This is a genomic window from Nocardioides sp. (assembly GCF_041393715.1).
Taxonomy (GTDB): Bacteria; Actinomycetota; Actinomycetes; order Propionibacteriales; family Nocardioidaceae; genus Nocardioides.
This window is the reverse complement of the sequence record NZ_JAWKJQ010000003.1, coordinates 285,586-343,256: the sequence shown is the minus strand read 5'-3', so window position 1 is coordinate 343,256 and position 57,671 is coordinate 285,586. Positions and strand designations below refer to the sequence as shown.

Annotated in this window: 47 protein-coding genes and 3 pseudogenes (2 of these 50 only partly in view); 18 read left to right on the top strand and 32 right to left on the bottom strand. The window is 72.6% G+C overall.

Features of this window, described 5'->3' with window-relative positions; genetic code table 11:
* The 3 genes from R2740_RS06975 to R2740_RS06965 all read right to left on the bottom strand — a co-directional run.
* Positions 1 to 1,089 carry the 5' portion of an alkaline phosphatase family protein gene (locus R2740_RS06975; RefSeq protein WP_371301960.1) on the bottom strand. 72 nt of this gene lie to the left of the window's left edge, so only the first 1,089 of its 1,161 coding nucleotides appear in the window; the start codon lies at positions 1,087 to 1,089; its stop codon lies off the left edge, out of view.
* A 13-nt stretch (positions 1,090 to 1,102) separates the two neighbouring features.
* Positions 1,103 to 1,690 carry a DUF5998 family protein gene (locus R2740_RS06970; RefSeq protein WP_371301959.1) on the bottom strand — a complete coding sequence of 196 codons (588 nt, stop codon included), beginning with the start codon at positions 1,688 to 1,690 and terminating at the stop codon, positions 1,103 to 1,105.
* A 61-nt stretch (positions 1,691 to 1,751) separates the two neighbouring features.
* Positions 1,752 to 4,475, bottom strand: a complete 2,724-nt coding sequence (locus R2740_RS06965) for a GNAT family N-acetyltransferase (protein WP_371301958.1) — start codon at positions 4,473 to 4,475, stop codon at positions 1,752 to 1,754.
* Between the two features lie 78 nt (positions 4,476 to 4,553).
* On the opposite strand from R2740_RS06965, the gene R2740_RS06960 reads away from it, so the two are divergent.
* From R2740_RS06960 to R2740_RS06950, 3 genes are read left to right on the top strand one after another with little or no spacing between them, the layout of a single operon-like run.
* Positions 4,554 to 7,031, top strand: a complete 2,478-nt coding sequence (locus R2740_RS06960; RefSeq protein ID WP_371301957.1) for a DNA topoisomerase (ATP-hydrolyzing) subunit A — start codon at positions 4,554 to 4,556, stop codon at positions 7,029 to 7,031.
* 5 nt (positions 7,032 to 7,036) lie between these two features.
* Entirely contained in the window at positions 7,037 to 7,762 is a 726-nt protein-coding gene (locus tag R2740_RS06955; RefSeq protein WP_371301956.1) for an LppX_LprAFG lipoprotein, read from the top strand.
* 7 nt (positions 7,763 to 7,769) lie between these two features.
* On the top strand, positions 7,770 to 9,575 hold the full coding sequence (locus R2740_RS06950) for an MFS transporter (RefSeq protein ID WP_371301955.1): 1,806 nt from the start codon (positions 7,770 to 7,772) through the stop codon (positions 9,573 to 9,575).
* Between the two features lie 9 nt (positions 9,576 to 9,584).
* Here the strand turns inward: R2740_RS06950 and R2740_RS06945 are convergent, their stop codons facing one another.
* Positions 9,585 to 9,845, bottom strand: a complete 261-nt coding sequence (locus tag R2740_RS06945) for a hypothetical protein (protein WP_371301954.1) — start codon at positions 9,843 to 9,845, stop codon at positions 9,585 to 9,587.
* A 92-nt stretch (positions 9,846 to 9,937) separates the two neighbouring features.
* Positions 9,938 to 12,046, bottom strand: coding sequence for a type IIA DNA topoisomerase subunit B (locus R2740_RS06940; protein ID WP_371301992.1), 2,109 nt, complete (start codon positions 12,044 to 12,046; stop codon positions 9,938 to 9,940).
* A gap of 231 nt (positions 12,047 to 12,277) precedes the next feature.
* Between R2740_RS06940 and R2740_RS06935 the strand changes: the two genes are divergently transcribed.
* The 3 genes from R2740_RS06935 (at position 12,278) to R2740_RS06925 (ending at position 13,911) form a co-directional block, all read left to right on the top strand.
* Positions 12,278 to 12,511 (top strand): hypothetical protein, encoded by a 234-nt coding sequence (locus R2740_RS06935; protein ID WP_371301953.1) that lies wholly within the window; start codon positions 12,278 to 12,280, stop codon positions 12,509 to 12,511.
* Positions 12,512 to 12,598: 87 nt separating this feature from the next.
* A complete protein-coding gene (locus R2740_RS06930) occupies positions 12,599 to 13,072 on the top strand; it encodes a DUF456 domain-containing protein (protein WP_371301952.1) in 474 nt (157 codons plus the stop codon).
* 2 nt (positions 13,073 to 13,074) lie between these two features.
* Complete coding sequence (locus R2740_RS06925) at positions 13,075 to 13,911, top strand: EamA family transporter (protein WP_371301951.1); 837 nt, start codon at positions 13,075 to 13,077, stop codon at positions 13,909 to 13,911.
* Between the two features lie 146 nt (positions 13,912 to 14,057).
* Here the strand turns inward: R2740_RS06925 and R2740_RS06920 are convergent, their stop codons facing one another.
* A complete protein-coding gene (locus tag R2740_RS06920; protein ID WP_371301950.1) occupies positions 14,058 to 14,615 on the bottom strand; it encodes a hypothetical protein in 558 nt (185 codons plus the stop codon).
* 184 nt (positions 14,616 to 14,799) lie between these two features.
* Between R2740_RS06920 and R2740_RS06915 the strand changes: the two genes are divergently transcribed.
* Entirely contained in the window at positions 14,800 to 15,453 is a 654-nt protein-coding gene (locus R2740_RS06915; RefSeq protein ID WP_371301949.1) for a hypothetical protein, read from the top strand.
* A gap of 1 nt (position 15,454) precedes the next feature.
* On the opposite strand, the gene R2740_RS06910 is transcribed toward R2740_RS06915, so the two are convergent.
* From R2740_RS06910 to R2740_RS06885, 6 genes are all read right to left on the bottom strand, one after another.
* Positions 15,455 to 15,994 (bottom strand): hypothetical protein, encoded by a 540-nt coding sequence (locus R2740_RS06910; RefSeq protein WP_371301948.1) that lies wholly within the window; start codon positions 15,992 to 15,994, stop codon positions 15,455 to 15,457.
* An 89-nt stretch (positions 15,995 to 16,083) separates the two neighbouring features.
* Complete coding sequence (locus R2740_RS06905; RefSeq protein WP_371301947.1) at positions 16,084 to 17,544, bottom strand: RNA polymerase sigma factor; 1,461 nt, start codon at positions 17,542 to 17,544, stop codon at positions 16,084 to 16,086.
* A 190-nt stretch (positions 17,545 to 17,734) separates the two neighbouring features.
* Positions 17,735 to 18,298 (bottom strand): HhH-GPD-type base excision DNA repair protein, encoded by a 564-nt coding sequence (locus R2740_RS06900; protein ID WP_371301946.1) that lies wholly within the window; start codon positions 18,296 to 18,298, stop codon positions 17,735 to 17,737.
* Between the two features lie 91 nt (positions 18,299 to 18,389).
* On the bottom strand, positions 18,390 to 18,800 hold the full coding sequence (locus R2740_RS06895; RefSeq protein WP_371301945.1) for a universal stress protein: 411 nt from the start codon (positions 18,798 to 18,800) through the stop codon (positions 18,390 to 18,392).
* Between the two features lie 625 nt (positions 18,801 to 19,425).
* On the bottom strand, positions 19,426 to 20,892 hold the full coding sequence (locus R2740_RS06890) for a glutamate--cysteine ligase (protein ID WP_371301944.1): 1,467 nt from the start codon (positions 20,890 to 20,892) through the stop codon (positions 19,426 to 19,428).
* Between the two features lie 76 nt (positions 20,893 to 20,968).
* Positions 20,969 to 21,934, bottom strand: coding sequence for a DUF4192 domain-containing protein (locus R2740_RS06885; RefSeq protein WP_371301943.1), 966 nt, complete (start codon positions 21,932 to 21,934; stop codon positions 20,969 to 20,971).
* A 176-nt stretch (positions 21,935 to 22,110) separates the two neighbouring features.
* Between R2740_RS06885 and R2740_RS06880 the strand changes: the two genes are divergently transcribed.
* A complete protein-coding gene (locus R2740_RS06880) occupies positions 22,111 to 23,439 on the top strand; it encodes a DNA polymerase IV (RefSeq protein ID WP_371301942.1) in 1,329 nt (442 codons plus the stop codon).
* Here the strand turns inward: R2740_RS06880 and R2740_RS06875 are convergent.
* From R2740_RS06875 to pxpA, 3 genes are all read right to left on the bottom strand, one after another.
* Positions 23,375 to 24,262 carry a biotin-dependent carboxyltransferase family protein gene (locus tag R2740_RS06875; protein ID WP_371301941.1) on the bottom strand — a complete coding sequence of 296 codons (888 nt, stop codon included), beginning with the start codon at positions 24,260 to 24,262 and terminating at the stop codon, positions 23,375 to 23,377. The two genes, R2740_RS06880 and R2740_RS06875, sit on opposite strands and share 65 nt — an antisense overlap.
* Positions 24,259 to 24,915: an allophanate hydrolase subunit 1 gene (locus R2740_RS06870; RefSeq protein WP_371301940.1), complete on the bottom strand. Its 657-nt coding sequence runs from the start codon at positions 24,913 to 24,915 to the stop codon at positions 24,259 to 24,261. Before R2740_RS06870 ends, R2740_RS06875 begins: the two co-directional genes overlap by 4 nt.
* Positions 24,916 to 25,447: 532 nt before the next feature.
* Positions 25,448 to 26,131: a 5-oxoprolinase subunit PxpA gene (gene pxpA, locus R2740_RS06865; RefSeq protein ID WP_371301991.1), complete on the bottom strand. Its 684-nt coding sequence runs from the start codon at positions 26,129 to 26,131 to the stop codon at positions 25,448 to 25,450.
* A 76-nt stretch (positions 26,132 to 26,207) separates the two neighbouring features.
* Between pxpA and R2740_RS06860 the strand changes: the two genes are divergently transcribed.
* From R2740_RS06860 to R2740_RS06850, 3 genes are all read left to right on the top strand, one after another.
* The gene (locus tag R2740_RS06860) at positions 26,208 to 28,367 is read left to right on the top strand and encodes a S9 family peptidase (RefSeq protein WP_371301939.1); all 2,160 of its coding nucleotides are present in this window, start codon (positions 26,208 to 26,210) and stop codon (positions 28,365 to 28,367) included.
* A complete protein-coding gene (locus tag R2740_RS06855) occupies positions 28,367 to 28,999 on the top strand; it encodes an HAD family hydrolase (protein ID WP_371301938.1) in 633 nt (210 codons plus the stop codon). Before R2740_RS06860 ends, R2740_RS06855 begins: the two co-directional genes overlap by 1 nt.
* A 209-nt stretch (positions 29,000 to 29,208) precedes the next feature.
* Complete coding sequence (locus tag R2740_RS06850; RefSeq protein ID WP_371301937.1) at positions 29,209 to 30,162, top strand: RNA polymerase sigma factor RpoD/SigA; 954 nt, start codon at positions 29,209 to 29,211, stop codon at positions 30,160 to 30,162.
* Between the two features lie 21 nt (positions 30,163 to 30,183).
* On the opposite strand, the gene coaE is transcribed toward R2740_RS06850, so the two are convergent.
* The 5 genes and pseudogenes from coaE to rpsA all read right to left on the bottom strand — a co-directional run bounded on the left by coaE (position 30,184) and on the right by rpsA (position 33,828).
* Positions 30,184 to 30,771: a dephospho-CoA kinase gene (gene coaE, locus R2740_RS06845; RefSeq protein ID WP_371301936.1), complete on the bottom strand. Its 588-nt coding sequence runs from the start codon at positions 30,769 to 30,771 to the stop codon at positions 30,184 to 30,186.
* 3 nt (positions 30,772 to 30,774) lie between these two features.
* Positions 30,775 to 30,960 carry a hypothetical protein gene (locus R2740_RS06840; RefSeq protein ID WP_371301995.1) on the bottom strand — a complete coding sequence of 62 codons (186 nt, stop codon included), beginning with the start codon at positions 30,958 to 30,960 and terminating at the stop codon, positions 30,775 to 30,777.
* A gap of 176 nt (positions 30,961 to 31,136) precedes the next feature.
* Positions 31,137 to 31,214 (bottom strand): annotated as a pseudogene (locus R2740_RS06835) (hypothetical protein); the annotation flags it as partial.
* Positions 31,215 to 31,349: 135 nt separating this feature from the next.
* Complete coding sequence (locus R2740_RS06830; RefSeq protein ID WP_371301935.1) at positions 31,350 to 32,231, bottom strand: hypothetical protein; 882 nt, start codon at positions 32,229 to 32,231, stop codon at positions 31,350 to 31,352.
* Positions 32,232 to 32,347: 116 nt separating this feature from the next.
* Positions 32,348 to 33,828 (bottom strand): annotated as a pseudogene (rpsA, locus tag R2740_RS06825) (30S ribosomal protein S1).
* Positions 33,829 to 34,063: 235 nt separating this feature from the next.
* Between rpsA and R2740_RS06820 the strand changes: the two are divergent.
* Positions 34,064 to 34,900, top strand: a complete 837-nt coding sequence (locus R2740_RS06820) for a class I SAM-dependent methyltransferase (protein ID WP_371301934.1) — start codon at positions 34,064 to 34,066, stop codon at positions 34,898 to 34,900.
* 21 nt (positions 34,901 to 34,921) lie between these two features.
* Here R2740_RS06820 and R2740_RS06815 read toward each other — a convergent pair whose 3' ends face one another.
* From R2740_RS06815 to R2740_RS06805, 3 genes are all read right to left on the bottom strand, one after another.
* Entirely contained in the window at positions 34,922 to 35,866 is a 945-nt protein-coding gene (locus R2740_RS06815; protein ID WP_371301933.1) for a UDP-glucuronic acid decarboxylase family protein, read from the bottom strand.
* Positions 35,866 to 36,840: a DUF3068 domain-containing protein gene (locus tag R2740_RS06810; RefSeq protein ID WP_371301932.1), complete on the bottom strand. Its 975-nt coding sequence runs from the start codon at positions 36,838 to 36,840 to the stop codon at positions 35,866 to 35,868. The genes R2740_RS06815 and R2740_RS06810 overlap by 1 nt, the downstream gene beginning before the upstream one ends.
* Before the next feature lie 118 nt (positions 36,841 to 36,958).
* Positions 36,959 to 37,723, bottom strand: a complete 765-nt coding sequence (locus R2740_RS06805; RefSeq protein ID WP_371301931.1) for a class I SAM-dependent methyltransferase — start codon at positions 37,721 to 37,723, stop codon at positions 36,959 to 36,961.
* A gap of 95 nt (positions 37,724 to 37,818) precedes the next feature.
* Between R2740_RS06805 and R2740_RS06800 the strand changes: the two genes are divergently transcribed.
* Positions 37,819 to 38,970 (top strand): glycosyltransferase family 4 protein, encoded by a 1,152-nt coding sequence (locus R2740_RS06800; protein WP_371301930.1) that lies wholly within the window; start codon positions 37,819 to 37,821, stop codon positions 38,968 to 38,970.
* A 65-nt stretch (positions 38,971 to 39,035) separates the two neighbouring features.
* On the opposite strand, the gene R2740_RS06795 is transcribed toward R2740_RS06800, so the two are convergent.
* Both R2740_RS06795 and R2740_RS06790 read right to left on the bottom strand, forming a co-directional pair.
* A complete protein-coding gene (locus R2740_RS06795; protein WP_371301929.1) occupies positions 39,036 to 39,185 on the bottom strand; it encodes a hypothetical protein in 150 nt (49 codons plus the stop codon).
* A gap of 27 nt (positions 39,186 to 39,212) precedes the next feature.
* Positions 39,213 to 40,994 carry a hypothetical protein gene (locus tag R2740_RS06790; protein ID WP_371301928.1) on the bottom strand — a complete coding sequence of 594 codons (1,782 nt, stop codon included), beginning with the start codon at positions 40,992 to 40,994 and terminating at the stop codon, positions 39,213 to 39,215.
* Positions 40,995 to 41,070: 76 nt separating this feature from the next.
* On the opposite strand from R2740_RS06790, the gene R2740_RS06785 reads away from it, so the two are divergent.
* Both R2740_RS06785 and R2740_RS06780 read left to right on the top strand, forming a co-directional pair.
* On the top strand, positions 41,071 to 41,913 hold the full coding sequence (locus R2740_RS06785; protein ID WP_371301927.1) for a lipopolysaccharide biosynthesis protein: 843 nt from the start codon (positions 41,071 to 41,073) through the stop codon (positions 41,911 to 41,913).
* Positions 41,886 to 42,248, top strand: coding sequence for a hypothetical protein (locus R2740_RS06780; RefSeq protein WP_371301926.1), 363 nt, complete (start codon positions 41,886 to 41,888; stop codon positions 42,246 to 42,248). Before R2740_RS06785 ends, R2740_RS06780 begins: the two co-directional genes overlap by 28 nt.
* 24 nt (positions 42,249 to 42,272) lie before the next feature.
* On the opposite strand, the gene R2740_RS06775 is transcribed toward R2740_RS06780, so the two are convergent.
* On the bottom strand, positions 42,273 to 43,325 hold the full coding sequence (locus tag R2740_RS06775; protein ID WP_371301925.1) for a glycosyltransferase family 4 protein: 1,053 nt from the start codon (positions 43,323 to 43,325) through the stop codon (positions 42,273 to 42,275).
* A 22-nt stretch (positions 43,326 to 43,347) separates the two neighbouring features.
* Entirely contained in the window at positions 43,348 to 47,043 is a 3,696-nt protein-coding gene (locus R2740_RS06770; RefSeq protein WP_371301924.1) for an alpha-(1->3)-arabinofuranosyltransferase family protein, read from the bottom strand.
* A gap of 878 nt (positions 47,044 to 47,921) precedes the next feature.
* Between R2740_RS06770 and R2740_RS06765 the strand changes: the two genes are divergently transcribed.
* Positions 47,922 to 50,558 (top strand): acyltransferase family protein, encoded by a 2,637-nt coding sequence (locus tag R2740_RS06765; RefSeq protein WP_371301923.1) that lies wholly within the window; start codon positions 47,922 to 47,924, stop codon positions 50,556 to 50,558.
* Here R2740_RS06765 and R2740_RS06760 read toward each other — a convergent pair.
* Together R2740_RS06760 and R2740_RS06755 are read right to left on the bottom strand one after the other, a co-directional pair.
* Entirely contained in the window at positions 50,555 to 51,079 is a 525-nt protein-coding gene (locus R2740_RS06760; protein ID WP_371301922.1) for a hypothetical protein, read from the bottom strand. The two genes, R2740_RS06765 and R2740_RS06760, sit on opposite strands and share 4 nt — an antisense overlap.
* A gap of 113 nt (positions 51,080 to 51,192) precedes the next feature.
* Positions 51,193 to 51,564: a hypothetical protein gene (locus R2740_RS06755; protein ID WP_371301921.1), complete on the bottom strand. Its 372-nt coding sequence runs from the start codon at positions 51,562 to 51,564 to the stop codon at positions 51,193 to 51,195.
* 72 nt (positions 51,565 to 51,636) lie between these two features.
* Here R2740_RS06755 and R2740_RS06750 point away from each other — a divergent pair, with 72 nt between their 5' ends.
* Positions 51,637 to 53,388, top strand: coding sequence for a hypothetical protein (locus tag R2740_RS06750; protein WP_371301920.1), 1,752 nt, complete (start codon positions 51,637 to 51,639; stop codon positions 53,386 to 53,388).
* 97 nt (positions 53,389 to 53,485) lie between these two features.
* On the opposite strand, the gene R2740_RS06745 is transcribed toward R2740_RS06750, so the two are convergent.
* The 3 genes and pseudogenes from R2740_RS06745 to R2740_RS06735 form a co-directional block, all read right to left on the bottom strand.
* Positions 53,486 to 53,890, bottom strand: a complete 405-nt coding sequence (locus R2740_RS06745; protein WP_371301919.1) for an SDR family NAD(P)-dependent oxidoreductase — start codon at positions 53,888 to 53,890, stop codon at positions 53,486 to 53,488.
* Between the two features lie 287 nt (positions 53,891 to 54,177).
* Positions 54,178 to 55,502, bottom strand: a pseudogene (locus tag R2740_RS06740) (FAD-binding protein).
* Between the two features lie 34 nt (positions 55,503 to 55,536).
* A complete protein-coding gene (locus tag R2740_RS06735; protein ID WP_371301918.1) occupies positions 55,537 to 56,403 on the bottom strand; it encodes a decaprenyl-phosphate phosphoribosyltransferase in 867 nt (288 codons plus the stop codon).
* Positions 56,404 to 56,463: 60 nt separating this feature from the next.
* Between R2740_RS06735 and R2740_RS06730 the strand changes: the two genes are divergently transcribed.
* On the top strand, positions 56,464 to 57,671 hold the 5' portion of the coding sequence (locus R2740_RS06730; protein WP_371301917.1) for a lipopolysaccharide biosynthesis protein. 37 nt of this gene lie beyond the right edge of the window; only the first 1,208 of its 1,245 coding nucleotides appear in the window; the start codon lies at positions 56,464 to 56,466; its stop codon lies off the right edge, out of view.

The following is a 57,671-nucleotide window of genomic DNA, read 5'->3' as shown; positions in this document are numbered from 1 at the left end:
GTAGCCGAAGTCGACGCTCGAGAACACCCCGAACGTGCCGTGACAGGCCACCACCAGGTCACCCAGGCGAGGGAGGACGGCGGCCGTGGCCGTGCCGAACCACCCCCGCGCCAGCGCCTCCTCCCGGGTCAGGACAGTGGCCCGGGCGCCGAGCACCGACCGCCAGGCCGCGGCCACATCGGCGACCGCGCCGCCGGCACAGTAGACATGCCGGAACCGGGCCTCGCCGCCGAGCAGCACCAGCCCGTCGCGCAGCTCGGGGTGCTCGTCGACGTCGATCCGGTCGTCGGTCGGCGAGTCGACCATGCCGTGGTCGGCCACCACGACCAGCCGGACGCTGGGCGGCAGCTCCTCGCGCAGCTGCTCGGCCTCCGCATCGACCATGGCCAGCTGCTGGAGCCAGTGGCTGGACGCGACGCCGTAGCGGTGGCCGGTCCAGTCGAGGTCGCCGTCGTAGACGTAGGTCAGCGACGGCCGCTCGGCGGCCGCGGCGATCACCGCGGCGATCCGCTCGCCGACCCGGTCGGCGCCGACATAGGTCCCGCCACGATGGGCCGCGATCGTCAGACCGGAGTCGGCGAACTCCCGCTTGTTGACCACGGTCACCGTCGACCCCGCCGCCTGCAGCCGCTCGAAGACCGTCGGCCGGGGCTGCCACTCCCGCGGGTCGACCCGCTTGTCCCAGTAGAGCGCGTTGAGCAGCCGGTCGGTGCCGGGCACCCGGCTGGTGAAGCCGACCAGCCCGTGCGCGCCGGGCGGCAGCGCGGTGCCGAGCGAGGCCAGGCTCGTCGAGGTGGTCGACGGCACCCCCGCCGTGCCCCCACCACCGGGACCCGACCGGGCCAGCAGCGAGCTCAGGAACGGAGCCGCGTGGCCGTGCCGCCGCAGCAGCTCGCTGCCCAGCCCGTCGACCAGGAACACGACGTACGCCGGCGCGGGAGGCAGCGCCCACCCGGTGCCCACCGGCGCGTCGTCGACGGGCACGCCCAGGGCGCGGGCCACGGCGGGCACCACGTCGCCCAGCGACCGGTCGCCGTAGCCCGGCTCGACGAAGGAGGGCTCGACGAGGGGCTCCCCCGGCGGCGTCATCTCCGGCGGCCCGTCAGGCCGGATGGGTGCGGGCGGAGAGCGAGGCCGCGAACGACAGCAGCCCGCCGACCGCGTCGTTGCCGTCGGCGGCGCGCGAGACCCGCAGCGAGAAGTCGTCGCCGGCGACCACGCCGGTGTAGCCGTGGTCGGCGTCGCACTGCGGGTCGCTGCAGCCGGCCGGCTCGAGGTCGACGCGACTGACTCCACCCCAGCCGATGGTCAGCACGGCCTCGGCCGCCGCCGAGGGGCCGGCGGCGGGGTTGGTCACCATCCGGGTGACCACCACCGAGCGGATCGAGGAGAGCGTGATGGCCTCGGTGGAGGTGGAGGTGTAGGGCTCGGGCAGCAGGTCGTCGCCCGCGTGCTCGTCGGTGTGGGCCAGGATGAGCCGGGTCGGGGTCAGCACCACCACGGTCAGGTGACGGCGCACCTCCTCGCGCTCGAAGGTCGGCTCGTGGTGGACGTAGAAGGACACCACCTGCTCGCCCGCGACCGCGCCGAGCACCCCGTCGGCGACAACCTCGGGGTAGTAGCCGGTGTGCTGGATCGCGTCGCGCAGCTCGGGGCTGTGGTCGCGCTCGTCGGTGGTGCTCTGCCGCATCCGCGCAGTCTCTCACGCCGTCCCGGACCGCTGCGCGCGGCCTGTGGACGGCGGTCGGGGGCTACTCCGGGAGCGTGTCGCCCGCCGGGGTGTTCATCCGCCGCACGAACCAGTCGGAGCGCGGGTCGACCACGGGCTCGAGCCGGATGCTGCTGGTCAGCACGCTGATGTCCCGCGCACCCGCGAGCACCAGCGGCATCTCCAGGGAGCGCACCTGGGGCAGGTCGTGCTGGAGCCGGGACACCTGCAGGATCAGCTCCTCGAGGGCGTCGACGTTGACCACCTCGCTGCCGCGGTAGCCGAACAGCAGCGGCGACGACTTGATCTCGCGCACCATGTCGGCGGCGTCCTGCGGCGCCAGCGGCGGGATGCGGTAGGCGCGGTCGGCCAGCAGCTCGGTGAGCGCGCCGCCGATGCTGAACGACACCACCGGCCCGAACAGCGGGTCCTCCAGCGAGCTGATCGCCACCGGGACACCGGGTGGGGCGTTGCGCTGGACCACGAACCCGGCGTCCTCCGGGGCGCTGACGGTCTCGATCAGCGTGGTCCAGGCATCCTCCATCTCGGCCGGGGTGTCGATGTTGCGCCACACGTGGGCGAGGTCCGGGCGGTTGCGCAGGCGCTCGTGGGTGGCCTTGAGCACGACGTCCCAGCCGAGCTCCTCGGCCGCCACCACCGCGGCCTCGAGGCTCTCGACGGGGCGCGCCTCCCAGCACTGGATGCCGTAGGCACCCAGCAGCGCCGACCGCTCCGCCGGCTCCAGGTCCTTGCCGTTGGGGTGGTGCATGAGGATCTCGTTGACCAGCCGTTTGCCGGCCGGCGGCGAGTCCAGTACGCCGGGCTCGTGCGGCTCCTCGACCGGGTGCCGCAGCCACACGGCGTACTCGACGACGCGGGCGAGGGCGCGCACCGCCGCCTCGACGGCGGGATAGGACGGCACCGAGCCACGCCCGGCGGTGTGTCCGGCGACGTCGGGCACCCGGAGCAGCTCGGGGATGCCCTCGGCCCCGAGGAACGACGACACCAACGGCTTGTCGGACTGCTCCCCCACCGCGGCGAGCACGTTGGCGACGTCCTCACCGGAGACGTTCAGCGGGGGGATGTAGACCGCGACCACGGCGTCGATGTCGTCGCTGTCGATCGCCCCGTCGAGGGCGTCCTCGAAGTCCTCGGCGGTCGCGTCGGCCCCGAGCGCGACCTGCCGGTTGACCACCAGACCCACCGAGGCGGCCGCGTCGGTGGCCAGCAGCCCGAGGGCGTCGGAGTTGCCCACCACGGCGACCCGGCGACCGCGGGGCAGCGGCTGGTGGGCGAGCAGCTGGGCGACGTCGAACATCTCGTCGAGCGTGTCGACCTGGATCACGCCCGCCTGCCGGAACATCGCGTCCACCGCGGCCGGCGGCGCCCCGATCCGGCGTACGGAGTGGCCCATCGGGACCCCCTGGGTGGTCCGGCCCGAGCGCACCGCGATCACCGGCTTGCGTCGTGAGACCCGCCGGGCGACGCGGGAGAACTTCCGGGGGTTGCCGATCGACTCCAGATAGAGGAGGACCACCTCGGTGGCCTCGTCCTCGAGCCAGTACTGCAGCAGGTCGTTGCCGGAGACGTCGGCGCGGTTGCCCGCGCTGACGAACGTCGACAGTCCGAGCCCACGGTTGTTGACCTTCTCCAGGATCGCCGAGCCGAGCGCCCCGGACTGGCAGAAGAAGCCGGCCCGCCCCCGGGGCGGCATCAGCGGGGACAGGGACGCGTTGAGCTCCACGGCCGGGTCGGTGTTGATCACCCCGAGGCAGTTGGGCCCGATCAGCCGCAGTCCGTAGGACCGCGCGAGCCCCACCAGCCGCCGCTGCCGCTGTCGGCCCATCTCCCCGGTCTCGGCGAAGCCCGAGGAGATCACGATCAGCCCGTGCACCCCCTTCGCGGCGCAGTCGAGCACGACGTCCTGGACCGACTCCGCGGGCACCGCCACGACGGCCACGTCGACCTGGTCGGGGATCTCGCCGACGCTGGCGTACGCCGGCAGGCCGGACACGGCGGTGGCCTGCGAGTTGACCACGTGGACCCGGCCGGTGAAGTTGCCGGTGACCAGGTTGCGCACGAGGGCCTGCCCGATGGAGTCCTGGCGCCTGCTGGCGCCGATCACCGCCACGGACTGGGGGTTGAGGAAGGCCGCGATCGAGGCGGACTCGGCCCGGTGCTCCCGGTCCTCCATCACGCCGATGGCGGTGTCGGTCGGCTGGATCGGGAAGTCCAGGACCATCACACCGTCCTCGTAGCCGCTCACCACGCGGTAGCCGGCGTCGCGGAAGGTGTGGATCATCGCCTGGTTGTCGGGCAGCACCTCGGCGGTGAACCGCTCGATGCCCCGCTCCCGGCCGGCCTGGGCCAGGTGCTCGAGCAGCAGCTGCCCGATGCCGCGGCCCTGGTGGGCGTCCTCGACGAGGAACGCGACCTCGGCCTCCCCCGGCTTCACCAGGTCATAGCGGCCCACGGCGATCATCTGCTCACCGACGGTCAGGATGAACGCCACCCGCTGGGTGTGGTCGACGTGGGTGAACCGGTGCAGGTCCTTCTCGGAGAGCTCGGGCATCGGCGCGAAGAACCGGTAGTACTTCGACTGGGGCGAGACCCGGGCGTAGAACTCGACCATCCGCGCCTCGTCGTCGGGCCGGATCGGCCGGATGTGAGCGGTGCGGCCGTCCCGCAGCAGGACATCGGCCTCCCAGTGCCGCGGGGGGCGGGCGGGCGCGGCCTCCTGGCCGGTGTCCTGGACGGTCTCGCTCACCCCCTGAATCTATCGCTCTCGTGGGACCCCGGCGTTTCCACCCGGCAACCGTTGGGTGAACCAGCGAGAATCGCCCGCATGGCACGGCGGACGACCAAGGACCCCCTCCCCGACGACTTCGAGGAGCACATCCTCGACACCAACATCAAGCAGGAGATGGAGTCGTCCTTCCTCGAGTACGCCTACTCCGTCATCTACTCCCGAGCCCTCCCCGACGCCCGCGACGGGCTCAAGCCGGTGCAGCGCCGGATCCTCTACACGATGGACGAGATGGGGCTGCGACCCGACCGGGGCCACGTCAAGAGCGCCCGGGTGGTCGGCGAGGTGATGGGCCGCCTGCACCCCCACGGCGACGGCGCGATCTACGACGCCCTGGTGCGGATGGCGCAGCCGTGGTCGATGCGGCTGCCCTTCGTCGACGGCCACGGCAACTTCGGGTCGCCCGACAACGGCCCGGCCGCGATGCGCTACACCGAGTGCCGGATGACCCCCGCGGCCCTCGCGATGACCGCCTCGATCCGCGAGGACACCGTCGACTTCAAGTCCAACTACGACAGCCGCGAGACCGAGCCGACCGTGCTCCCGGCCGCGATCCCCAACCTGGTCGTCAACGGCACCACCGGCATCGCGGTCGGCATGGCCACCAACATGGCTCCCCACAACCTCGTCGAGGTCGTGCAGGCGCTGCGCCACCTGGTCAAGCACCCCGACGCCACCCTCGACGACCTGATGCGCTTCGTCCCCGGCCCGGACCTGCCGACCGGCGGCACCATCGTGGGGCTCGACGGCCTCCGCGACGCCTACGCCAGCGGCCGCGGCTCGTTCCGGATGCGGGCACTGGCCCGGGTCGAGTCCGTCACCCCGCGGCGCAAGGGCATCGTGGTCACCGAGCTGCCCTACAACGTCGGCATCGAGAAGATCGTCGAGCGGATCAAGACGCTGGTCCAGGGCAAGAAGCTGCAAGGCATCAGCGACGTCAAGGACCTCACCGACATGACCAACGGCACCCGCCTGGTCATCGAGGTCAAGAACGGCTTCCACCCCGAGGCGCTGCTCGAGCAGCTCTACAAGCAGACCCCGCTGGAGGAGTCCTTCTCGATCAACGCGGTCGCCCTCGTCGACGGGCAGCCCCGGACCCTCGGCCTCAAGGAGCTGCTCGAGGTGTTCCTGCAGCACCGCTACGACGTCGTACGCCGGCGCTCGGCGTTCCGCCGCGCCAAGGCGGCCGACCGGCTGCACCTGGTCGAGGGGCTGCTGCTGGCCATCCTCGACATCGACGAGGTGATCCAGCTGATCCGCAGCTCGGACAACGCGGCCGCCGCCAAGGAGCGGCTGATGACGGTCTTCGACCTCACCGAGGTGCAGGCCGACTACATCCTCGACATGCCGCTGCGCCGGTTGACGAGGTTCTCCCGGCTGGAGCTGGAGAAGGAGCAGAGCGAGCTCCAGACGACCATCGAGGAGCTCGACGCGATCCTCGGCGACGACGCGCTGCTGCGCAGGGTCGTCTCCGACGAGCTCGGCGAGGTCGCCAAGACCTACGGCACCCCGCGGCGCACGGTGCTCCTGGAGTCCGCCGGCACCGCCGCCGTCACCTCGGCCGTGCCCCTCGAGGTGGCCGACGACCCCTGCTACGCCCTGCTGTCGTCGTCCGGGCTGCTGGCCCGCACCAGCAGCGACGAGCTCCCCGGCTCCGGCGGAGCCCGCGCCAACCACGACGTGGTCGTCTCCGCCGTGCCCGCCACCGCCCGCGGGGAGGTCGGCGTGGTCACCAGCCGCGGCCGGCTGCTCAAGCTGGGCGTGCTCGACCTGCCCGCGCTGCCCGCCTCCGCCAACGACCCCCACCTCCAGGGCGGGCTGCCGCTCAGCCTGGTGGCCACCCTCGACCCCGGTGAGCGGGCGCTGTGTCTCACCACGCTCGTCACCGACGGGCCCGGTCTCGCGCTCGGCACCCGCGACGGCGTCGTCAAGCGGGTCAACCCTGAGCTGCTGAGCAAGGACGAGTGGGACGTGATCTCGCTCAAGGACGACGACGAGGTGGTCGGCGCCGTCGAGCTCGCCACCGGCGAGGAGACGCTGTGCTTCCTCACCTCCGACGCGCAGCTGCTGCACTTCTCGGCCGGCCTGGTCCGGCCACAGGGGCGTGGCGGCGGCGGGATGGCCGGCGTCCGCGTGGCGACCGGCCAGCGGGTCACCTGGTTCGGCGCGCTCGACCCCGCGACGTCGGTGGTGGTCACCGCGTCGGGCTCCTCGACCGCGCTACCGGGCACCGAGCCCGGCTCGGTCAAGGTCAGTCCGTTCACGGAGTACCCACCCAAGGGGCGAGGCACCGGCGGGGTCCGCTGCCACCGCTTCCTCAAGGGCGAGGACACCCTGGTGTTCGCCTGGGCAGGGTCGGCGCCGGCGCGGGCCGCGGCCGCCTCCGGTGCGCCGGTCGACCTGCCCGAAGCCAACGGAAGGCGCGACGGGTCGGGGGTCCCGGGGTCGCAGCCGCTGGCCGGCTGCGCCGGGCCGGTGGCGACGGCGCTGGCCGCGCGGCTCGGTGTGGCAGGGTGACGCCCATGCGTGCCCACCCCCGCCGGCGAGTGCCCGGCCTGCGCCCGGTCGCCCTCGTGCTGCTGGTCGCGCTGACGACCCTCGGCTGCTCCAGCGGCTCCGAGGCCGACGGCGCCAAGGACCCGACCCCGGAGGACGTGCTGGCCGAGGCCAAGCAGCGGCTCGACGACACCTCCGGACTGCAGCTGTCGCTGACCACCAAGGACCTGCCCGACGGGGTGCAGGGCCTGGACGCGGCCACCGGGGTGGCCACCCACGCGCCGGCGTTCGACGGCACTATCACGATCGTGTTCGCGGGCTCCCGGGTCGACGTCCCGGTGATCGCCGTCGACGACAAGGTCTACGCCCAGATCCCGCTCACGGTCGGGTGGTCCGACGTCGACCCCGCGGACTACGGCGCCCCGGACCCGGCCGCCCTGATGAAGCCCGACGAGGGGTTCTCCGGACTGCTCGAGGCCACCACCGACCTGACCAAGGGTGAGAGCGTCCGCGGCGGCACCGACAACAACGAGATCCTCACCGAGTACACCGGCACGGTGCCGGGCACGGCCATGAAGTCGGTCATCCCCAGCTCGTCGGGCGACAGCTTCGACGTGGCCTACTCCGTCACCGACGACGGCGAGCTCCGCGAGGCGACACTGACCGGCATCTTCTACCCCGACAGCGCCTCCATGACCTACACCGTCGAGTTCACCGACTACGGCACCGAGCAGGACATCGCCGCACCGTGAGCCGGGCATGACCGAGCCGGGGATGGCGGCCGCGCCAGATCCCGATGACACGGCTCCCGCGGTCTCCGGACAGGCGCGGCTGCTGCTGGGGCTGGCCGCCATCGCGGTGGCCTTCGCCGCCGCCGACACCTACGTCGTGGTGCTGGCTCTCACCGACATGATGAGCAGCGTCGGGGTGCCGATCGACGAGCTGCAGCGGGCGGCGCCGATCGTGTCCGGCTTCCTCCTCGGCTATGTCGCCATGCTGCCGCTGATCGGCCGGATCGCCGACCTGCGCGGGCGGGTCCCGGTGCTGCTGATGGCGCTGGTGGTCTTCGCGGTCGGTTCGTTCGTCACCAGCCTGGCCTACGACCTGCCCAGCATCGTGGCGGGCCGGTTCCTCCAGGGCGTCGGCGGGGGCGGGCTGGTGCCCGCGACGCTGGCCCTGGTGGCCGATCTCTTCCCCGCCGAGCGTCGCGGGGTCCCGCTCGGCGTCGTGTCGGGCGTCCAGGAGCTCGGCAGCGTGCTCGGGCCGCTGTTCGGCGCCGCGGTGCTGGCGGTGGCCGACTGGCGGGCCATCTTCGCGATCAACCTCGCCGTCGGGCTGGTGCTGGCGGCGGCGCTGCGCACGCTCGCCCCCGCCGGCCTCGCCGGAGCCGGCGTACGCCGGGGCGGGCTGCCCGACCCGGTGGCCCTGCTGCTGCTCGTGGTCGGCACCGCGGCGAGCGCATTGGTGTTCACCCAGCCCGAGGCGATCCGGCGTGACCTCACCTGGGGCTCGCTGTTCGTGCCGTTGACCGGCGGGTCCCGATGGGTGACGCCGCTCGGCGCGATCGCCGCGACCGCCCTCCTGCTGTTCGTGGTCCGCTGTGCCACCGCGCGCCGCCCGCTGGTCGACGTGGCCGGCTGGTGGCGGGCCACGCGCGAGGCCGACCTGACCGGCGCGCTGCTGCTGGCCACCGCCCTGGGCGGGGTGGTCCTCGCGTTCGCCACCGCCGACCCCCAGATCGAGGTCTTCTCCGACCGCGGCTGGTGGTACCTCGGCGTGGCGGCCGTCGCCGCGGCCGCCTTCGCCGCCCACCTCCGGCGGGCCGCGTCTCCGTTGGTGCCACGAGGGTCGATCGCCCGGACGCCGGCCTGGGGGTCACTGCTGGTGAGCTTCTTCGTGGGCTCCTCGCTGATCGCGGCACTGATCGACATCCCGATCTTCGCCCGCTCGACGATCTACCCCGACTCCCAGCTCGGTGCCGCGCTGGTGCTCGTGCGCTTCCTGGTCGCGCTGCCGGTCGGGGCAGTCCTCGGGGGCTTCCTCACCCGGCGGCTGCCGGCCGGGGTGGTGACCGCGCTCGGGATGGCCGGCGCGGCCGCCGGCTTCCTGCTGATGGCGCAGTGGGACGTCGACGCGCTGCGCTCGTGGACGGCCACCGTGCCGCTGCTGCTCGGCGGGTTGGGGTTCGGGCTCGCCCTGGCGCCGGTCAACGCGGCCGTCCTCGCCGCCACCGACGACCTCGTGCACGGTCTCGCGTCGGCGCTGGTCGTGGTGGCGCGGATGGTCGGCATGCTGGTCGGGATCTCCGCGCTGACCACCATCGGGCTACGCCGCTACTACGCCGAGCAGGCCGACATCCCGCCGGTCCGCGAGGTGTGCGACGGCAGCTCCCGCTGCGACGCCTTCAGCGACCTGCTCCGCCAGGCCGGCATCGCCCAGGAGCACACGGTCTTCGTCGGCGCGGCGGTGTGTGCGCTGCTCGCCGGCCTCCTGGCGCTGCTGCTCTTCCGGCACGCCGCCACCCGCGCCCTCTCGGCCGGCGACCTGCTCCGCTCCGCCGGCTGACCCCGTGGGTCAGCGGCGCGGCTGCTCGGCCCACAGCCCCAGCCGCACGGCCAGGGCCACCAGTCCGACGAGGGTTGCCAGCACCAGGGTGCCGACGAAGGTGAGTCCGTAGGCGACCACCGGGGCGGAGTCCTCGCAGCCCTCGCACTGCCGGGCACTGACGACCCAGGCGACCAGGTTGGCGAGCCCGAACGCGAGCAGGATCGAGGCGACGACGAAGGCCGCCGCCCACCGCACCGTGACCGTCGCACGGTCCCGATCCCGCTTCACGTCCGCTCCTCCTGCCCGCCCCCCGTCGGCCCGAGCAGGGTCATCGTAGTTCTGCTCCGCCTGCTCCGAGGTCCTTCGCGCCATCGTGTCGCTCAGGCGTCGAGAGCCTCGACGTCGACGTCGTAGGCGCCCTGCACGATGAACTCCTTGCGCGGCGCCACCTCCGAGCCCATCAGCAGCTCGAAGACCGTCGTCGCCTCGTCGGCGTCGTCGACGGTGAGCCGGCGCAGGGTGCGGCGGCGCGGGTCCATGGTCGTCTCGGCGAGCTGGTCGGCGTCCATCTCACCGAGGCCCTTGTAGCGCTGCACCGGCTCCTTCCAGCGCACGCTCTTCTTGGAGAGCTCGGCGAGCTTCCGCTGCAGCTCGTCGTCGGAGTAGGTGTAGAGGTACTTGTCCATCCCGCGCTTGGGGTTGGACAGCTCGATCCGGTGCAGCGGCGGCACGGCGGTGTAGACGCGGCCCTCGTCGACCAGCTCGCGCATGTACTTGAAGAACAGCGTGGCCAGCAGACACCGGATGTGGGAGCCGTCGGAGTCGGCATCGGCCATGAAGATGATCTTGCCGTAGCGGGTCGCGTCGAGGTCGAAGGTCCGCCCCGACCCCGCGCCGACCACCTGGATGATCGAGGCGCACTCGGCGTTCTTGAGCATGTCGCCGACGGAGGCCTTCTGGACGTTCAGGATCTTGCCGCGGATCGGCAGCAGCGCCTGGAACTCGGAGTTGCGGGCCAGCTTGGCGGTGCCGAGCGCCGAGTCGCCCTCGACGATGAACAGCTCGGACCGTTCGGTGTCGGTGGTGCGGCAGTCGGCCAGCTTGGCCGGCAGCGCCGAGGACTCCAGGGCGTTCTTGCGCCGCTGGGTCTCGCGGTGCTGACGGGCCGCGATCCGGGTCTTGGACGCGCCGACGACCTTCTCCATCAGCAGCTTGGCCTGCGCCTTCTCGGCGCGCCTGGAGGAGGTGAGGAACTTCTTCAGCTCGGCCGACACCACCCGGCGTACGACGGTGCGCGCGGCGGGCGTGCCGAGGATCTCCTTGGTCTGGCCCTCGAACTGCGGCTCGGCCAGCCGCACGGTGACCACGGCCGTCATGCCCTCGAGCACGTCGTCCTTGATCACGTCGGCGTCGTTGACCTTGAGCGCCTTGGAGCTGCGCATCACCTCGTTGAAGGTCTTGGTGACCGCCTGCTCGAAGCCGCTGACGTGACTGCCCCCCTTGGGGGTGGCGATGACGTTGACATAGGAGCGCAGCTCGGTGTCGTAGCCGGTGCCCCAGCGCACCGCCACGTCGACGGTCAGCTCGCGCTCGACCTCCTGCGGGGTCATGTGCCCCTTGTCGTCGAGCAGCGGCACGGTCTCGGTGAAGGTGTCGGACCCCTGGAGACGCAGGACCTCGGTGACGGGCTCGTCGTGGGCGAGGAAGTCGGCGTACTCGGCGATGCCGCCGTCATGACGGAACTTCTCCTCCACCGGAGTCTCACCGCGAAGGTCGCGGATCACCAGCTCCAGGCCGGGGACGATGAAGGAGGTGTGCCGGGCCCGTTCGAGCAGGTCGGCATAGACGAAGGTGGCGTCCTTGGTGAAGATCTGCCGGTCCGGCCAGAACCGGATCCGGGTGCCCGTGCGGCCCTTGGCCACCCGGCCGCCCTTGCGGGTCAGGCCGGACTTCGCGGTGAACCCGTCGCTGGGAGCAGCGCCGTCGAAGACGCCGGGCGCACCGCGGCGGAAGCTGAGGCCCTGGGTGGACGGCGACCGGTCGACGTCGATGTCCATCCGCGCGGCGAGTGCGTTGACCACCGACAGCCCGACGCCGTGCAGGCCGCCGGTGGCGACGTAGGAGCCGCCGCCGAACTTGCCGCCCGCGTGGAGCTTGGTCGCGACCACCTCGACCCCGGGGAGCCCGGTCTTGGGCTCCTTGTCGGTCGGGATGCCGCGGCCGTCGTCGTAGACCTCGGCCGAGCCGTCGCCGTGCAACGTCACCTCGACCCGGTGGGCGGCCCCGGCCAGCGCCTCGTCGACGCCGTTGTCGATGACCTCCCACAGGCAGTGCATCAGCCCGCGGGTGTCGGTCGACCCGATGTACATCCCCGGCCGTTTGCGGACGGCCTCGAGGCCCTCCAGCACCAGGAGATGGGCGGCGGTGTAGGTGTTGTCGGCGATGGTGGTGCTCCTGCTGGTCCAGACGTCGGCGGTACGCCGTCGAATCTACCTGCGACACGCCGTACGCTCAGGAAGGCTCGCCTGCCGCTCGGACGGCGCCGCGGCGTCTACGGTGATCGACATCCGCTTCCCCGGATCCGGTGTCCACCCGTGGAAATCCGGCCCCGGGGCGGGGGTGCCCGTGGTTGGATGGACGTGTTCTGCACCACGTGACGGCCGGGAATCTTGGGACCGGTGGCTACGTTGAGCCAGACACCGGACGAGAGAGAGGCCACCGTGACCACTGCTGTTGCCCCGAGCACCGCGTCACTGAGCGCGGAGGACCGCTGTGACCGCTGCGGCGCCCAGGCCTACCTGCGTGTCGAGCTGGTCAGCGGCGGCGAGCTGCTGTTCTGCGCCCACCACGCCCGCGAGCACGGCGACAAGCTGCGCCAGGTGGCGGCCACGGTGCACGACGAGACCCACAAGCTCAAGGACACCCCGGCGACGGCGCCCGACGGCGAGCGCTGACCGCGGCAGACGACTGCGACGGCCCCGGACCTGCAGGTCCGGGGCCGTCACCTTTTCCGCGCGGCGGGGTGTGGGAGGGTGACCCCCGTGACGCTCGTCGACGTCGCCTTCGGGCTGGCCATCCTGGTCGGGCTGGCCGGGATCGTGATCCCGATCCTGCCCGGCACCCTGCTGATGGCCGTGGCGATGGTGGGGTGGGCCGCCGAGGACGGCGGCCGGACCGCCTGGGCCTTCGCGCTCGGCGCCGTGCTACTGCTCGGGGTCGGCCAGGTGGTGAAGTACGCCCTCCCTGGCAAGCAGCTCAAGGCCGCCGTGCCCACCTCCACGATGCTGGTCGGCGCCGTGACGGCGATCGCCGGCTTCTTCGTGATCCCCGTCGTCGGTGCGCTCGTGGGGTTCCCCGTGGGGGTCTACGTCGCCGAGCGGGTCCGCGTCGGCGCTGAGGCGGCCTGGCCGTCGACCAAGGCGGCCCTGCGCGCGGTCGGGGTCAGCATCCTGGTCGAGTTCGTGGCCGGGTGGGCCGCGATCGTCGTCTGGCTCGGCGGCGTGGCAGCGGTCTGACCGTGGTCGTCGCCCTGGCCCTGGGGGCCGCCGTCAGCTATGGGCTCACCGACTTCGTCGGCGGCACGATGGGGCGCCGGTTCAGCCCGTTCTCCATGGCGCTGGTCATGCAGCTGGCCGGGGCGTTGCTGGTGGCGTCGTACGCCGTGCTCGCGGGCGGCGACCCGCGGCTCGCCGACCTGGGCTGGGCCCTCGCGGCGGGCACGGCCAACGGCATCGGCACGATGTTCCTCTACCGGGGGCTCGCGTTCGGCCGGATGAGCGTCGTGTCACCGGTGTCGGCGGTGTCCGCCGCGCTGCTCCCGGTGCTGGCTGGGCTGCTGCTCGGTGAGCGGCTCGGGCCGTGGGGCTGGGCGGGTGTGCTCGCGGCCCTGCCCGGCATCTGGCTCGTCTCACGCGTCTCCCCCGCCACCGAGGACGCCGACGGGCGGCCGACCGGGCTGCGCGACGGCATCCTGGCCGGCCTGGGCTTCGCCGGGTTCTTCGTCGCACTGGACCGGATCCCCGAGCGGGCCGGGCTGCTGCCGCTGGCGGTGAACGAGGTGGTCGCCGGCGCCGTGATCGTCGGGCTGGCGATGCTCACGGGCTCCCGATGGCGCCCCAGCCGCGGCAGCTGGCTGTGGGGATCGCTCACCGGCGCCCTCGGCGCCCTGGCATCGGCGCTGTTCCTGGCCGCCACCCAGACCGGGCTGCTGGCCATCGCCGCGGTGCTCACCTCGCTCTACCCCGCGGTGACCGTCATGCTCGCGGCCGCGGTCCACCACGAGCGGGTGCATGGCGGCCAGGTCCCCGGGCTGGCGCTCTGCCTGACCGCCGTCGCCCTGGTCGCCGCCCGCTGAGGCACGTTCGTCGCCCGTTCGGCGGGCCCTGGGCGGGCTGCGGGGGCGCGGGCGGCGCGGGCGGGGCGGGGGCGGGGATGTCTACTGGTGCGTACGACGCAGCAGGTGCGTCGTACGCACCAGTAGCCTCTCGCACCCGCAGCGAGTCAGCCGCGGTCCAGCCACCGGGTCCAGTGGCGGACCCCCTTGAACCAGTCCCGGACGGGGTGCGAGCCGTCCCAGAGGTCGACCATCTTGACCCCGACGCGCAGCTCGTCCGGGGACCCCAGGCAGCCGGCGTTCACCCGGAACCGCACCGTGTCCTTGTCGGCCACGAGCTTGACCTTGTGCCCGCACGTCAACGGCTCGCCGACCGCTCGCCAGTTCTTCATCCTGACGAGCTGATAGTCGGTGCCGGTCTGCAGACCGGTCCCCAGCCGCAGCTCGGGCCCGGCCTGGGAGCGGTCCGTGTCGATGAACAACGACATCGAGGCGGGCCCACCGTCGCTCTCCAGGAGCAGGTCGGTGACCTTCACCTCGACGACCAGCTTCGTGTCCTGGTGGTTGGCCGACACCTTCCGGATGTCATAGAGCGAGGCCGTGGCGTCCGCCGGGTCGCCGGCGCTCATGCTCTCGGCGTACGCCGGTGCGCCGAGCAGCGCGATCCCGGCGACCAGCGCACCCGCGGCGAGCCGGGTCGAGAGGCGGTTCGTGGTGGTCGTCATCAGGGTCCCCCTTGGTTCGATGGCGTCCCCTTCGTGGAGCCGCGCTGTCCTGTGCAGATGCATCGGAACGCCGAGAAGTTGCCGTCGAATCCGGATCGTGACCCGCCGGAAGGGGGCTCGTCGTTGAATCCCCGGGCAAGAACAGGGACGCTGGGGGGGCATGTCGCCGACCTGAGGAGTCCCGATGCTGAGCACGCGCACCGCCGCTGCGGTCGCCGTCCTGGCCCTGTCCGGCCTGGCCGCCTGCGGCAGCGAGTCCGGGGGGACCGCGTCCGACCCCACGGCCGCCACCTCCGACTCCAGCTCAGCGTCGAGCGAGGCGAGCGCGAGCGACAGCCCCACGGCCGAGGCCGCCCCAGGGTCCCTGACCGACCCGACGGGCGACGTGAAGGTCGACGGCAAGCACCCCGACCCCCGGCCCGACAACACCGTCGACACCGACCTGACCGGCCTCACGGCGACCTACGACGGCAAGCAGCTCGTCGTCACCATGACCTACGCCGACCCGATCGACCCCTCCGCCGTCGACGACTTCTACTCCGGGTTCACCATCGAGGGTGGCACCGGCAAGGTCGACGTCGTCCGTCTCCAGGACGCCAAGAAGCTCGACCTCACCGACAGCCAGGACTCGCGCGGCGGCTGTGGCTCCACGGCGACCACCGACGGGGCGGTCGTGACCATGACCGTGCCCGCCTCCTGCTTCGGCACTCCCCCGTCGGTCAGCGTCGGCGACGCCTACGCCACCAGCTCCGAGGAGTTCGACGGCGAGTGGGTCATCGACTGGGTCGGCACCGAGAGCGCCGACGGTGGGCCCATGGTCGAGGCCGCGCCGGCCTGACTCAGCCCCGCTTCACCCACCGCGTGAAGGTACGCCGGCCGAGCAGCCAGTCGCTGCCGGAGCCGTCGTCGGTGCTCTCATAGGCCACCACGGCCACCCGCGCCTTCGGGTGCTTGCCGAGGCACCCGTGTCCGAAGACGGCGACCGCCGTCTCGGCCTGCCAGTCCACGCGCAGCCGCGAGAAGCAGTCGACTCCCTGGCCGAGCCCCCAGCCGCCCGTGCCGGTGCGCGCCACGACGTGGTCCGCGCCCTTCCACAGTCCGGCCTCCATCATCAGCTCCGGCTGTGGGTCGCCGCCGCCGGTGTCGACGTACACGTTCAGGCCCTGCACCCGCTGGTCCGAGTGCTTGAGGAGGTCGTCGAAGTGGACCTTCACCTTCAGCCGGGCGTCGTGCTTGACGGCCACGCGCAGGATGTCGGCCTTGATGGCGGTGTCGTCACCGTCGTCCACCCGGATCGTGGCGGCGGCGGCCGGGCCGGCCAGCCCCAGGCCCAGCCCGGCGGCGGCGAGGAGGGCAGCGGTCGTGCGTCGAACAGTCATGGATTCCCCCGAACGGTCGATGTCATGTCGAGGGGTCAGATGCCGCCCGCGCCGGTTTGGTTGCGGCGCGGGCCGGATCGGCGCCCTTGTCAGTCGAGGTAGTCGCGCAGGACCTGGGACCGGCTGGGGTGCCGCAGCTTCGACATCGTCTTCGACTCGATCTGCCGGATCCGCTCGCGGGTGACGCCGTAGACCTTGCCGATCTCGTCGAGGGTCTTGGGCTGACCGTCGGTGAGGCCGAAGCGCATCGACACCACCCCCGCCTCGCGCTCGGAGAGCGTGTCGAGCACCGCGTGGAGCTGCTCCTGGAGCAGGGTGAAGCTGACGGCGTCGGCGGGGACGATCGCCTCGGAGTCCTCGATCAGGTCGCCGAACTCCGAGTCGCCGTCCTCACCGAGCGGGGTGTGCAGCGAGATCGGCTCCCGGCCGTACTTCTGGACCTCGATGACCTTCTCGGGGGTCATGTCGAGCTCCTTGGCGAGCTCCTCCGGGGTGGGTTCGCGACCGAGGTCCTGCAGCATCTGCCGCTGCACACGGGCCAGCTTGTTGATGACCTCGACCATGTGGACGGGGATCCGGATGGTGCGGGCCTGGTCGGCCATCGCACGGGTGATCGCCTGCCGGATCCACCAGGTGGCGTAGGTCGAGAACTTGTAGCCCTTGGTGTAGTCGAACTTCTCCACCGCGCGGATCAGGCCGAGGTTGCCCTCCTGGATCAGGTCGAGGAAGAGCATGCCGCGACCGGTGTAGCGCTTGGCGAGGCTGACCACCAGTCGCAGGTTGGCCTCGAGCAGGTGGTTCTTCGCGCGGCGGCCGTCCTCGGCGATCCACTCGAGCTCGTCGAGCATCTTGTCGCTGATCTTGCCGCCCTTGCCGAGCTTCTCCTCGCTGAACAGGCCGGCCTCGATCCGCTTGGCGAGCTCGACCTCCATCTCGGCGTTGAGGAGCGGCACCTTGCCGATCTGCTTGAGGTAGTCCTTGACCGGGTCGGCGGTGGCACCGGCCACCATGACCTGCTGCTCCGGCTCGTCGGTGTCGTCGGCGGCGGAGACGACGAAGGCCTGCTTCTCGTCCTCCTTGATGCTGGGGTCGCTCGCGACGTCCTTCTCGAACTGCGCGTCGTCGATGTCGGGCAGCACCTTCTTGCCGTCGGGGCCGACGACCGGCTGGGCGAGCTCGACCTCGAGGTCGACGGGGGCGCCGTCCTTGGCAGCGGCCTTCGTGGCCGGGGCCTTCTTGGCCGCCGCCTTCTTCGCCGCGGGAGCCTTGGCGGCCGCGCTCTTGGCCGGCTTGGCGGCCTTGGCGGCGGGCGCCTTCTTGGCCGCCACCTTGGTCGCGGCCTTCTTGGCGGGCGCCTTGGCGGCCTTCTTGGTGGTCGCTGCCGCGGCCCGCGTCGACGTGGTGGCCGCCTCGACGACGATGCCCAGCTCGGTCAGGTGGCCGACCAGCGGCCTGAGCTGCGCGGCGGTCAGCCCGGCCCCGTCGGCGGCCCGGCGGACCTGTGCCGGATCGAGGGTGCCTCGGCTGCGGCCGGCCCTGGTGAGGGCCACGAGGGCAGGATGCGCAAGCACATCGGAGGGAAGCGACGGACGTGGCTTCGAGGACACAAACACCTCTCGTCAAACGGCACGGGGGCGCGGCAAGGCCCGGTGGTGTCAAGGCCGCGCGCCCATTGTGCCATGCCCACCATGAGGACCCGGCATCCGGACCCGGCGTCGGGGCGCGTGGCGTGGGCGTCGCTCAGGAGCGCTTCACGGCCGCCTTCATCTGCTTCTTGTGGTCGCGCACCTTCTGCAACGACTCGGGGTCCACGACGTCGGCCACCGACCGGTAGCCCGGCTCGGCGTAGGCGCCCGCCGCCTGCTCCCAGCCGGCGGGCCGCACGCCCAGCTGCTTGGCGAGGAGCGCCACGAAGATCTGCGCCTTCTGCTTCCCGAACCCGGGCAGTGCGGTCAGCCTGCGCATCAGCTCTCGGCCGCTGTCGGCCTCCTGCCAGAGTCGCGCCGCGTCGCCGTCGTACTCGTCGACGACGAGCGCGGCGAGGGCCTGCAGCCGCGCCGCCATCGAGCCGGGGAACCGGTGGATGGCCGGGGGGACGGCGCAGAGCGCGGCGAACGCCTCGGGGTCCGCCTCAGCGATCCGGCGGGGGTCCAGGGTCTCGAAGCGGTCGAGCACCTTCGCCGGTCCCCGGAAGGCGTGCTCCATGGGGTACTGCTGGTCGAGCATCATGCCGACCAGCAGCGCGAACGGGTCGTCGGTCAGGACCTGGTCGGCGTCGGGGTCGCCGGTGATCTGGATGGCCATGGGGCCATCATGCCTGGACCCCGCGTCTCGGCGCGGCCGTGCCGAGCCGGGTCAGGTCGGGTCAGGCCGGGTCAGGCCGGGTCAGGTCGGGTCAGACCTGCGGATCGGCCTTCACCGCCAGGACCGGGCAGGGCGCGTCCAGCAGCACCCGCTGGGCGTTGCTGCCGAGGATGAGCTTGCCCACGGGCGAACGCCGGCGCAGCCCGATCACGATCAGGTCGGCGTCGTTGGCGTCGGCGATGCTGATCAGGTCCTCGGCGGGCTCGAAGCCGCGGACGAGATGGCGGACGTCGTGCTCCACGTCGGCGCCCTCGAGGTAGCGGTTGACCTTCGCCAGCACCTCGTCGGTGTGGATCGAGGCCTCGCCGTCGAAGTCGTCGCCGCCCCGGTGCGAGCTGACCACGACCAGCTTGCTGTCGCGGAGCTTGGCCTCCTCGATCGCCCGCTTCAGGGCCGCCACTCCCTCGGGCTTGTCGACAAAACCCACCACCACGGTCCCCATTGACCATCCTCCTCGCTCGGCGGGCCGACCAGGGCCCTCATGGGCACCGTATCGAACCCGGGGCCCGGCTCGGCAGCGTGTCGGGCCCGACGCGCGCCTGTGGACGATGACGGCGCCCCGGGCCGCCGCCGGGCAGGCTGACGACGTGGACGGCCTGAGCGAACCCCTCGACCGCGACCTGGCCCGGGCGCTGCGGTCGGCGGCCCTGGAGCTGCGCGACCGTCGCCGAGGTCGCCGGTTCCCCGCCGAGGTGTCCATCGGTGCGCTCGGGGTGCCTCGGCACCGTCGGTCGACGGTGCTGGAGCTCGACGAGGGCGAACCGCTCGACCACACGTTGCGCTGCGAGGTCGCCGCCGCTCTGCTCGCGCGGGCGGTGGCTGACGAACCGGCCCCGGTCGCCTGGCTGGCCAGGCCGGGACCGCTGGGCTGGCACGACCTGGATGCGCGGTGGTGGCCGGCGTTCGCCGCGGCCTACGCCGGGCCGGGGTGCCGCTCACCGCCGTCGTGGTCACCAAGGCGGGGTGGTACGACCCGCGCACGGGCCTGCGGCGCGGTGGAAGCGGCTGCGCTACCGCACCGCCGCCCGGCCCGACGGCGGCCCGCCCGTGGAGACGCCGGAGCACCGCTAGTCCCAGGTGTGCACCGGCTCGTTGGTGTGCATGTTGGTGCGGTACTCCTCGAGCACCGCGCGCAGGGCGTCGTAGCGGTCCTGGCCGGCCCGCCCGGCCATCTTGGCCACGAACCACTCCGCGCCGTTGGTCCCGGTCAGGCAGCGCTGCTCGATGATGCCGAGCAGCCGGTCCCGCTCGTCGGCCTCGACCCCCCACGCCTCCAGGCCGGCGTGGGCGAGCGGGAGCAGCCGCCGCAGCACCAGCTCGGTCGCCCCGACCTGGCCGATCCCGGGCCAGTAGAGCTGCGCGTCGATGCCGCGCTGGGCGGCCACGTGGAAGTTCTCCTCGGCGGCGCTGAAGGACATCTGGGTCCACAGCGGCCGCTCGTTCTCGGCCAGCGCACGCACCAGCCCGAAGTAGAACGCGGCGTTGGCCATCAGGTCTGCCACCGTCGGGCCCGCCGCGAGCAGGCGGTTCTCGACGCGTAGATGCGGGACTCCGCTGGAGATGTCGTAGACCGGCCGGTTCCAGCGGTAGATCGTGCCGTTGTGCAGGCGCAGCTCGTGCAGCTGGGGGACACCGCCGGAGTCCAGCACCGCCATCGGGTCCTCGTCGTCGGTGATCGGGAGCAACGCCGGGAAGTAGCGGACGTTCTCCTCGAACAGGTCGAACACCGAGGTGATCCACCGCTCGCCGAACCACACCCGGGGCCGCACCCCCTGCACCTTGAGCTCCTCGCTACGGGTGTCGGTGGCCTGCTCGAACAGCGGTATCCGGGTCTCCCGCCACAGCTGCTTGCCCAGCAGGTAGGGCGCGTTGGCGCCCAGCGCGAGCTGCACGCCGGCGATCACCTGGGAGGCGTTCCAGTACTCGGGGAAGTCGTCGGGCGAGGTCTGCACGTGGAACTGGGTGCTCGTGCAGGCGGCCTCGGGAAGGATCGAGTCGGAGGTGGTGTCGAGGCGCTCGTCGGGGCCGGTGATCGAGATCGTGATGTCCTCGCCGCGCGCCTGCAGGATCTGCTCGCTGAGCAGGCGGTAGCGCGGGTTGGCGCTGATCGACTGCGGCCCCATGTGACCGGGCTGCAGCGTCGGCAGGATGCCGATCATCACCAGGTGGGCGCCCACCTCGGAGGACTTGGCCTCCGCGTCGTTGAGGCTGTGCCGGAGGCTCTCCTCGAACGTCGTCAGGCCGCGCTCGCGCAGCTTGGCGGGCTCGACGTTGATCTCGATGTTGAACTGCCCCAGCTCGGTCTGGAACGCCGGGTCGGCGATGGCGGCGAGGGCCTCGGCGTTCTTCAGCGCCGGATCACCGGCTTCGTCGACGAGGTTGAGCTCCACCTCGAGACCGGTCATCGGGTCGTCGGTGTCGAACGCGGACTCACCCAGCATCCGCTCGAACACGTCGAGGCAGCGCCGGACCTTCTCCCGGTGCCGGGTGCGATCGGCTCGCGAGAACTCCTGTGCGTCGACCTCTTCGCCCATGGCGGCACCCTACGGGGCCGTGCCGCTCCCGCCCAGGGTCTCTCCACGCCTCGGTGCGCAGGCGGGCGGCGAGCGCTCAGGCGAGGTCACGGACCACCCGGTCGAGGTCGTCGCGCCACCTGCTGGGCGGGACCGCATGGAGCAGCAGGTCGCTCAGTGCGAGCGCCCAGCCGTCGTCTGGCCGCTCGGCTCGGCAGCGGTCGATCGCACACCACGCCAGCGCGCCCTGGCCACCCAGCCAGGCGACGAAGCCCAGGAGCGATGCGGGCCCCGCCACCCAGCCGGGCGGTGCGGCTCGCAGCACGTGGGTCCACAGCGCCGTCTGGCTGTCGGCGCACTCCCGCGACTGCGCACGCAGCGCCACCTCCCAGAGCGCGGGGTCGGCCAGGTCGCGGACCAGGCGTGCCGTGTCGAGGTCGCCGGGGTCGGGGTCGGCCACCGGGTCGCGCCGGTCGGCTGCCGCCATCGCCGACCGCAACCAGCCGGCCTCGGCGGCCCGCTGGCGCGCGGCCAGCCGCTCGGGGAGCTCGGCCAGGTGTGTCGCGGTGCGCGCCACCTGGGAGGGCGACGGCGCGATCGAGGCCGCCAGCGCGGCCCGACTGGAGTAGGTCACCTGACCGCGCAGGATCCCCTCCGCGGCGAACCGGTGTCGGCTCAGGTCGTAGTCCGCGGCGGGTCCCCGGCCGCCCTCGGGCGGCAGCGGGAACCACTGCCGCCCGTCGGCCTGGATCACGTCGACCACCGAGACGCCCTCAGCGGTGAACGCCTCGACCAACGCCCGCGCCAGACCGGGGCGGGGCGCCCTGCCGGAGAACACCAGGAACGCCACCCTCCGCAGGTCGTGGACCAGCACGGGTGTCAGCAGCATCTCGACCACCTGCGGCACGTCGGCGTCGGTGTCGGGCAGGTCGACGCGTGCGTGGAAGGCGCGGGCCCCGAAGGTGAGCATCACCAGGGACTCCTCGGGCTGGAACCCGAGCACCAGCGGTGCCAGCGCGAGCAGGTCCTCGGGCGTGCGAGCGGTCAGGGTCGTCGGCTCCATGCCCCGAGGCTCCCCCGCTTCGGCCGAGCTCGGCGAGGGCCAGGTGCGGCCCTGTGGAAGGCCGACCTCCGGGCGTCGACCGGGACGGAACCTGGCCCATGTCGGCGTACCGGCTGTCGGCGGCGGCCGGTACGGTCGGCCCATGCCGACCGAGCCTTCCCGCTGAGGCGAGCGTCGTGCGCGCCACCGCGTCGGTCCTGCATCTGGACCTCGACGCCTTCTTCGCCGCCGTCGAGCAGCGCGACAAGCCGTCACTGCGCGGCAAGCCGGTGGTGGTGGGCGGCGTCGGCGGTCGCGGGGTGGTGGCGACGGCGTCCTACGAGGCCCGCGCGTACGGCGTCCGCTCCGCGATGTCGACCCGGGAGGCGCGGGCCCGGTGCCCGCACGCGGCGTTCCTCAGCGGCCGCTTCCACGCCTATCGGCAGACCAGTCAGACCGTCATGGAGCTGCTCCGCGAGATCTCCCCGCTCGTCGAGCCCCTCTCCCTCGACGAGGCGTTCGTCGACCTGGAGCGCTCGGCGCTCCCCGACCACGAGGTCGCCACCGTGACGGCATTCGCCGAGCAGCTGCGAGGGCGTGTGGCCGAGGCCACCGGCGGGCTGACCGCGTCGGTCGGGCTCGGCACCAGCAAGTTCATCGCCAAGGTCGCCAGCGACCTCGACAAGCCCGACGGCCTCGTCGTGGTCGCGCCCGGCACCGAGCTCGACCTGCTCCGCCCGATGCATGTCACCGTGATCCCGGGGGTCGGCCCCGCCACCGCGGAGCGGCTACGCCGGGCCGGCGTCCACACCGTCGCCGATCTGGAGCAGGTCAGCCTGGAGGAGCTGGTGCGGCTCGTCGGGAAGGCACACGGTCAGACCCTCCACGAGCTGGCGCACGCCCGCGACGACCGGCCGGTGGTGCCCGAGCGGGAGACCAAGTCGGTCAGCGTGGAGGGCACCTACGACACCGACCTCACCGACCGCACCCTGATGGCCGGGCTGCTGACCCGTCAGGCCGGCGAGGTGGCGACCCGGCTCCGCAAGGCCGGCCTCTCGGGGCGCACCGTGTCCATCAAGGTGCGCCTCTACGACTTCACCACCCTGAGCCGCTCGACGACCCTGACCTCGCCGACCGACACCGCGACCACCATCGCCCGGCTCGCCCGTGGGCTGCTCGACGACCTCGACACCTCGGGTGGGGTCCGACTGCTCGGGGTCGGCGTCTCCGGGCTGGCCGACTGGGTGCAGGAGGACCTGTTCGGCGAGCTCGACCCCGCCCCGGACGACGACGAGGAGCCGCCGCCCGAGCTCCCGGCCACCGCCCGGCACCGCGCCTGGGCGCCGGGCATGGACGTCGTCCACGACGAGCTCGGCGCCGGGTGGGTCTGGGGCTCGGGCCGTGGCGTGGTGACGGTGCGCTTCGAGACGCGCGACACGCCCGCCGGACCGGTGCGCTCCTTCAGGGTCGACGACGAGGCGCTGCACCGGGCCCCGGTACCCGAGGCTCCCAGCGACGGAACCTGACCGCGTCGCCCGGGCGCAGCTGCGCGCACCGGAACAGGTCATCGGCCTCCACCACCGCCACCACTGGATAGCCGCCGGTGGTCGGATGGTCGGCCAGCATCACCACGGGCTGGCCGTCGGGCGGGACCTGGACGGCGCCGAGCACCAGCCCCTCGCTCGGCAGCTCCCGTTCCACGACCCTGGCCAGCGGCGACCCCGTCAACCGCAGTCCGACCCGGTTGGAGGCCGCGTCGACGACGTACTCCTCACGGGTGAGGTGGTCCAGCACCTGGTCGGCGAACCAGTCGGCGCGCGGCCCGGGACGCACCCGCAGCGGCCCCTCCCCCTCCACCCGCGCCGGTACGTCGACCGGCCGGGGCGTCCGGCCGGGCCCCACCGGAAGTCGCATCCCCACGGTGAGGGCGGGTGGGCCGACCCAGGCGAGGGTGTCCGTCGACCGCGAGCCGAGCACGGGCTCCACGGCGACGCCGCCGGAGACCGCCAGATAGCTGCGCACGCCCCTGGTGGCCGCGCCGACGCTCAGCTCGGCGCCGGCCGCGATGCTCAGCGGCTCCCCGAAGGGCCGCCCGCGGCCGTCGACCTCCACCGCGCAGGGCGCCCCCGTGACGGCCACGGTGACCGCACGGAGCGCGCGCACCGAGAGGCCGAGGAGCGTGGTCTCCAGGAGCGCGGCGCCCGGTTCGTTGCCGACCAGGCGGTTGGCCAGATCGGCCGCCGGTCGGTCCAGCGGGCCGGCCTCGGGGACCCCGAGGTGCGCGAACCCGCGGCGGCCCGCGTCCTGCACGGTCACCAGGCCCTCGGCGCGCGTCACCTCCAGCGTCATGGCTGCACCACGATCCGGACCCGGGTGCCGGGCGGCAGCAGAGCGGGCGGCTCGCGCTCGGGCTCCCAGAGCGAGGCCTCGGTGTGTCCAAGCAGCCGCCAGCCACCCGGGGACCCGGTCGGATAGACGCCGGTCCAGGTGTCGGCGATCCCCACCGCCCCGGCCGGGACCCGCGACCGGGGCGACTCCAGGCGTGGGACCGCCAGCTCCTCCGGCAGCCCGGCGAGGTAGGGAAAGCCCGGAGCGAAGCCGCAGAAGGCCACCACGTGCTCGACGGCGGCGTGGGTGGCAACCGCCTCCCGGCGGGTCATCCCCCATCGGCGCGCGACGTCGTCGAGGTCGGGGCCGTCGTAGCGCACCGGCAGCTCGACCAGGGGTCCCCGGGCGCGTGCCTCGCCCGGGACCCAGCCGGCGAGCACCCGCTCGACCCCGGCCACCGCGGCGTCGGTGAGGTCGGACCTGTCGCCGTCCACAGCGCCGTCCGCGCCGCCATACGCACCGCCGCGCACCCCACTGAGCAGCACCGTGCGCGCACCGGGCACCACCTCGTCGGCCAGCCGCCGCGACCGCAGCCAGGCGGCGAGCTCACCGGCGGTCCCGGGGCCGTCGAGCTCGACGAGCAGCGCGCGGGCGCCGTAGCGACGGATCCTCACCGGACCAGTATCCCGACCGGACCCGGCGCGCCCACCACCCGGAACACCTCGACCGGCGCCTCGGCGCTGTGTCATCCTGGTGCCGAAATAGGGTGAGGGGCTCCAGATGGTATGAGCATCAGGAGCCCCTCGGCTTGACCGCTCGGTGACGTCCCGGTCGATCGCGCTTCTCCTCCGGTCCCGCCGGCACCCGTCACCGGTTCGGCGCGGCGGGCAAGCCCGCCGGATGGACCTTCTTTTCCACTCGATCCCCAGCCCCGCAAGCGGAACTGGTAGAGAGAGTTCTACGCCTCCGGCACCGCCGGCGCAAGGGGAAATCCGAAGAAACTTGGGGCAAATCCTGGGTGTCGGCGTGTCGTCCACAGAACGTCCCTCGGCGTCCACAGGAGGACCGGTTCTCTCCACAGATCAGGGCCCCACCTGTGGAGAACCGCCGGCCGCAGCACGTCACCCCGGAGCCGCTCCTCGGGGCCGATCCGCCCGGGCCGATCCGCCGGGGCCGATCCTCAGAAGCCGGCCTCAGAAGCCGTCCTCAGAGACCGGTCAGCCGGAAGCCGGCGTCGAGCAGGGCGCGCCGCACCGCCCGGGCATGGGCGACGGCGCCCGGGGTGTCGCCGTGCAGGCAGACAGAGTCGACCCGCCGGGCCAGGTCGACGGCCCGCCGGGCGATCTCGTCGGTGTCGGTGAGCAGCGCGCCCGGCCGGTCGCGGGGCACCAGACCGCCGTCGGGCAGGTAGCCGCGGTCGGGGAAGCCCTCGTGCCAGACCCGTCGCCGACCCGCCGCCGCGAGCTCCAGCACCACCGCGCCGGGCAGGCCGAGGACCGGCAGCGACCCGGAGCCGTCGAGCACCGCCCGCGCCTGCTCCGGGTCGGTGGCGACCCGGTGGTAGAGCGCACCGTGCGGCTTGACGTAGCGGACCGCGACCCCCGCCTCGGCCGCGAGCGCCGCCAGCGTGCCGACCTGGTCGGTCACCTGCTCGCGGAGCACGTCGTAGGCGACCTCGCGCGCCACCCGGCCGAAGCCCGGCCGGTCGGCGTAGGACACCTGGGCGCCGACCGAGACGCCCAGCCGGGCAGCCTCCTCGCACACCGCACGCATGATGGCCGGCGAGCCGGCGTGATAGCCGCAGGCGACGTTGGCCGAGGTCACCAGCGCCAGCAGTGCGGCGTCGTCGGTCACCTCCTCGCCCAGGTCGGCGTTGAGGTCCACCACCAGCCCGGTCTCGGGGGGTGTCGCGGCTGGCCCTGCCTCGGGTGTCACGTCCCCCATTGTCCTTGGCTACCCTCGCCTCATGCAGCCCCCCGTCGCCGCGCGCCGTGAGCACCGTCAGACCCACCACGGCCAGGTCCGGGTCGACCACTACGAGTGGCTGCGGAGGAAGGACGACCCCGAGGTGACGGCCTACCTCGAGGCCGAGAACGCCTACACCGAGGAGCGCACCGACCACCTCGCCGACCTCCGTGAGGCGATCTTCGACGAGATCAAGGCGCGCACCCTGGAGACCGACCTCTCGGTCCCCACCCGCAACCGGGGGTTCTGGTACTACTCCCGCTCCTTCGAGGGCAAGCAGTACGGCGCCAGCTGCCGCGTCCCGGTCACCGACGAGGCCGACTGGCTGCCCCCGAAGCCCGCGGAGGACTGCCGGCCCGACGAGCCCGCGCTGCCCGGCGAGCAGCTGCTGCTCGACCTCAACGAGCTCGCCGAGGGCCACGAGTTCTTCTCGCTCGGCGGGTCCAGCGTGAGCCTCGACGGAAGGCTGCTGGCCTACTCCGTCGACACCCGCGGCGACGAGCGCTACACCGTGCGGGTCAAGGACCTCGAGCACGGCGACCTGCTGACCGACGAGCTGACCGACGTGATGGGCGGGGTCACCTGGAGCCGAGACGGCCTCGACCTCTACTACGCCACCGTCGACGAGTCCTGGCGGCCGGACCGGATCTGGCGGCACCGGCTCGGCACCCCTCAGGACGACGACGAGCTCGTCTACCACGAGACCGACGCGCGGTTCTGGGTCGGCTGCGGCCGCACCCGCTCCGACCGGTTCCTCGTGGTGGCGGCGGGGTCGAAGACGACCTCGGAGTACCACGTCCTCGACACCGACGACCCGCAGGCGGGATGGCAGGTCTTCGCACCGCGCCGCGAGGGCCTCGAGTACTCCCTCGAGCACGCCGTGCTCGGCGGCCGCGACGTGTTCCTGGTGCTGCACAACGCCACCGGCGCGGACTTCGAGATCGGGGTGGCCCCCGTCGCGCCGACCGACCCCGAGGACTGGCGCCCGCTCGTCGCGCACGACCCGGCCGTCCGCCTCGAGTCGGTCGACGCCTTCCGCAGCCACCTGGTCGTCCACCAGCGCAGCGAGGGGCTCACCCAGCTGCGCATCCTGGGGCTCGACGACACCGGCGTGGCCGACGACCATCTCGTCGAGTTCGACCACGAGGTCTACACCGTCGGCAGCGGCGGCAACCCGTCGTTCGACCAGCCCGTGGTGCGGCTCGGCTACACCACGCTCGCGGTGCCCAGCTCCGTCTACAGCTACGACGTCCGCGACCGCGAGCTCACCCTGCTGCGCCGCTCCCCCGTCCTCGGGGGCTACGACCCCGACGACTACGAGGAGCACCGGGTCTGGGCCACCTCCTCCGACGGCGAGCGGGTCCCGGTGTCGCTGGTGTGCCGCCGGGGCGCCCGCGACGACGGGCCGATCCCCTTCCTGCTCTACGGCTACGGCGCCTACGAGATGTCGATCGACCCCTACTTCTCCGTGGCCCGGCTCTCGCTGTTGGACCGCGGGGCGGGATTCGCCATCGCCCACGTCCGTGGCGGCGGCGAGATGGGCCGGCGGTGGTACGACCAGGGCAAGCTCGACCACAAGCGGGCCACCTTCGACGACTTCGTGGCGGCGGCCCGACACCTCGTCGACACCGGCTGGGCCACGCCGGAGACGCTGGTCTGCGAAGGGGCCAGCGCGGGTGGCCTGCTGGTGGGTGCCGTGGTCAACCAGGCGCCCGAGCTGTTCGCGGGCGTGGTGGCGGGTGTCCCCTTCGTCGACAACCTGACCACGATGCTCGACGCCTCCCTGCCGCTGACGGTCACCGAGTACGACGAGTGGGGCAATCCGGAGGCCGATCCCGAGGTCTACGCCTACCTCGCCGGCTACGCCCCCTACGACAACGTCGTGGCCCAGGACTACCCGCCGATCCTCGCGGAGACCTCGCTCAACGACACCCGGGTGCTCTATGTCGAGCCCGCCAAGTGGGTGGCCAAGCTGCGCGCGACGGCGACCGGACGCCGGGACTTCCTGCTGCGCACCGAGATGGTGGCCGGGCACGCGGGCGTGTCCGGCCGCTACAAGTCCTGGCAGGACCGGGCCTTCTCCCTGGCCTGGATGCTCGACCGGATGGGCCTCGCCGACCGGTCGCCCCAGGGCGCGGCGCCTCTCCCCGCGGGGGCCTGATGTCCCACCCCGCCGTCCTCCTCGACCTCGACCGCACGCTGGTCGACGTCCAGTCGTTCACCGACTACGACACCGCCTGGCGCGACGTGCTGGCGGTGCTCGGGCAGGCCGTCGAGGAGCACGGGCCGGAGACCGGCTGGACCGCAGCGACGCGAGCCTGCATGGCGCTGCTCGGGCAGCTGCCCGCCGGCGACCAGTGGTACGCCGTCTCCGAGACGATCGCCGGCCACGAGCGGGCCGCCGTCGGGCTGTCCCGACCGATGCCCGGTGTGGCGGCGTTCCTCGAGGCGCTGTCGGGCGTGCCGGTGGCCGTGGTCACGCTGCTCCCCCAGGACGTCGCCCGGCAGGTGCTGGAGCGCCACGGGCTGGGCGTCGACGCCGTGGTGGGCCGCGACCCGCTGGTGCGTCCCAAGCCCGCGGGCGACGGGCTGCGGCGCGCCCTGGAGCTCCTGGGGGCGTCGTCCGACGGCTGTCACATGGTCGGCGACAGCGCCTGGGACGCCGCCGCCGCCCGCGAGGCCGGCGTGGGCTTCATCGGCGTGCACTCCCCCTGCTCGGAGTTCAGCGCCTTCCCCGAGGCACCCGTCGCGGCGAGCCTGGCGGCCGCGCTCCCCCACCTGCGTCCCTCCTGACCGGCTCCGGCCGCGCGACCGTCTCGGGGAGATCACTGAGAACTCCCTGAGAGTTGCCGACAGCGGCAACTTCCGAGGGCTGCCACACGTCTGGCTGGGTACAAGGCAACAACGCAGGAGCGGGAACACCCGATCCCCGGCCGGTGTTGTAGCAGGCAGTGGGACCGACGCCACGCGTCGGCCCATGCAAGGAGGAGGAACCAGCCACCATGGCAACCCGCACGGCAACCCCGGGGCGTGAGATCGAGGGGCGCGACAGCGTCGGCCTCTACCTCGACGAGATCGCCCGCAACCCCCTGCTGGACGCCGCCCTCGAGGTGGAGCTCTCCAAGACCATCGAGGCCGGCCTGATGGCCGAGGCGCTGCTCGCCGAGGGCCGCATCGGCCGCAAGAAGGGCGGCGCCCCCGGCTACGCCTCCGTCGAAGAGCTGGAGTGGCTCGCCGAGGAGGGCCGCAAGGCCGTCGACACGTTCATCACCGCCAACCTGCGACTGGTCGTCTCGATCGCCCGCAAGTACGGCCGCGCGCAGATGCCGATGCTCGACCTGATCCAGGAGGGCAACACCGGCCTGATCCGGGCAGTGGAGAAGTTCGACTACACCAAGGGCTACAAGTTCTCGACCTACGCGACCTGGTGGGTGCGCCAGGCGATCACCCGGGGCATCGCCCAGCAGGCCCGCGTGGTCCGGCTCCCCGTCCACGTCGTCGAGGAGCTCAACCAGGTCGGGGGCGCCCGGCGCACCCTCGAGCGGCAGCTGGGCCGCGACCCCGACCCGGCCGAGATCGCCGCCGAGCTGGGCATGGACCTCGACCGGGTCCTCGACCTGATGGCCTGGGGCCGCGAGCACGTCAGCCTGGACACCCCCGTCGACGAGGACGGCGACACCTCACTGGGCGACCTGATGGCCCAGGAGACCGCCCCCGGTCCCGACCTGGAGGTCCTCGACGTCGAGGCCCGGGCCCGGCTGGACCAGCTGGTCGAGCAGCTCGACGAGCGCGCGGCCGACATCATCCGGTCCCGCTACGGCCTGCTCGACGGTCGCCAGCACAAGCTCGCCGACATCGGCGCCCGCCACGGCATCTCCGCCGAGCGGGTCCGCCAGCTCGAGCGCGAGGCGCTGGCCAAGCTGCGCCGCTTCGCCGACCCCGACCTGGCCGCCTGACCCGGTCCGCCGGCCGACAGATCAGCCTGAGCGCAGGGCTGCGACGACCTCCGCCACCCGGTGGCGGAGGTCGTCCCATGTCCCGGTGTTGTCGATGACGTAGGTCGCCGCGGCGAGCCGCTCCTCCCGGGTCGCCTGGGCGGCGATCCGGGCCTCGGCCTCCGCGACGGTGAGGCCGCGCGAGCCGACCATCCGCTGCACCTGCAGCTCCGCGGGTGCGTCGACCACGATCACGGCGTCGAAGGCGTCGGCCTGACCGGTCTCCACCAGCAGCGGGATGTCGTGCACCACCAGCGCGCCGGCGGGGGCGGCCGCCTCGAGCTCGGCCGCCCGAGCCCGCACCCGCGGGTGGATGATGGCCTCCGGCCGGCGTCGCGCCGCCTCGTCGGCGAACACCAGCGCACCCAGTGCCGGTCGGTCCAGCGCCCCCTCGGGGTCGAGCACCTCCGTCCCGAACGCCGCCACCACCTCCTCCAGGCCGGTCGTCCCCGGGGCGACCACCTCGCGGGCGAGCAGGTCGGCGTCGATCAGCACCGCACCGTGCTCGACGAGCAGCTCGCCGACGCTGGTCTTGCCGGATGCGACGCCACCGGTCAGCCCTACCCGCACCGGTCAGCCCTCGTCGCCGCCGTCGGACGGCTCGCCGACCGGCCCCTCGGGCGCGCTCGCCGCGCTGCCCTCGGCCGAGGCATCGTCACGCCGGGCCCGCCGCTCGGCGGCCCGTTGCTCCTCGGCCTGCTGCTCGGCCCGGCGCTGCCGGTCGTAGCGCCGCCGCTGCTCCTCGGCACGCTCGCGCACCTGCCGCAGGAAGGCCGCGTCCTGCTCGGGGCTGCCCGCCGCGGCGCGGCCGGGGCGGTCGTACTCCGGGAACTCCGGTGCCGGCCGCTCGTAGGACCGCGGCCGGGCCGCCGGCCGGGCCGTCCGGCCACCAGCCAGAGCACCGAGCCCAGCAGCGGGAACAGCAGCACGACCACGAACCAGCCCAGCTTGGGCAGCCCACGGACCTGGTCGTCCCGGGTGCCGAGCAGGTCGACCAGACAGAACACCCACATCGCCAGCACGGCGATCCCGAGGAGGAGCTCCAGCTTGATCACCGAGACATTGTGACCCACGAGCGGCTCCCCCACGGCACGTGTCGGCCATGCGTCGCGGGTTTCGCGCCGACGCGTCGCCGTGCGTCCTCGCGGTCAGCCGAGCGCCAGGGCCGCGTGCGGCCAGGCCTCGGCGACCAGATCGGCACCGAGGCGCGCGGCCACGGCGTCGTAGACGTCGGCGTAGTGGCGGGCCACCCGTGCGGCGGTGTCCGGCGTCAGCTCGGCCGACTTGGGCGAGCTGTTGACGCGATGATCCAGGTCGGCGTCCGGCGGGTCGATCCCGATCCGTCCGCACAGCCGCGCCAGCGTCTCGGGCACGAACAGCCGCTCGTAGAGCTCCACGGTCACCTCGTCGGGGGCGAACACCTCGTCGAGCACGGCCAGCGTCTGCTGGTAGCGGGTGCGCATCTCGTGGAAGGGATGGTCGTAGGTGCGCAGCAGCCGCGCCTCGACCGTCTCCACCTGCTCCTCCGCGGGGTGGTTGCGGTGGTACATCCGCTCCGCGGACCAGATCCGCTCCACCGGGTCGCGCAGCAGGAACACCACGTGCAGCCCGATCCCCCGGCCGGCCAGCTCGGCGCGGATCGAGGCGAACCGGGCAGCCGACAGCCCGGCGTAGGCCGGAGTGAGGTCGGTCGTGGCCCGGATGCCGTCGGGGGCCAGCAGGCCGGCGAGATAGTCGAAGTACGTCGACGGGTCGGCGTAGAACACCGCCCGTTGGAGCGCCGGCGCGTCCGGGGCGCGGGCCGCGTCGGCGCCGCCCGACAGCCGGCGCAGCGCCCGCTCGGCCTTGGCCAGCATGGTGGCGCGCATGTCGGCCGCGGAGTCGAGGTCGAGCACGTCGAAGAGGTGGTACTCCTTCAGGCAGCCGGCGGCCTGGGGCGACCGGGCGAGGTAGTCGTGCAGCCACGACGTGCCGGCCTTCTGGGCTCCGACGCCGAGCACGAGCCGCTTGGTCGCCGGCGCGCTGGTCACCCGGCCAGCCTAGGGGCTCCGCGGCCTGCGGGGCGGGAGCCGCGACGAGACGGACGACGGGGCCGGGTCCCCGTGGGAGACCCGGCCCCGTCGTGGTGCCTGTCGGCTGCCGCCGGTCAGTTGCCGCCGGTGAGCTTCTCGCGGAGCGCCTGGAGCGCCTCGTCGGAGGCCAGCGAGCCGCCGGTCTCGGGCTCGGCGGTCTCGCCGGAGGGTAGGACGTGGCCTCGCCGGCCTCGACCTCGGCCGCGGCGGCCTCCTTCTGCTGCTTGACGTGGGCCTCCCAGCGGGCGTGCGCCTGGGCGTACTGCTCCTCCCAGGTGGCGCGCTGCTCGTCGTAGCCCTCGAGCCACTCGCCGGTCTCGGGGTCGAAGCCCTCGGGGTAGACGTAGTTGCCCTGCTCGTCGTAGGTCGCGGTCATGCCGTAGAGGGTCGGGTCGAACTCCTCGACATCGGTCGCGACGGCCGTCTCGTTGGCCTGCTTGAGCGACAGCGAGATCCGGCGCCGCTCGAGGTCGATGTCGATGATCTTGACCATGACGGAGTCGTTGACCTGGACGACCTGCTCGGGGATCTCCACGTGGCGCTCGGCCAGTTCGGAGATGTGCACCAGGCCCTCGATGCCCTCCTCGACCCGGACGAACGAGCCGAACGGCACCAGCTTGGTGACCTTGCCGGGCACGATCTGACCGATCTGGTGGGTGCGGGCGAAGTGCTGCCAGGGGTCCTCCTGCGTCGCCTTGAGCGACAGCGAGACCCGCTCGCGGTCCATGTCGACGTCGAGCACCTCGACGGTGACCTCGTCACCGACGGCCACGACCTCGCTGGGGTGGTCGATGTGCTTCCACGACAGCTCCGAGACGTGCACCAGGCCATCGACGCCACCGAGGTCCACGAAGGCACCGAAGTTGACGATCGAGGAGACCACGCCCTTGCGGATCTGGCCCTTGCCCAGCTGGGTGAGGAACCCGTGCCGCACCTCGGACTGGGTCTGCTCCAGCCACGCACGACGCGACAGCACCACGTTGTTGCGGTTCTTGTCGAGCTCGATGATCTTCGCCTCGAGCGTCTGGCCGACGTAGGGCTGCAGGTCGCGGACGCGACGCATCTCCACCAGCGACGCCGGGAGGAAGCCGCGCAGGCCGATGTCGAGGATCAGGCCGCCCTTGACGACCTCGATGACGGTGCCCTCGACGACGCCGTCCTCCTCCTTGACCTGCTCGATCGTGCCCCAGGCGCGCTCGTACTGGGCGCGCTTCTTGGACAGGATCAGCCGACCCTCCTTGTCCTCCTTCTGGAGGACCAGGGCCTCGACGGCGTCACCGACGGTGACGACCTCGGCCGGGTCGACGTCGTGCTTGATGGACAGCTCGCGCGAGGGGATGACGCCCTCGGTCTTGTAGCCGATGTCGAGCAGGACCTCGTCCCGGTCGACCTTGACGACGGTGCCATCCACGATGTCGCCGTCGTTGAAGTACTTGATGGTCTCGTCGATCGCGGCGAGGAAGTCCTCCTCCGAACCGATGTCGTTGACTGCCACCTGGGGGGCGTCGACGTCGCTCATGGGGTCCGTCAGAGGGGAGGTGAGGCTGCTCGTCATAGGGGAACTGGGTCCTTGGGTGGATAGGTGTCGTGCGGGCATGCCGGAGGTCGGTTTCACTACCGATGGAGCTCGTGCCCGACAAGGGACATCCGTGGGGATGGACCGCGGGGCCGTGATAGCGAGCCGGCGTCCGCTCCGTCTGGAACCCAGGCAGACCTCTGGCGAACGGTAAGCCTACGCGGGTGCGCCCACGTGCGTCCATTCCGGGGAACCGCCCAGTAGGGTCGCCGTCGTGGAGGACCACCTGCCGCAGCGGGTCCGGGTCGAGCGCCGCCAGGTCGACGAGGCGGAGTCGCGACGGGCCAACGGCCCCGACTGGGACCGGTACGCCGACGAGTACCAGGCCACGCACGGGGAGTTCCTCGGCGACGTGGGCTTCGTCTGGGGGCCCGAGGGGCTGACCGAGGAGCGCGCGCGGGTCCTCGGCGAGGTGGCGGGGCGCGACGTGCTGGAGGTCGGCTCCGGAGCCGGGCAGTGCTCCCGCTGGGTGCGCGCGCAGGGCGGTCGGGCCGTCGGGCTGGACCTGTCGCGGCGCCAGCTGCAGCACTCCCGCCGTCTCGACGACGAGACCGGGGTCGTGGTCCCCTCGGTGCTCGGGACCGCCACCGCCCTGCCGTTCCGGGCCCGGTCCTTCGACGTGGTGTTCTCGTCCTTCGGCGCCCTGCAGTTCATCGCGGCCCTCGACGTCGCGGTCGCCGAGACCGCGCGGGTGCTCCGCCCCGGCGGCAGGTTCGCCTTCTCGATCACCCATCCCACCCGCTGGAGCTTCCCCGACGACCCCGGTGAGCTCGGCCTGGTCGCGTCGCAGTCCTACTGGGACCGGACGCCGTACGTCGAGGTCGACGACGCCACCGGTGTCGTGAGCTACGTCGAACACCACCGCACCCTCGAGGACTGGGTCGACGTGCTGGCCCGGCACGGCTTCGCGGTGGTCCGCCTGGTCGAGCCCGAGTGGCCCGAGGACCATGACCGGGTGTGGGGTGGCTGGAGCCGGCTGCGGGGCCGGCTGACCCCGGGGACGGCGATCATCGCGGCCACGTTGCGGCAGCCGGCCGACGGCCGGGAGTGACGCCGGGCCGGCCGGGCGGCCTCAGTCGACGACCAGCTCCGGGTGCGCGCGGAACCACTCGATGGTCCGCTGCAGCCCCTGCTCGATCGGCACCTTCGGCTCCCAGCCCAGCCTCTCCCGGGCCAGGGTGGTGTCGGGTCGACGCACCTCCGGGTCGTCGACCGGGCGCGGGACGAGCTGGATCTGCGACGCCGAGCCGGTCAGCTCGATGATCCAGCGGGCCAGGTCGAGCATCGACACCTCGTGCGGGTTGCCGAGGTTCATCGGGCCCGGCTGGTCCGACAGGGTCAGCGCCACGATGCCGTCGACGAGGTCGTCGACGAAGCAGATGCTGCGGGTCTGGCTCCCGTCGCCCGCGACCGTCACCGGGTGGTCGAGCAGCGCCTGGCGGATGAAGTTGGGAATGGCGCGCCCGTCGTTGGGGCGCATCCTCGGCCCGAAGGTGTTGAAGATGCGCACGATGCCCGTGTCGACGCCGTACGTCGACCGGTAGGCCATCGTCAGCGCCTCGGAGAACCGCTTGGCCTCGTCATAGACCCCTCGTGGTCCGACCGGGTTGACGTGGCCCCAGTAGGACTCGGGCTGCGGGTGCACCTGCGGGTCGCCGTAGACCTCCGAGGTGGACGCGAGCACGAAGCGGGCGCCCTTGTCGCGGGCCAGGCCGAGCGCGTGCAGGGTGCCGATCGACCCGACCTTGAGCGTCTGGATCGGCAACCGCAGGTAGTCGACCGGCGAGGCGGGTGAGGCGAAGTGCAGCACCGCGTCGACCGGGCCGGACACGTGGATGAAGTCGGTGACGTCGGTGCGCACCAGCCGGAAGCCGTCCTCCTCGGCGAGGTGCTCGACGTTGGCCGGCGAGCCGGTGAGGAAGTTGTCGAGGCACAGCACCTCGTGACCCTGGCGGACGAAGGACTCACACAGGTGCGAGCCCAGGAAGCCCGCGCCCCCCGTGACGACGACTCGCATCAGACGTCGGCGGTGTCCTCGTCGGCCGCCGGCTCCTCGGCTGCCGGCTCCTCGTCGCGTCCGCGCGAGCCCAGCACCAGCAGCGCACCGACGACCAGCGCCAGCAGACCCACGATCAGGCCGACCAGCGGGAGCACCACCCGGAGCAGGTGGAGCTGGCTGCCCAGCGGCTGGTACTCGTCGATGTTGTCCTGGACCTGCGAGTCGGGGTAGACGGTGGTGCCGCGGGTGGCGACCACCCGGTCCTCGCCGTTGTAGCGCAGCGTCTGGTTGGGGCTGGTCTGGGCCTTCATGATGACGCCGGTCTCGGGCTCGACCCAGTAGGTGCGGTCGACGCCGAAGTACATGTCGGCGGTGAGCACCTCATCGCCGGTCTCGCCGAGCACGCTGGGCGGCACGTTGATGGTGCCGATCTGCGTGGGCGCGATGGACTGGCTGTACTTGTAGGTGTTGAGCCCGAGGACCTCCTCCTCGCCCTCGAAGGTCATCGGGTTCGCGCTCTTGAGGTCCTCGTCCCACCACATCACCGAGTCGTCCTTCGGCGAGTTGAACGGGAACTTGAAGATGTTGCCGTCGTAGGTCACCGGCTCGTCGTCGATGTTGGCGTCGCAGCAGTCGACGGCCGAGCCGGTGGTGCGGTCGAAGGCGGCGCGGATGGTGCCGACGGAGATGGCGACACCGTCGGAGGAGCGGGTCGTCGTGGTCGACTGGTCCCACACGGCGGTGTTGTCGCCCTGGTCCTCGGACGCCTTCACGTCGCCGATGGTGCGCAGCGTCGAGGTCAGCGTGTCGGTCTGCTCCGACAGGGTGCCGGTGTCGAAGTAGGTCATGTTCTCGCCGACCGACATGGACACGGAGTCCTGGTCGAGCGGGACGACGGCCAGTCGCGGGTAGGCGTACCACTTGACCAGCGCCCCCATGGTGAGGAGGAACGCGGCGAGCCCGAGCAACACCAGTCCGACGATCCGGCGCATCAAACTCAACCTCTCGTGTCGTGCTCGCACCTCGCGTGCGCAGCACTCCGAACATCCGGCGGGGGATGCTAGCAGCGAAACCTACTCGCTGGTCACTTCCGTGTCACCTACGTCACACTCACGTGTCGTCGAGCCGCCGCCAGACCACCCAGAGGTTCCAGGTGGCGATCTCGCGGAGCCCGGGCACCCGCAGCAGGGGTCGCGACCACCCCGGCCAGTAGCGCGGCCGGACATCGACCACCTCGGCGAGCGGCATCGACGGCGCCGTCCGCAGCATCTCGGCCACGGACAGCCGGAACAGGCTGTGGTCGACGCGGTTCTTCGGGTCGTGCCCATGGCGGCGCCGGTAGCGGCGGACGGCGCGCTCGCCACCGAGGTAGTGCCACGGCGACGTCTCGTGGCCGCCCCAGGGGGAGAGCCAGTTGGTGAACGACGCCACCGCGATACCGCCCGGCCGCGTGACCCGCACCAGCTCCCGGCAGACCGCCTCGGGGTCGGGGACGTGCTCGAGGACGTTGGACGAGAAGGCGACGTCGATGCTGCCGGTGCGGAACGGCAGCCGCTGCCCCACACAGGCGACCGCCAGGCTGGACTCGGTCTGGTGGGCGAAGTCGCCGGCGTCGACGTCGCAGCCGACGTACGTCGCCCCGGCGGCCTCGAAGGCCCGCGCGAAGTAGAGCGGGCCGGCGCCCACGTCGAGGACCAGCCGGCCGGCGAGGTCGGCGTACTGCCCCACCATCGCCGCGGAGTCCTCGGCCAGCGCGGTGTAGAAGCGGGCCGGGTCGTCCTGCTCGTGCAGGAAGTCGCGGAAGAGCCGCACGGACCGGCCCAGTCCGCCCGGACCGGCCGGTCGGGCGGCGCTGCGGGAGGTCAGTGCGGACACGAAGGCGGAGCATATTCACCCACGGCTACTCATTGGTAACCTGGCTCGCCGTGCGGTCCCCGGGACCGTCGACCACTGCAAGAGCAAGGAACCAGGTGACCGCTCCCCCGTCCTCGTCCGAGCCGTTGGCCGGTCGGCACGTGCTGATCCTCAACTGGCGCGACGAGCGCCACCCCGAGGCCGGCGGCTCGGAGGTCTACGTCGGCCAGATGGCGCGTGGACTGGCCGAGCGCGGAGCCCACGTCACCATGCTCTGCCCGCGCTACCCCGGGGCGGTCACCAGCGAGCGGCTCGACGGCGTCGACTACGTGCGCGCCGGCGGTCGGCTCTCGATCTATCTCCTGGCCCCGCTGCGGGCGCTGCTACGGCGGCTGCCGAGGCACGACGTCGTGGTGGAGATCCAGAACGGCATGCCGTTCCTGGCGGCGGCCTACCTGCGCACCCCGGTCACCGTGGTCGTCCACCACGTCCACAAGGAGCAGTGGCCGATCCTGTTCTCCCCCGCGATGGCGCGGCTCGGCTGGTGGCTGGAGTCGCGCGCCGCGCCTCGGGTGGCCCGCCGGTCGCCGTACGTCACGGTCAGCGAGGCGACCCGTGACGAGCTCACCGAGCTGGGGGTCCGGCGGGAGGCCGTGAGCGTGATCCGCAACGGCTCACCTCGGCTGCCCGAGGTCGCCGTGGGTCCGCGCTCGGAGACACCGGAGGTCGTGGTGCTCGGCCGGCTGGTGCCGCACAAGCGGGTGGAGCTCGCCGTCGAGGCCGTGCACGCCCTGCGCCGCGACCTGCCGGACCTCCGGCTCACGATCGTCGGCGAGGGCTGGTGGCACCACCACCTCACCGAGCGGGTCGCCGAGCTCGGCATGGCCGACGCCGTGACGTTCACCGGCCATGTCAGCGAGGACGAGAAGCACCGGCTGCTGGCCCGCGCCTGGGTCAGCGCGCTGCCCTCGGTCAAAGAGGGCTGGGGGCTCGCCGTCGTGGAGGCCGGGCTGCACCAGACGCCGGTGGTCGCCTTCCGCTCCGCCGGCGGGGTCCGCGAGTCGCTGGTCGACGGCGAGACGGGGCTGCTCGCCGATGACCTGGCGGGTTTCACCGCGGCCCTCGGCCGGCTACTGCGCGACGACGCGCTGCGCACCCAGATGGGCAAGGCCGCCGAGGAGCACGCCGCGTCCTTCACCTGGGAGGCCTCCCAGCAGGCGTTCGCCGACCACCTGGCCGGCCAGCTCGCCCAGCGCACCCACTCCTGAGACTCCCCCCAGACCAACGAGCCCCCGACACCTGAGGTGCGGGGGCTCGGTCGGCGGGCGGCCGGTCAGCCGTCGTTGCCGTAGACGATCAGGGGCGAGTCGCTCTGCTTGGCCGCCGGGGTCAGCACCGCCGTCGCCATGAAGATCGCGAGGATGGCCAGCACGATGCCGATGACGAAGGCGATCAACGCCATCAGCCAAGGAGTGAGCGGCATGTGTTCGGGACCTCCGTCGGAAAGGACTCAGCGGGATAGTAGCACCCGCGACCGGCCGTTCCGCCATCGCGACACCGCTCCGCCGATGACCAGTCCGAGGACCCAGACGAGGGCCACCAGGTCGGCGCCGGCCACCCGGACCGGGTGTGCGTCGCGGGCGGGATCGGCCTCGACCGGGCCCAGGTCGACCACCCGTACTCGGTCGTTGTCGACCAGCACGGACCCGGCCGGCTCGGGGCCCTCCCGACCGGCCGTGGTCAGGTCCTCCAGCACATAGCGCACCCCGAGCGCCCGCAACGCCTCGGTGTCGACGGGGCCGCCCCGGCCCAGCACCTCGCCGACGGCGGCGGCGACCGGGTCCTCCCCCGGGACGGTTCGGTGCACCAGCTCGAGGTCGTCGCGCACCACCACCGGCCGGTCGAGCCAGCGCTGCCACGGGTCGAGTACGGCGCGGTCGCCGTTCCAGTCCCAGGCGCGGAAGGCATGCCAGGGCAGCACCACCACCGCGCCGGGTCGGGGCGCCTCGTCGAGCGCGCGGGCCGCCTCGGAGTACGCCGCGGGCCAGGGATGCGCCTCCAGGCGACCCCCGACCCCCCAGGCGTAGTCGGGGGTGGCCACCAGCGGCACCAGCGCCCCACTGGCGAGCACCAGCACGGCCGACCCCGGCGGGAACCAGGCGGCGACGCGCTCGAGGCCGACCCCGAACGCGAGGGCCACCGGCAGGAGCCACCAGCCGAGCCACTTCTGCGCGTCGCGGAGCAGCCCGGCACCGGGTACGTGCCCGGTCAGCCAGGTCACCGCGTGCGCTCCCGGCCCGGTCGTGGTGACCAGCGCCAGCAGCAGCCCGATGATGCCCAGGGCCAGCACGGCACGACCGGCCCGCGCCGACGCCGGCGCGGGGGCGGGCCCGACCGGGTCGGAGGCCCGGGTCGCCGTCGCAGGCCGGGTGACCAGCGCGCGGACCCCGAGGGCGGCCACCGCCAGGACCACCAGCCCCAGCCCGGCCGAGACCGCCGACGCACGGGAGTCCAGATGGACCAGACGGTTCCACACCCCGCCGCCGGTGAGCGCCGAGACCACGACGCCGGCGGGTGTGTCGGCGGCGGTCGCGAAGGCGGCGACGCCCAGGTCGTCGCGACCGAGCCGGGCGCCGGCCAGCGCCCCGGGGACCGCCCAGGTGGCGTTGGCGACCCCCGCCGTGGCGACCACCAGCGCCCGGTGCCGCCCCGACAGCGGCAGCGCCGCGACCAGGGCCAGCGCCAGCCCGGCCGTCAGCACCCCGGCGGTCGGCGCCGCCACTGCGCCTGCCGCCACGAGCAGCGCCAGCTGCCAGGCGCGTCCGGTGTCCGCGGCCCCGAGCCCGGCCCGCAGCACCCAGGGCAGCAGCGCCACCCCGAGCAGCAGCGACCACTGGCCCATCGCGAGACGCTCCGCCTGGTAGGCGCCCCAGCCGAACGCCAGTGCCGTCGCGGCGGCCCCGAGCAGGGTGCGGGCGGGCGCCACCCGCCAGGCGCCGAGCACCCCGAGTCCGGTCGCGGCCAGCAGGAGCAGCTGCTGGACCAGCGACATCGGGAGCAGCCACCCCACCACGGCGAGAATCGCGTCGGCCGGCACCGCCCGCGGCACCATCCCGTCGCCGCCCCAGGCGTGAGCGGTGAAGGCCGGGTCGGGGACGAACACCATGTCGTAGGCGAGCGTGTAGCCGCGCCCGAGGAGCGGCGCACACACCGCAAGAGCCACCAGCAGAGCCAGCCCCCGGGCGAGCCAGCGATCGGCCGCCGGCCGGTCGGCCCGCGCTATGCTCCGCATGCCCGCACCGTACTAGTGGTGCCACGGCCCGGCCCGTCCGCGCCGGAAGGCCCTCTCGCCGGAAGGAACCGCACCGATGCCCCGGTCGGGCCGACGCTCGCCGCGCGCCGCCGAGGCCGCGGTCGCGGCCGGCACCCTCGCCTCGCAGGGGTCGGTGTACGTCCTCAACATCGTGGCCACCCGCACGCTCGGGCCGCCGGCCTACGGCGAGCTCGCCTCGCTGCTCACCCTCACGGTGATCATGTCGATCCCGGCCATGGCGCTCCAGTCGTGGACCGCCCGCACCACGGCTCTCGAGGCGGACGCGCGCTCGCTGCTGCCGACCACCCTGGGTCTGTCGATCCTGAGCTCGGTGGCCACGTTCGGGCTGGTTCTCGCGGCCGCTCCCCTGCTGGACACCGACGCGCTGCCGGGCGCCGCCAGCGCCGCACTCCTCGTGCTGCCGCTGGTCTGGCTCTCGACGGCACAGGGCCTGTTGCAGGGCTCCGAGCGCCTGGTCGCCCTGGGCACGGTGATCCTGCTGTCGGGGGTCGGCCGGCTCGCCGGCGGACTGGCGGGCCTCGCCCTCGACCTCGGTCCGTGGGCCGTCGTGTGGGGCATCGGGGTCGGCACCCTGATCGTGGCCGGCGTCGCCTGGGGCGCCGCGCTGTCCCAGGCGCCGGCGTCGCGGCACCGGGCGTCGTACTGGCCGGTGCTGCGGATCGCGCTCGCCACCGGGGCGATGTGGACCCTCGCGAACATCGACGTGCTGCTGGCGCGGGTCACCCTCGACCCGCACGGATCCGGCTGGTACGCCGCCGGCGCGCTGGTCACCCGCGCCGTGCAGTTCGCGCCGCAGTTCGTCGTGCTGTCCGCGTTCGCGTCCCTGACCGACGCAGCACGCTCCTCGCCGTGCTGCGGGTGGCCGCCCTCAAGGTGATCGCCATCGGTCTCGCCGCGACCCTGGCGATGCTGGCGCTGGGTCCGTGGCTGGTGCCGGCGGTGCTGGGCCACCGGTTCAGCGAGGTGGGCGGCACCGCGTGGATCTTCGCCCTGCTCGGCACCCTGCTCGCGCTCAACCAGCTGCTGGTCGCCCAGCGGGTCGCTCGGCACGACGAGGTGGTCGCCGTCGGGGTCTGGGTGGCCGTGGCGGCCCTGGTGGGCGTGGTGGCACTGCGGCCCGGGAGCCAGGTCGTCGGTCTGGTGACCATCGTGCTGGCGGTCAACGCCGCCCTGGCGGCCGGGCTGACCGGTCGGCTGCTCTCCCGGCCCTGATCGCCGCCGGAGACCCGCCGGAGATCAGCCGAGCCGGTGCTCGGCGCGGGCGAACGCCTCTCCCATCCGCCGGGCCTGGGTGCGGACGTCGTGCTCGGCGACCACCCACTCCCGGTTGCGGCGCGCAGCCTCCGCGCGGCGGCCGGGGTCCTCCAGCAGCTCGACGATCGCGTCGGCGATCAGGCCGACGTCGTCGGGCACCCGGTGGTTGGGCTCCTTGACGGCCTCGTCGTTGGTGCCGCTCGCGGTGGTCACGACGACCATCCCGCTGGCCATCGCCTCCAGGTAGACCAGACCGAACTGCTCGTTCCACGTGCGGGTGGCGCGGGGCGCGGTGACGAACACCGCGGAGCGCCGCATCAGCTCGGCCACGCCGCGCTGGTCGAGCATGCCGACGTAGTCGATGTGGCGCGGGTCGCGGGCCGCGGCATCGCGGGCCATCTGCTCGTCCTCGCCGGTGCCGGCGATGACCAGCCGTGCCTCGGGCACCGCCGTGACGACCTTCTCGAACGCCAGCAGCACCCGGTCGAGGCCCTTGTTGTTGCGCAGCGGCGAGATGAACGCGACGACCGGCTCCTCGACCGGCGTCGCGGGTGGGGTGAACACCGTGGTGTCGATCCCGGGCAGCACGCAGTCGACCCGCTCGGGCTCGATGCCCATCTCGAGGATGTGCCGCCGGCTGGCCTCGATGAGGCACAGGAAGAAGTCGGCATGGCGGGACGCCAACCAGGCGTGGCGGTAGCCGGGCAGCCGATAGAGCGGGGTCTCCTTGAAGTTGTGCCACATCAGCACCGCCAACCGGCGTCGGTGCCGCTCGGCGAAGCGCGCCGCCTGGCCGGTGGTCAGCGAGAACGGCTCCAGCGACGCCACCCAGTCGGTGTCGGTGGGGGCCCGGTCGACGTCGCGCAGCCAGGCCATCGCGCCGGCCTCGATGAACCGCCGCGTGGGCTGGCGGTAGCGCGAGGTCAGGTGGGTCACCGCCTCGGGCGGCGTCGGTGACCCCAGCGAGGTCACGTGGGTGTCGGGCATCAGGGACAGCCAGTGGAGCTCGCGCCAGGGGCGCTGGCCCACCTGCATGAACCACAGGATCTCGCGGGTGTCATGAGAGCTCGTCCCTCCCGTGCTCGTCCGGCCTCCGCTGCGGGTGCGCCCCGGCGTCGGGCCTCAGGAGTACGCCGGCCAGCAGCAGCACCAGGGTCGGCACCGCGAGACGCTGCGGCCACGGGTTCAGCGAGACCACCGCGAAGGACACCTCCCCGAGCCGGGACAGGTTGCCTCCCAGCCAGGCCAGCGGAACCAGCAGCATTCCGGTGAGCGCGGCCACGGACAACCAGCGGACCTCGAGGCCGAGCCGCACCGCGCCGACCGCGGCCACGGCGCAAGCAAGGCCGAGCCAGCCTCCCAGGAGCCAGGCCGCGACCATCAGCCCGACCTCCAGCGCCGCCCGCCGGCGGGTCGCCGCGGCTGCCCTCGGGCCCTCGGGTGCCGGCTGCTCGCCGGGGGGAGACTCGTCGCGACGACCGCGACGCCGCGAGAGGCCCAGGACCAGCACCGCGGCCAGGACACCGAGCCCCGAGAGGACCGCAGCGACGAGGAACCGCCGCTGCGGGGCGAACCGGATGCGCAGGTCGCCGGACTCGCCCGCGGGGACCATCCAGCCCATGGCATAGCCATTGACCTCGACCGGAGGGCCGAGCGGGCGCCCATCCAGCTCGGCCTGCCAGCGCGGGTCACGGGCAACGGCGAGCACCACGATCCGGTCCTGCTCGGACTCGGGTACGGCGACGTCGTAGGCCGTGCCGCCGCCCTTCCAGCTCAGGTTCGTCGTCGCGGGCGGGGTGCGGGACCCACCCGCGCTGAGCAGGAGGCGGTCGACGCGGAGCCCGGGTCGACTGACCAGGCGGTGCGTGCCCGCCGCCAGGTCGACGGAGGCGCAGCCGCGCACCTGCACGACACTCGGGCCGCCGTCCGTCGCGGACGGGCGCGGGCCGATGGCCCGGGCGCGCAGCTGCCGACCGTCGAGCTCGCCGAGGGAGCGGCAGCGGCGCCACTGCCCGGGGGCGGTCGTCGTCACCTGGGCCCGCACCCGGAAGTCATGCCCCGAGGGCAGGGAGAACTCCCGCCACAGGTCCTTCTCCTGCTCGTCGGGGTCGCGAGCGAGAAGCACATCGATCGGCGCGGCGGCGACCAGACCGGCTGTGTCGGCCCTCGTGGCCAGGTCGTCGAGGGTGACCGGAAGCCGGGCATACTCTCGGGCGGACACGCCCGGGATCCCGACCTCGCTGAGTCCCACCTGGTTGGCGCCACGTCCCGTCACGCCGGTGACGGTGACCGTCACCCGATCGACCGTCGCAGGCTCATCGAAGGTCAGGGAGAGCCGGTCATCGTCGCCGAAGCTCCCCGACACCACCTGGTCGCCGGCCCGCACGACCACGGAGTCCACCCGGGCTCCGTTGTCGTCGCTGCGGAGCAGGCTGAGCCGGTCGATCGCTGTGGGACGGTCCAAGGTGACGGTGAGCGACTCGCCGACGGCGGTGCCGAAGTCGCCGAACTGCCAGGCGGTGTCTGGATCTCCGTCAACGGCGAGGAAAGGCCGTCCCGAGGGCGTGGGACCGAAGATCGAGCCCGAGGAGCTCGCCGTCACGTCCGCGATGCCGTCGTAGACGGCCACGGTCTGATCGTCGACGCCGCCGAAGGTCCGCGAGTCCGCGATGGGCGTGCCCGCTGAGACCAGTGGCCCGCTCAGGTCGAGCCGGTGCACGTTGCCGGAGCGTCTCCGGTTGGTGTCGGTCAGGAGCAGCCGCCCGCCGCCCTCGAGTGCCGCGGCGATATCGGCCGTCGAGGTGTCCGCGACCAGCCGGTAGGCCGTGTCGCCGTCGAGCAGCCCCGCCCACACCGACGGTGCCACCGACCCGTTGTCGCCGACGACGAGGAGCTGGCCCGAGGTGTCGAAGCTGCGCGCCAGGCTCGTCGGCTGCAGGACGCGGTAGCGGATCAGCGGGCTGAGCCGCTGCTCGGCGGGTAGCGCCCGATCCGGATCGAGCGGCGAGACGTTCTCCCCCGCGTTCCCGTAGAGCGCGACCGGAGCCAGGCCCGGGTCCGCCTCGGTGGCGGACACGACGTCCAGCGGCCGCGGCGCGCCCATCAGCTCCCACACCATGTCGTTGCGGTCGAGCACGTCACCGACCGCGAGGTAGCGCGCGGTGGTCGACAGCAGAGCTCCGTCGTCGCCGTCTCCGAGCGAGCTGTCGATGCTGGTGAGCAGGTTCCAGGCACCGAGGGGCCCGTCCGGGAAGGACCGCCCGTAGACGACCTCCCGGTCGAGCAGGTACGGCGCGAAGTCGTCGACGCCGCGCGGCCGCCAGCGGTAGAGCGCGTTGGTCTCTCCCGGGAGCGCCCAGACCCGCTGCACCTCCGAGCTCGATGCGAACTGCCGCTCCGCGGTCGTCCAGTAGTCCGGGATGCTCAGGACGCCCGGATAGATCAAGCCGAGCCAGACGGGCAGGACCGACAGGGCCACCCCTGCGCCCGCGAACCCGATGCCCCAGGGCGCCCGCGCCGGCCACCGACGTAGGGCAGCCCGGGCGCCCAGCGCGGCCAGCAGCGCCATGCCGAGCATCGCCAGCGCGCCGGCCTTCCCAGTGGTGCGGAAAGCCACCAGACCCGGGACGCGGTCGAAGCCGAAGAGCAGGGCCCGGCCGAACGGTGAGGGGTTCTCAGGTGCGTAGGCGCCGGCCATCAACACGACGCCGAGCACCGTCAGAACCGTCGCGAACCGGGCCAGCGGATGGCGGGTGAGCAGCGCACCCAGCACGGCGAGCACGGGCAGCGTGAAGGAGAACAGCACCATCAGCGGGCTGGTCAGATAGGTGGTGAACCCCGGCCGGTAGGGCCCGAGCGCGTCGCCGCCGTACGACAGCCACGAGCCCAGCCCGCGCATCACCTCGGCCAGGGACGAGACCTGGGCCACGGTCCGCGGGTCCTCGGTGGCCGCGGCGACCGAGGTCGCCGTCGAGAGGGCGGTGGCCGTGCCGACGATCCAGTACGCCGAGACCACCAGCATGCCGACCGCGCAGGCGGCCGTGCCTCGCAGAACCGGTCGCCACGTCCGACCCTCACGGCTCACGGCGTCCCAGGCGAGCACCGGCACGGCCAGCAGCAGGAAGCCCAGGACCACGCCGGCGTTCATGCCACCCATCGCCGCCATCACCAGCGCGAACCAGGAGGCACCCACCCACCACCGCTGCTCGGCGAAGCTGCGCCGGGCCGCCAGCAACATCCACGGGAACAGCGCGTAGGGCAGCATCACCGGGGTGGTGGACGCGCCGATGAGCACGTACGGGTTGGCGGCGTAGCAGACGGCCACGGTCACCCCGGCCAGGGCGTCACCGCGGCCGGGACCGAGGGACGAGCGGCCGCGGAGCAGGTCGGCCAGCAGCCGCCGAGCACCGGCGGCCGCAGTCACGAGCAGCGCGAATCGCCACAGGCGCATGGCCAGCCAGGCCGGCAGCCCGATCGCCTGCAACAGCCACTGGACGACCGCCGCCGGCAGATAGCCGTTGTCGTAGTTGGTGGTCCCGAGCCCGGTGCCGGGGACCCAGGTGGACAGCGACTCGCGGACCAGACCGCCCGGGTCGAGGTAGAGGTCGGGCCGAGTGTCGATGTAGAGCTGACCGGGATGGACGAGCACCGTGACGAGGAAGCCGATCATCGTGAGCAGCGTCAGCACGCCTCGCTCACCGAGCAGCCAGCGCGCGACCCGACGCAGCTGTCCCGCTGCTGCTCGGTTCGCCACTCGATGCCCTTCCTCAGACATGCACCGCCGGTCGGGCCGGGGTAGATTATCAGCGCCCTACCGCCCTCTAGCATGCCGGGACCGCACCACCTCGATGGCCACTCCTGACCTCCGCCCGTTCGTCGTGACCGGGTGTGCTCGCTCCGGCACCACCTATCTGGCGGTGCTGCTGTCCGGCCTCGGTCTGCGGGTGGGCCATGAGGTGCTGTTCGGGCCCCGGACCCGTGGCTTCGAGGGATGGCAAGGGCAGCACGGCGACTCCTCGTGGCTGGCCGCGCCGTTCCTCGGCGAGCTGGGTGACGCGCTCGTCCTGCACCAGGTCCGGCACCCGCTGAAGGTCGTGCGGTCGCTCGTGGGCGTGCGGTTCTTCGCCGACCGCGGCCCGGCCTTCCTGCACGGCGACGACCTCTACACGCGGGCCAAGTGGCGGGTGCGCGAGCAGCTGATGGCCGCGGGTCACGTGGAGCGCTCCGACAAGGGCCCCCGCCCACACAAGGTCTACCGCGAGTTCGTCCGCGTCTACGCCCCGAGCCTGTGGGCACCCGACACCGAGGCGGAGCGGGCGCTGCGCTACTGGACCCTCTGGAACCGGATGGTGCTCGACGGGGCGGCGCCGGAGTCCTACCGCCGGCACCACCTCGAGGAGCTCGACGCGGAGCGGGGTTGCCGCCGCCCTCGCCGAGATCGGTCTGGACGTGGCGCCGGGGCACGTCGCGCTGGCCATGGAGAAGGTCCCGCGCGACCTCAACACTCGCCGGGTGGCCTCCCTGGAGTGGGCCGACCTGCCCCCGGGGAGGCGCGGCGTGACGCCGAGCGGCTGGCCGAGGGCTGGGCTACGACCCGGCAGATCCGGGCCGGGCGCCCCGCCGGACGGCTCGATGAGCTCGCAGACGCACGCCGGCGGCCCACGGGGCCGGGTCACCAGCCGGAACGCTCCCGCCGGCTTCGGGAGAGGACCGGGCTACCGGCCCGCGCTGGATGGGGTGCGGGCGATCGCGGTGGTGTCGGTGATGCTCTACCACGCGGGCTTGAGCTGGGTGCCGGGCGGCTTCCTGGGCGTCGATGTCTTCTTCGTGCTGTCGGGCTACCTGATCACCACTCTGCTGCTCGACGAGTGGCGCACCTGGGGCAGCCTCGACCTCGTCGGGTTCTACCTACGACGGGCGCGGCGGCTGTTGCCAGCCCTTGCCCTCGTCGTCGTCGCCGTCGCCGCGTGGGCGGCGTTGGCGGCCGACCCGAGCCGGATGGCCACGATCCGAGGCGACGGACTGAGCTCGTTGCTCTACGTCTCGAACTGGCGGTTCCTCCTCGCGGGGTCGTCGTACTTCGAACAGTTCGGCGACCCCTCGCCGTTCCGGCACACCTGGTCGCTGGCCATCGAGGAGCAGTACTACCTGTTCTTCCCGCTGCTGCTGATCGGGCTGCTGCGGCTGGCCCGCGGCCGGAGCTGGGTCGTGCCGACGGCACTCGGGGCCCTGGCCGTCGCCAGCATCGTCGAGATGACGCTGCTGTTCGACCCGGCCGTCGACCCCTCGCGCGTCTACTACGGCACCGACACGCGGATCCATGAGCTGATGATCGGCTCGCTGCTCGGGGTGCTGCTGGCCCGACGACGCCCGCTCGACCAGGGCGTCCCGGGATGGCTGTCGTCGGTGGCAGCGCCGGTCGGCCTGGTCGGCACGCTGGTCGCGATGGCGTGGTTCCACGACCAGTCGCCGGTCCTGTACCGAGGGGGCTTCGCCGCGGTCTGCCTGGTCGCCGCCCTGCTGGTGCTGGGCGTCGAGGCCGCGCCGCACGGCCCGGTCGCCCGCCTGCTGTCGCTGCGGCCAGTCGCGTGGATCGGGCTGATCTCCTATGGCCTGTACCTCTGGCACTGGCCGGTCTTCATCGCTCTCAGCCCGGCCCACGTCGACCTCTCGGGCACCGCACTCCTCATCGCCCGGCTCGCTGTCACCGTGATGATCGCGACCCTGTCGTTCTACCTGGTCGAGAGGCCGATCCGCAGCGGGGCGCTGCGGCGAGTGCCGGCGATGCTCGGCCGCTCGGTGGTCGTCCTCGGTCTGCCCGCGGCCCTGACCGCCCTGATGCTCGGCACGGCGGGAGGGCAGGCGGCTCCGCTCCCGGACAGCCCGTTCGGCCCCAACGCCGCAGGAGCCGGCAATCGAAGCATCCTGGTCGTCGGCGACTCCATCGGCAGCAGCTTGAGTGTGTCGTTCCCGCAGCCCTCCTTCCCCTCCTGGAAGGTGGCCGACGCCACCCATCTCGGTTGCGGACTCGCGGTCCAGTACCTCTCCTTCCAAGGCGAGCGTGGCATTCCCAACGCCGAGTGCAAGGGACAGCTCGAGCGGTGGGGCGCGGCGGTGACCAAGGTTCAGCCCGACGTGGTGCTGCTGAGCACCGGCGCGTGGGAGGTCTTCGACCACGTGGTGGGCGGCAAGGACGTCGCGGCCACCAGCGCGTCGTACGCCTCCTACCTGGGCCGCAAGTACGACCAGGCCTACGACACGCTGACGGCCGACGGCGCGATGCTGGTGGTGCCCACGGTGCCGTGCTACGACCAGCAGGCGCCGTCGCTGCGAGGCATGGACGACGCGGTGGTGCGAAACGACCCGAGCCGCGCGAGCGCTGTCAACGCCGTCATCGCCGACTTCGCCGACAGGCACCCGGACGTCGTCCTGGTCGACACCGGGAGCTACCTGTGCCCGGGCGGTGAACCCCGCGACCAGGTGAACGGGGTCACGCTCCGCGACGACGGCGTGCACTTCAGCCGCCAGGGCGGAGCGATCGTCTGGCGACAGCTCCTGATGCCGGCGATCACCGCGGGACTGACCGCGAGGAGCCCCATCCGCAGCACCGCCCTGCTCGTCGGAGACTCCGTCCCACTGGGTCTGTCGAAGAGGTTCCCCACCGGCGACTACCCGGACCTCCGCGTGCTCGACGACACGCTGCTGGGCTGCTCCGCCTTCAGCACGCCCTCCGTCGTCGACGGGACGGCCAAGCCCATGGATCCCGAATGCTCGACCTGGTCAGCCTCGATCCCAGCGACGCTGGACCGCATCAACCCTCAGGTGGGGCTGGTCTTCGTGGGCATCGGAGAGCAGTACGACAAGCTGGTCGATGGCGAGGTGATCGCGTTCGGGACCTCGGCTCACGACGAATGGCTGGCCGACAACCTGCGTCAGCGGATCGACCTGTTCCGCGACCGCGACATCCCCGTGGTCGTGGTCACCAGCCCGTGTCACCGAGTCATCGACATCACCGAGACCGCCGACTCGAAGATCATCAACGACGACACTCGCGTGCGTCGCAACAACCGGGTGCTGACAGACGTGGCCGGCGACTACCCGACCGGCGTCTCGGTGGTCGACCTGCACCACGAGCTGTGCCCCGACGGCTTCGAGCCCGTCGTCGACGGGGTGCGGCTGTACGAGGACGGCCTGCACTTCAACGACCAAGGGGCAGCGCTCGTCTGGTCGATCCTGGTGCCGGCGATCGAGGCCGCCCGAACCTCCTAGGCGTGGTCGTCGGGGCCGCGCTTCGATCCGGGCGCGGGGTCGGCCGCATCGACCGCGGCTCGTCCGGCTGCCTCATCGTCGCCGTCCGCCGGCGCAGCGTCGGTCTCCCCCGAGTCGGCGTGGGACTCCGAGTCGGGGTAGGACTCCGAGCCGTCCGTGTGGTCGCTCTCCTCGTCCACGGTCTCGCCGGCAGGCGCAGGCACTGCATCCTCCCGCCGCCGGACCAGCCCGAACGTCAAGAAGCCACCCACGGCGGTGACCAACGCGGCCGCGGTGAATGCGGCGGCTCGCGCCTCGGCCACGCGGTAGATGTCACCGCAGGTGCTCTTGGCCAGCTGGGTGCGCGGCCCCTGAGCGGCGCTGCGGCACTCGAACCTGCCGCCGTTGCCGACGGTGACCGACAACGGCACCAGCATCTGGTAGGCCGCCGCGACCAAGAACAGACCCGCCACGACCAGACACACCTTGGCGCCGAGGCTGGGCCGGCTGGTGATCCGGGTCTCGGTCACGACTTCGCTCATCCTGACGCTCTCATCCTGGGGTTCCGCGGGTGGTCGGGAGGAAGGCTACCGCCCGGGGGCGGCGGTGTTGACCACGAACGCCGGAGACGACCTGCCAGCAGCGCTGCCCGAGGCTAGAAGTCCTCGGCGTCCTCGTCGCGACGAGCGCGCAGCTGGATCGAACGGTCGAAACCGAAGATGGCGAGGCCGCCGATCGCGGTGACGGCGGCGGCGGCCGCCAGGCCGACAGCCCGCGCGAGGTTGAGGTCTCGCACGCCCCCGCAGATGGTGCTGCCGAAGGCGTCCTGGGGCCCCTTCAGGACCGTCCCGCACCTCCACAGCCCGCCGCCCTGCGTGGGTGCGCCCAGCGGCACGAAGAGGAAGTAGACGGCGCCGACGACCATGAGGGCCGCCAGCAGGAACGCGACCCTGGCTCCCCGTCGGGGAACGCGGGAGACCCGGGTCTCTGCGCCCGCATCGGCGTTGTCGCCCTCGGTGGCTACCATCCCGGCTCTCCTGGTCACCCACGACGGTCTCGCCCCGACGTGGAACGCACGAACACTACAGTGTGCGTTGGCATGAACGAACAGCAGTCGCGGCCGAGACCGTGGCGGTACATCCCGGTCCCGCCGGCCTCACCCGCCGGTCGGCTCGCGCTCGGCATCAGCCTGCTGACGATCCTGCCGATCTGGTGGGGAGCAGTGGTGGCCGTCCATGCCGGGTGGTGGCCCATCGAGGACGATGCGCGGACGATCCTCAAGGTGCAGGACCTGTTGGCGGGCCATCTCCCGATGTTGGGGACCCAGGCAGCAGGCAGCGGGGCCGTCGATCCCTTGGCGAGCGCCCATCATCTCGGGCCGATCGAGTACTACCTCGTGGCCCCCTTCGTGGCGACGCTGGGGGGCAGCGTCGGGCTCCTGGTCGCGCTGGCGGTCCTGCACACCGCGTTCGTGGTGCTGATCCTCCGCGCCGGTTGGCTCCTCGGCAGACTGCGGCTGTTGGTGCCGTTGAGCCTTGCCTGCCTCGTGCTCGCCCAGGGCGACTCGGGCTTCCAGCTCTTCCAGCCCATCAACACGATCCCCGCCGTGTACGCCTTGCTCCTGGTGCCCCTCGCGGCGACGATGTCGCTCAGACGCCCTCGATGGTTGATCGCGTTGGTCTTCGCCTGGACCGTCGCCGCCCAGGCTCAGCTCGCCTACGTACCCGTGTTGACGGTGATCGCCCTGGTCGCTGGGCTGGTCGGGATGAGGCAGTGGCACACGCGTCGCGGTGCCTGGTGGCCGCTGCCGGGTCCCGTACGCCGCCGCCCGCTTCCCGGACCCGGGTGGGGTGCGCTGGGTCTGCTCGTCCTCATGTGGATGCTGCCCGTCTGGGAGTCGCTCACGTTCGAGCCGGGCAACGCCTCCCAGCTGCATCGCTATGTCAACGCGGCACAGTCGGAGGGCGGCTCACGCGACACCGACGCCTTGGCCCTTCGGTTCCTCGCCTCGGCGATTCCCATCCCCCAGTGGCCCAACATCGTTCGAGCAGTCCTCACGATCGGCCTGCTGGCGCTCCTCATCTCTCTAGGGCGACGGGCCAGCCGGCGCCAGGGGAGCCGCGGCGGCATCCTCCGGTCCGCCGCTGAGTTCTTGGCGGTTCTCGCGTGCACGAGCTTCATCGCGGAGGTCGTGATCCTGACCAGGTTCCTGCCGGCCGGCCCCACGGTCTGGACCGATGCCTACTGGGTGACGCCCATCCGCGTCTTCGGTCTGTTGGTGTGGGCGACCGTCGCCTGGCTGGGTGCCGACGACGTGACCGAGCTGCTTCGCAGGAGGCTCTCGGCCGGAGTGGTACGGCGGGCGGTGCAGGCGACGTGTGCGTTGCTCCTGGCGTGGGCGTTCGCGCTCGCGGTGCACGCGCCCACCACGGCCGACTTCGAACGCAACAGGGTCATGAACCAGGTGGGCGACCTCCTCCAGGATCCCCTCCGCGCCACGGTGGAGCGCGGTGACCCGGTGCGCGTGACCTACACGTTCGGCTTCCGGTTCAACCCGGTCACCGCGCTGACCTACCGCCTCATGGACGAGGGCTACTTCGTGTGCAACGACCAGACCTGGCCGGTCCCCGAGGAGACCGACTACCGCGCCTGGGACAGATGCCCCCGGGACGCCGTGACCGTCGTCGTCACTCAGAGCGGCCAGAGCCCGGAGGACGTCCTTCCGAGGCTGGGCCTCGAGTCGGCGACCTACGAGCTCGTCGGGTCGACCGACTCCTACCGCGACAGCCAGGGAAACACCTGGCAGTTCGACGTGTACCTTGCGCTCCCCGGAGCCCCGCCGTCGCCCTGAGCCCGGGCCGCTTCTCAGAGCGGGAGGCGCCGGAAGACCGAGCGCGGCACGTGTCGCAGCCCGGACATGACGATCCGGAGGGGCGCCGGAACCCAGATCAGCTCCGCACGGCGGGTGACGCCGTCGACGATGGCCTCGGCGACCGTGTCGGCGTCGACGGCCAGGGGGCGGGCTCGCGCCCCTCGGTCATCCTGGTCCGGACGAAGCCGGGTCGCACGACCAGGACGGAGGCTCCCGACCCGCGCAGTGCCTCCCCGAGGCCGAGGTAGAAGCCATCCATCCCGGCCTTCGCCGATCCGTAGACGAAGTTCGACCGACGCACCCGCTCCCCGGCCACCGACGACAGGGCGACGATGACCCCGTGGCCCTGACCGCGCATGACATCGGCCAGGCAGACGCCGACACTCACGGCGCCGAGGTAGTTGACCCGGACTTCAGCCATCGCCGCGGCGTGCGACTGCCAGACGCTCTCCTCGTCGGTCAGCACCCCGAACGCCACCACCGCGACATCGATGTCGTGCTCCCCGCCACCGCGGCGATGAGACCCGGATGGGCGTCGGCGTCGGCGGCGTCGAAGTCGACCTCGCTGACCTCCACGCCGAGCCCGCGCAGCTCGGTCGCGACGGCGTCGCGGCGTGGTCCTGGGCGGGCCGCGAGTGAGGTGGAAGGGTGCCACCGCGGCCCACCGGCGGGCCAGTGCCACCGCGATGTCGCTGGTGCCGCCCAGCATGAGGACCGACTGGGGCTGGCCGAGCGCGTTGATCACGTGGAGTCCTTTCGGGAAAGCCGTCACAGGTCGAGCCGACGCGAGAGGTCCGACTGGAACCGGCGATCGGGGTCGATCCGGGCTCGCGTCTCGCGGAACCGGTCCAGCTCGGGATAGCCAGCCGCAACCATCGCGGGGGCGCTCCGGGCGTCCTTGGCGAGGTAGAGGCGGCCGCCAGCCTCGACCACCTCCCGGTCCAGAGCCGTCAGCAGCGCGGCCAGCCCCGCCGAGACGGGGAAGTCGACAGCCAGGGTCCAGCCCGCCATCGGGAACGACAGCGGTGCCGGGCCGGCGGCGCCGAAGCGCTTGAGGACGGCGAGGAACGACGGCTGCCCGGAAGCCGAGACCCGCTCGAGGATGCGGGCGAGCCGGCCGCTCGCGGAGTCCGGAAGCACCAGCTGGTACTGCACGAAGCCGCGCCGACCGTAGCAGCGGTTCCAGTCCCTGACGCCGTCGAGCGGATGGAAGAACGTCCCGACGGACTGCAGCTCATCCGTCCTCGACCGAGGTGCCTTGCGGAACCACGCCTCGTTGAAGGCGCGCACCGTGGTGGTCGACACGAGACGGGGTGGCACCCACGGCGGGGCGGCCAGCCGCGGCTCCCCCGGCGGCTGCCGCGGATGGCGCGCCGCGGCTCCGGTCAACGCCGCCCGCTCCGCGAAGTCGCCCCGGGTGAGCACCGAGCGTCCCAGGGCCCGGCCGCGGGCCGCCGTGTCGATCCACGCCACGGAGTACGCCGACCGCTGGTCGCTCTCCTCGATCCTGGCCATGATCGCGTCGAGGTCGCCGAGCCGCTCGGTGTCCACGCGCAGGTAGCCGGTCTCGATCCGGGGCGCGGCGAAGGTCACCGACGTGATCACCCCGGTGAGCCCGAGGCCCCCGACCGTGGCCCAGAAGAGCTCCGGGTCGCGCTCGGGCGAGACCGTCCTGGTGCGACCGTCCGCGGTGACCAGGTCCAGCTCCGTCACATGGGCGCCGAAGCTGCCGCTGCGGTGATGGTTCTTGCCGTGGACGTCGCACGCGACGAGGCCACCCACCGTCACGAAGCGGGTGCCGGGGGTGACGGGCACGAAGAAGCCCGCGGGATCAGGAAGCGCATCAGGTCATGCAGGGTGGTGCCCGCCGTGACCGTCGCGAGCCCGGCGACCTCGTCGAGACCGATGCCGCCGGGGAGCGGGGCCAGCACGGTCCCGCCGGCGTTCTGGGCCGGGTCGCCGTAGGAGCGGCCCAGCCCGCGCGCGATCAGCCCTCGAGCCCCGGCCGTGCGGACCGCGGCCGCCACACCCTCGACGGTCGTGTGGACGAGGCGCGCCGACGTCGGGGCCGTGCGCCCCCAGCCGGTGAGCATCGTGGGCGGCGGCCCGGACCGCGGCCGGAAGCCGTCATCCACCCAGCACCCCGAGGGCGAACAGGACCAGCCAGACCACGCCGATGAGCTGCAGGCTGCGGTCGGCGTACACGATGTCCTCCGGCTCGGCGGCGGTGCCGGCGTCGATGTCGACGGCGTAGCGCAGCAGTCCGATCACGAACGGCGCGATCGAGATGGCGTGCCACGCGACGGCGGTCCGGTCGTCCATCTCGAAGGCCCACAGGCTGTAGGACATCGCCGTGCCGGCCGCCGCCATGCTCCAGACGAACCGGAGGTACGTCGGCGTGTAGCGGACCAGCGACCGCCGGGTGCCGGCCTCGCTCCCGAGCGTGTGCAGCTCGGAGTAGCGCTTGCCGCTGACGATGAAGAGCGAGCCGAAGCCCGCGACCAGCAGGAACCACGGCGAGATGGCGATGTCGGCCGCCAGTCCGCCGGCCACGGCGCGCAGCAGGAAGCCGCTCGACACGACGACGATGTCGAGGACCGGCTCGTGCTTGAGCCGATAGGTGTACGCCACCTGGAGCAGCAGGTAGGACGCCAGCAGGACGACGAAGGACCAGCTGGCGAGTGCACCGACCACCAGCGCGAGCGCGGCCAGACCGAGGGCCAACAGGCGACCCTCCGTCGCGGAGAGTGCTCCCGAGGCGATCGGCCGGTGGCGCTTGGTCGGATGGAGTCGGTCGGTCTCCATGTCGGAGGCGTCGTTGAGGGCGTAGACCGCCGAGGAGCCGGCGCAGAACGCGACGAATGCCAACCCGGTCCGGACGGCCACGCCGGGGTCGCCCAGCGCACCCGCCGCCAGCGGCGCCGTCACGACCAGGAGGTTCTTGACCCACTGCCGCGGCCTCATCGTCATGAGGAACGCCTTCGTCCTGCTCATCGGGCAGGAGTCTAGATGGCCCCGACCTCGCGGAGGGACGGGACGCCTTAGGCTCTGCGGGTGACCCCCGGGACCGGCTTCCGCAACGTCCTGCGCAGCGGGTCCGTCGTCGCCGTGGCCATGGCCGTCATGAACGTGTCGACCTACGGCTTCCAGCTGGTCGCCGCCCGCCTGCTGGGCCCCCAGCCGTACGGCGCCTTGGCGGCGCTGATGAACGTGCTGCTGGTGATCATGGTCCTCCAGCTCGGGCTGCAGGCCACGGCTGCGCGGCGGATCTCGGCCGATCCTGGGCAGGTACACCAGATCGAGCGGGTCGTGCTGAGCGTGACCTATCGCTCGGCACTCGGCCTGGGCGCCGTGCTGCTGATGCTGAGCCCGCTCATCGATCGGCTGCTCCGACTGGAGAGCGTCCCCACGGCGGCGCTGATCGCGATCTCGGCCGTGCCGCTGACGGTGATGGGCGGCCAGGCCGGGATCCTGCAGGGCGAGCGTCGGTGGCGGCCGCTGGCTGCCATCTACGTCGCGGCCGGGCTGCCGCGGCTGGTCGTCGGCGTCGCGCTGATGCTGGTCTCCCCCACCGAGGCGGTGGCCATGCTCGGGGTCGCGATCGCCGCGTTCGCCCCGGCCATCGTGGGCTGGTGGGGGCTGCGCGAGGCCCGTCGGGACGACGGCGAGCTCGACGCGGAGCACCGGCCGGCCAACATCATCAGGGAGACCCTGCACAACTCGCAGGCGCTCTTCGCCTTCTTCGCCCTCTCCAGCGTCGACGTGATCGTGGCTCGCAACGTGCTCGACCCGCACGATGCCGGGCTCTACGCGGGCGGGCTGATCCTCACCAAGGCGACGCTCTTCCTCCCCCAGTTCATCGTGGTGGTGGCCTTCCCCGCCCTCTCCACCGAGCAGGACCGGCGCCACGCCCTCACCCGCAGCCTGACCCTGCTCGCCGTCCTGGGCGCGGCCGTCACTGCCGGCGTGTGGCTGATGCCCGACCTCGCCCTCGTCTTCATCGGGGGCCACGAGTTCGCAGCCATCGCCGACCGGCTGTGGCTCTTCGCGGTGATCGGGATGCTGCTCTCGGCCCTGCAGCTCCTCGTGTACGCCGTGCTGGCGCGCCGTGGCCAACGATCGGCGTACCTGCTCTGGGCCGGGCTGGCGGCGCTGGTGGGACTCGGCCTGGGCACGCACACCATCAACGGCCTGATCGCGGTGGTGGTGGCCGTCGACGGTGCGCTGCTCGCGATGCTGGTGGTGATCAGCCTCTATCTGGT

Bases quoted from the DNA above. Each gene is read 5' to 3' on its own strand.
- R2740_RS06860 (WP_371301939.1), top strand. From the start codon at position 26,208: ATGCAGCCCCCCGTCGCCGCGCGCCGTGAGCACCGTCAGACCCACCAC.
- R2740_RS06920 (WP_371301950.1), bottom strand. From the start codon at position 14,615: ATGACGACCACCACGAACCGCCTCTCGACCCGGCTCGCCGCGGGTGCG.
- R2740_RS06755 (WP_371301921.1), bottom strand. From the start codon at position 51,564: ATGGTAGCCACCGAGGGCGACAACGCCGATGCGGGCGCAGAGACCCGG.
- R2740_RS06765 (WP_371301923.1), top strand. From the start codon at position 47,922: ATGAGCTCGCAGACGCACGCCGGCGGCCCACGGGGCCGGGTCACCAGC.
- R2740_RS06795 (WP_371301929.1), bottom strand. From the start codon at position 39,185: ATGCCGCTCACTCCTTGGCTGATGGCGTTGATCGCCTTCGTCATCGGC.
- R2740_RS06790 (WP_371301928.1), bottom strand. From the start codon at position 40,994: ATGCGGAGCATAGCGCGGGCCGACCGGCCGGCGGCCGATCGCTGGCTC.
- R2740_RS06915 (WP_371301949.1), top strand. From the start codon at position 14,800: ATGCTGAGCACGCGCACCGCCGCTGCGGTCGCCGTCCTGGCCCTGTCC.
- R2740_RS06950 (WP_371301955.1), top strand. From the start codon at position 7,770: ATGACCGAGCCGGGGATGGCGGCCGCGCCAGATCCCGATGACACGGCT.
- R2740_RS06890 (WP_371301944.1), bottom strand. From the start codon at position 20,892: ATGGGCGAAGAGGTCGACGCACAGGAGTTCTCGCGAGCCGATCGCACC.
- R2740_RS06810 (WP_371301932.1), bottom strand. From the start codon at position 36,840: ATGCGCCGGATCGTCGGACTGGTGTTGCTCGGGCTCGCCGCGTTCCTC.
- R2740_RS06910 (WP_371301948.1), bottom strand. From the start codon at position 15,994: ATGACTGTTCGACGCACGACCGCTGCCCTCCTCGCCGCCGCCGGGCTG.
- R2740_RS06960 (WP_371301957.1), top strand. From the start codon at position 4,554: ATGGCACGGCGGACGACCAAGGACCCCCTCCCCGACGACTTCGAGGAG.
- R2740_RS06885 (WP_371301943.1), bottom strand. From the start codon at position 21,934: ATGGAGCCGACGACCCTGACCGCTCGCACGCCCGAGGACCTGCTCGCG.
- R2740_RS06895 (WP_371301945.1), bottom strand. From the start codon at position 18,800: ATGGGGACCGTGGTGGTGGGTTTTGTCGACAAGCCCGAGGGAGTGGCG.
- R2740_RS06900 (WP_371301946.1), bottom strand. From the start codon at position 18,298: ATGGCCATCCAGATCACCGGCGACCCCGACGCCGACCAGGTCCTGACC.
- R2740_RS06785 (WP_371301927.1), top strand. From the start codon at position 41,071: ATGCCCCGGTCGGGCCGACGCTCGCCGCGCGCCGCCGAGGCCGCGGTC.
- R2740_RS06955 (WP_371301956.1), top strand. From the start codon at position 7,037: ATGCGTGCCCACCCCCGCCGGCGAGTGCCCGGCCTGCGCCCGGTCGCC.
- R2740_RS06875 (WP_371301941.1), bottom strand. From the start codon at position 24,262: ATGACGCTGGAGGTGACGCGCGCCGAGGGCCTGGTGACCGTGCAGGAC.
- R2740_RS06775 (WP_371301925.1), bottom strand. From the start codon at position 43,325: ATGCAGGTGGGCCAGCGCCCCTGGCGCGAGCTCCACTGGCTGTCCCTG.
- R2740_RS06850 (WP_371301937.1), top strand. From the start codon at position 29,209: ATGGCAACCCGCACGGCAACCCCGGGGCGTGAGATCGAGGGGCGCGAC.
- R2740_RS06735 (WP_371301918.1), bottom strand. From the start codon at position 56,403: ATGAGCAGGACGAAGGCGTTCCTCATGACGATGAGGCCGCGGCAGTGG.
- R2740_RS06750 (WP_371301920.1), top strand. From the start codon at position 51,637: ATGAACGAACAGCAGTCGCGGCCGAGACCGTGGCGGTACATCCCGGTC.
- R2740_RS06760 (WP_371301922.1), bottom strand. From the start codon at position 51,079: ATGAGCGAAGTCGTGACCGAGACCCGGATCACCAGCCGGCCCAGCCTC.
- R2740_RS06815 (WP_371301933.1), bottom strand. From the start codon at position 35,866: ATGCGAGTCGTCGTCACGGGGGGCGCGGGCTTCCTGGGCTCGCACCTG.
- R2740_RS06855 (WP_371301938.1), top strand. From the start codon at position 28,367: ATGTCCCACCCCGCCGTCCTCCTCGACCTCGACCGCACGCTGGTCGAC.
- R2740_RS06970 (WP_371301959.1), bottom strand. From the start codon at position 1,690: ATGCGGCAGAGCACCACCGACGAGCGCGACCACAGCCCCGAGCTGCGC.